This is a genomic window from Corynebacterium sp. ACRQP, from assembly GCF_022345915.1.
Taxonomy (GTDB): domain Bacteria; phylum Actinomycetota; class Actinomycetes; order Mycobacteriales; family Mycobacteriaceae; genus Corynebacterium; species Corynebacterium lehmanniae.
On the sequence record NZ_JAKRMZ010000008.1, the window covers coordinates 1 to 56,465 of the forward strand.

General features: G+C 66.0%; 56 protein-coding genes, 1 tRNA gene and 1 rRNA gene (1 of these 58 running past the window's edge). 32 read left to right on the top strand and 26 right to left on the bottom strand.

Translation table 11 applies throughout. The annotated features are described in order from the left end of the window. From rrf to MHY23_RS04520, 19 genes are all read left to right on the top strand, one after another. Positions 1-108 (top strand): 5S ribosomal RNA (gene rrf / locus MHY23_RS04430); the annotation flags it as partial. A 664-nt stretch (positions 109-772) separates the two neighbouring features. Next, complete coding sequence (locus tag MHY23_RS04435; protein ID WP_370645814.1) at positions 773-1,690, top strand: hypothetical protein; 918 nt, start codon at positions 773-775, stop codon at positions 1,688-1,690. Positions 1,691-1,694: 4 nt separating this feature from the next. Further along, complete coding sequence (locus tag MHY23_RS04440; protein ID WP_239306566.1) at positions 1,695-2,678, top strand: HAD-IIA family hydrolase; 984 nt, start codon at positions 1,695-1,697, stop codon at positions 2,676-2,678. A gap of 5 nt (positions 2,679-2,683) precedes the next feature. After that, entirely contained in the window at positions 2,684-2,854 is a 171-nt protein-coding gene (locus MHY23_RS04445; RefSeq protein WP_239306567.1) for a hypothetical protein, read from the top strand. 21 nt (positions 2,855-2,875) lie between these two features. Then, complete coding sequence (locus MHY23_RS04450; protein ID WP_239306568.1) at positions 2,876-3,700, top strand: TlyA family RNA methyltransferase; 825 nt, start codon at positions 2,876-2,878, stop codon at positions 3,698-3,700. After that, positions 3,701-4,621: an NAD kinase gene (locus MHY23_RS04455; protein ID WP_181888374.1), complete on the top strand. Its 921-nt coding sequence runs from the start codon at positions 3,701-3,703 to the stop codon at positions 4,619-4,621. Between the two features lie 21 nt (positions 4,622-4,642). Further along, complete coding sequence (gene recN / locus MHY23_RS04460) at positions 4,643-6,370, top strand: DNA repair protein RecN (RefSeq protein ID WP_239306569.1); 1,728 nt, start codon at positions 4,643-4,645, stop codon at positions 6,368-6,370. A 52-nt stretch (positions 6,371-6,422) separates the two neighbouring features. Continuing rightward, positions 6,423-7,655, top strand: coding sequence for a putative cytokinetic ring protein SteA (steA, locus tag MHY23_RS04465; RefSeq protein ID WP_181888376.1), 1,233 nt, complete (start codon positions 6,423-6,425; stop codon positions 7,653-7,655). 14 nt (positions 7,656-7,669) lie between these two features. Next, on the top strand, positions 7,670-8,518 hold the full coding sequence (locus MHY23_RS04470) for a copper transporter (protein ID WP_239306570.1): 849 nt from the start codon (positions 7,670-7,672) through the stop codon (positions 8,516-8,518). A gap of 19 nt (positions 8,519-8,537) precedes the next feature. After that, positions 8,538-9,185: an NUDIX hydrolase gene (locus tag MHY23_RS04475; protein WP_239306571.1), complete on the top strand. Its 648-nt coding sequence runs from the start codon at positions 8,538-8,540 to the stop codon at positions 9,183-9,185. Between the two features lie 3 nt (positions 9,186-9,188). Beyond that, complete coding sequence (gene xerD / locus MHY23_RS04480) at positions 9,189-10,109, top strand: site-specific tyrosine recombinase XerD (protein ID WP_181888379.1); 921 nt, start codon at positions 9,189-9,191, stop codon at positions 10,107-10,109. A gap of 45 nt (positions 10,110-10,154) precedes the next feature. Continuing rightward, positions 10,155-11,258, top strand: a complete 1,104-nt coding sequence (locus MHY23_RS04485) for a hypothetical protein (RefSeq protein ID WP_239306572.1) — start codon at positions 10,155-10,157, stop codon at positions 11,256-11,258. Positions 11,259-11,319: 61 nt separating this feature from the next. Next, a complete protein-coding gene (locus tag MHY23_RS04490) occupies positions 11,320-12,189 on the top strand; it encodes a ParA family protein (RefSeq protein WP_181888381.1) in 870 nt (289 codons plus the stop codon). Then, entirely contained in the window at positions 12,189-13,010 is an 822-nt protein-coding gene (locus MHY23_RS04495) for a segregation/condensation protein A (protein WP_239306573.1), read from the top strand. Before MHY23_RS04490 ends, MHY23_RS04495 begins: the two co-directional genes overlap by 1 nt. Positions 13,011-13,050: 40 nt before the next feature. Further along, the gene (gene scpB / locus MHY23_RS04500) at positions 13,051-13,623 is read left to right on the top strand and encodes an SMC-Scp complex subunit ScpB (protein WP_181888383.1); all 573 of its coding nucleotides are present in this window, start codon (positions 13,051-13,053) and stop codon (positions 13,621-13,623) included. 11 nt (positions 13,624-13,634) lie between these two features. Then, positions 13,635-14,564, top strand: coding sequence for a pseudouridine synthase (locus MHY23_RS04505; protein WP_239306574.1), 930 nt, complete (start codon positions 13,635-13,637; stop codon positions 14,562-14,564). After that, positions 14,565-15,266, top strand: a complete 702-nt coding sequence (gene cmk / locus MHY23_RS04510) for a (d)CMP kinase (protein ID WP_239306575.1) — start codon at positions 14,565-14,567, stop codon at positions 15,264-15,266. It begins immediately after the preceding gene. Between the two features lie 89 nt (positions 15,267-15,355). After that, positions 15,356-16,900, top strand: a complete 1,545-nt coding sequence (gene der / locus MHY23_RS04515) for a ribosome biogenesis GTPase Der (protein ID WP_239306622.1) — start codon at positions 15,356-15,358, stop codon at positions 16,898-16,900. Positions 16,901-16,905: 5 nt separating this feature from the next. Next, on the top strand, positions 16,906-17,619 hold the full coding sequence (locus MHY23_RS04520) for a PHB depolymerase family esterase (RefSeq protein WP_181888386.1): 714 nt from the start codon (positions 16,906-16,908) through the stop codon (positions 17,617-17,619). On the opposite strand, the gene MHY23_RS04525 is transcribed toward MHY23_RS04520, so the two are convergent. Next, complete coding sequence (locus MHY23_RS04525) at positions 17,616-18,398, bottom strand: class I SAM-dependent methyltransferase (RefSeq protein ID WP_181888387.1); 783 nt, start codon at positions 18,396-18,398, stop codon at positions 17,616-17,618. The genes MHY23_RS04520 and MHY23_RS04525 overlap by 4 nt on opposite strands. A 20-nt stretch (positions 18,399-18,418) precedes the next feature. Here MHY23_RS04525 and MHY23_RS04530 point away from each other — a divergent pair, with 20 nt between their 5' ends. The 4 genes from MHY23_RS04530 to MHY23_RS04545 are packed head-to-tail and all read left to right on the top strand — an operon-like array spanning position 18,419 to position 21,891. Then, on the top strand, positions 18,419-19,360 hold the full coding sequence (locus tag MHY23_RS04530) for a PHB depolymerase family esterase (protein WP_239306576.1): 942 nt from the start codon (positions 18,419-18,421) through the stop codon (positions 19,358-19,360). A gap of 48 nt (positions 19,361-19,408) precedes the next feature. Further along, positions 19,409-20,374, top strand: coding sequence for a diacylglycerol kinase family protein (locus MHY23_RS04535; protein WP_239306577.1), 966 nt, complete (start codon positions 19,409-19,411; stop codon positions 20,372-20,374). A 43-nt stretch (positions 20,375-20,417) separates the two neighbouring features. Then, a complete protein-coding gene (locus MHY23_RS04540) occupies positions 20,418-20,954 on the top strand; it encodes a gamma carbonic anhydrase family protein (RefSeq protein WP_070474044.1) in 537 nt (178 codons plus the stop codon). Between the two features lie 55 nt (positions 20,955-21,009). After that, positions 21,010-21,891 (top strand): 3-hydroxyacyl-CoA dehydrogenase, encoded by an 882-nt coding sequence (locus tag MHY23_RS04545; RefSeq protein WP_070473805.1) that lies wholly within the window; start codon positions 21,010-21,012, stop codon positions 21,889-21,891. Here MHY23_RS04545 and MHY23_RS04550 read toward each other — a convergent pair. The 6 genes from MHY23_RS04550 to MHY23_RS04575 all read right to left on the bottom strand — a co-directional run bounded on the left by MHY23_RS04550 (position 21,888) and on the right by MHY23_RS04575 (position 25,709). Beyond that, positions 21,888-23,117: a type II toxin-antitoxin system HipA family toxin gene (locus MHY23_RS04550; protein ID WP_239306578.1), complete on the bottom strand. Its 1,230-nt coding sequence runs from the start codon at positions 23,115-23,117 to the stop codon at positions 21,888-21,890. The two genes, MHY23_RS04545 and MHY23_RS04550, sit on opposite strands and share 4 nt — an antisense overlap. Before the next feature lie 2 nt (positions 23,118-23,119). Then, positions 23,120-23,416 (bottom strand): helix-turn-helix domain-containing protein, encoded by a 297-nt coding sequence (locus MHY23_RS04555; RefSeq protein WP_181888392.1) that lies wholly within the window; start codon positions 23,414-23,416, stop codon positions 23,120-23,122. A gap of 155 nt (positions 23,417-23,571) precedes the next feature. After that, positions 23,572-23,820, bottom strand: coding sequence for a hypothetical protein (locus MHY23_RS04560; RefSeq protein ID WP_181888393.1), 249 nt, complete (start codon positions 23,818-23,820; stop codon positions 23,572-23,574). Between the two features lie 89 nt (positions 23,821-23,909). After that, positions 23,910-23,983, bottom strand: a tRNA-Pro gene (locus tag MHY23_RS04565). Positions 23,984-24,081: 98 nt separating this feature from the next. Continuing rightward, entirely contained in the window at positions 24,082-24,483 is a 402-nt protein-coding gene (locus MHY23_RS04570) for a YchJ family protein (RefSeq protein WP_239306579.1), read from the bottom strand. Then, positions 24,483-25,709 (bottom strand): alpha/beta fold hydrolase, encoded by a 1,227-nt coding sequence (locus MHY23_RS04575; RefSeq protein ID WP_239306580.1) that lies wholly within the window; start codon positions 25,707-25,709, stop codon positions 24,483-24,485. The genes MHY23_RS04570 and MHY23_RS04575 overlap by 1 nt, the downstream gene beginning before the upstream one ends. A 109-nt stretch (positions 25,710-25,818) precedes the next feature. Between MHY23_RS04575 and secA2 the strand changes: the two genes are divergently transcribed. The 5 genes from secA2 (at position 25,819) to MHY23_RS04600 (ending at position 30,650) form a co-directional block, all read left to right on the top strand. Further along, on the top strand, positions 25,819-28,110 hold the full coding sequence (secA2, locus tag MHY23_RS04580) for an accessory Sec system translocase SecA2 (RefSeq protein ID WP_239306581.1): 2,292 nt from the start codon (positions 25,819-25,821) through the stop codon (positions 28,108-28,110). Between the two features lie 87 nt (positions 28,111-28,197). Beyond that, on the top strand, positions 28,198-28,623 hold the full coding sequence (gene odhI, locus MHY23_RS04585; RefSeq protein WP_070473817.1) for an oxoglutarate dehydrogenase inhibitor Odhl: 426 nt from the start codon (positions 28,198-28,200) through the stop codon (positions 28,621-28,623). A gap of 20 nt (positions 28,624-28,643) precedes the next feature. Beyond that, positions 28,644-29,405, top strand: coding sequence for a MerR family transcriptional regulator (locus tag MHY23_RS04590; RefSeq protein WP_370645816.1), 762 nt, complete (start codon positions 28,644-28,646; stop codon positions 29,403-29,405). Continuing rightward, positions 29,405-29,965: a bifunctional nuclease domain-containing protein gene (locus MHY23_RS04595; protein WP_239306582.1), complete on the top strand. Its 561-nt coding sequence runs from the start codon at positions 29,405-29,407 to the stop codon at positions 29,963-29,965. Before MHY23_RS04590 ends, MHY23_RS04595 begins: the two co-directional genes overlap by 1 nt. Before the next feature lie 127 nt (positions 29,966-30,092). Continuing rightward, positions 30,093-30,650 (top strand): MerR family transcriptional regulator, encoded by a 558-nt coding sequence (locus tag MHY23_RS04600; protein ID WP_370645819.1) that lies wholly within the window; start codon positions 30,093-30,095, stop codon positions 30,648-30,650. 168 nt (positions 30,651-30,818) lie between these two features. On the opposite strand, the gene MHY23_RS04605 is transcribed toward MHY23_RS04600, so the two are convergent. From MHY23_RS04605 to gndA, 6 genes are read right to left on the bottom strand one after another with little or no spacing between them, the layout of a single operon-like run. Further along, on the bottom strand, positions 30,819-32,285 hold the full coding sequence (locus MHY23_RS04605; protein WP_239306583.1) for a vWA domain-containing protein: 1,467 nt from the start codon (positions 32,283-32,285) through the stop codon (positions 30,819-30,821). A 48-nt stretch (positions 32,286-32,333) separates the two neighbouring features. After that, complete coding sequence (locus MHY23_RS04610) at positions 32,334-33,191, bottom strand: 3-methyladenine DNA glycosylase (RefSeq protein ID WP_239306584.1); 858 nt, start codon at positions 33,189-33,191, stop codon at positions 32,334-32,336. Continuing rightward, positions 33,192-34,244: a hemolysin family protein gene (locus MHY23_RS04615; RefSeq protein ID WP_239306585.1), complete on the bottom strand. Its 1,053-nt coding sequence runs from the start codon at positions 34,242-34,244 to the stop codon at positions 33,192-33,194. Next, complete coding sequence (locus tag MHY23_RS04620) at positions 34,241-35,641, bottom strand: hemolysin family protein (RefSeq protein ID WP_239306586.1); 1,401 nt, start codon at positions 35,639-35,641, stop codon at positions 34,241-34,243. Before MHY23_RS04620 ends, MHY23_RS04615 begins: the two co-directional genes overlap by 4 nt. 17 nt (positions 35,642-35,658) lie before the next feature. Further along, complete coding sequence (locus tag MHY23_RS04625; protein ID WP_239306587.1) at positions 35,659-36,987, bottom strand: DEAD/DEAH box helicase; 1,329 nt, start codon at positions 36,985-36,987, stop codon at positions 35,659-35,661. A 42-nt stretch (positions 36,988-37,029) separates the two neighbouring features. Beyond that, positions 37,030-38,499: an NADP-dependent phosphogluconate dehydrogenase gene (gene gndA, locus MHY23_RS04630; protein ID WP_181888404.1), complete on the bottom strand. Its 1,470-nt coding sequence runs from the start codon at positions 38,497-38,499 to the stop codon at positions 37,030-37,032. A 52-nt stretch (positions 38,500-38,551) separates the two neighbouring features. On the opposite strand from gndA, the gene MHY23_RS04635 reads away from it, so the two are divergent. Then, on the top strand, positions 38,552-39,001 hold the full coding sequence (locus tag MHY23_RS04635) for a PaaI family thioesterase (RefSeq protein WP_236883400.1): 450 nt from the start codon (positions 38,552-38,554) through the stop codon (positions 38,999-39,001). On the opposite strand, the gene MHY23_RS04640 is transcribed toward MHY23_RS04635, so the two are convergent. The 5 genes from MHY23_RS04640 to MHY23_RS04660 form a co-directional block, all read right to left on the bottom strand. Continuing rightward, positions 39,002-40,072, bottom strand: a complete 1,071-nt coding sequence (locus MHY23_RS04640; RefSeq protein WP_181888405.1) for a magnesium and cobalt transport protein CorA — start codon at positions 40,070-40,072, stop codon at positions 39,002-39,004. A 187-nt stretch (positions 40,073-40,259) separates the two neighbouring features. Then, a complete protein-coding gene (gene pflA, locus MHY23_RS04645; RefSeq protein WP_239306588.1) occupies positions 40,260-41,135 on the bottom strand; it encodes a pyruvate formate-lyase-activating protein in 876 nt (291 codons plus the stop codon). A gap of 3 nt (positions 41,136-41,138) precedes the next feature. Continuing rightward, positions 41,139-41,390, bottom strand: coding sequence for an autonomous glycyl radical cofactor GrcA2 (gene grcA2, locus MHY23_RS04650; protein WP_239306589.1), 252 nt, complete (start codon positions 41,388-41,390; stop codon positions 41,139-41,141). Between the two features lie 45 nt (positions 41,391-41,435). Continuing rightward, positions 41,436-43,553, bottom strand: coding sequence for a formate C-acetyltransferase (pflB, locus tag MHY23_RS04655; protein ID WP_239306590.1), 2,118 nt, complete (start codon positions 43,551-43,553; stop codon positions 41,436-41,438). 265 nt (positions 43,554-43,818) lie between these two features. Further along, positions 43,819-45,156, bottom strand: a complete 1,338-nt coding sequence (locus MHY23_RS04660; RefSeq protein WP_181888409.1) for an NAD(P)/FAD-dependent oxidoreductase — start codon at positions 45,154-45,156, stop codon at positions 43,819-43,821. Between the two features lie 134 nt (positions 45,157-45,290). Between MHY23_RS04660 and MHY23_RS04665 the strand changes: the two genes are divergently transcribed. Next, positions 45,291-46,610, top strand: coding sequence for a cyclopropane-fatty-acyl-phospholipid synthase family protein (locus tag MHY23_RS04665; RefSeq protein WP_181888410.1), 1,320 nt, complete (start codon positions 45,291-45,293; stop codon positions 46,608-46,610). A gap of 150 nt (positions 46,611-46,760) precedes the next feature. On the opposite strand, the gene MHY23_RS04670 is transcribed toward MHY23_RS04665, so the two are convergent. Continuing rightward, positions 46,761-47,471, bottom strand: coding sequence for a YceI family protein (locus tag MHY23_RS04670; protein WP_239306591.1), 711 nt, complete (start codon positions 47,469-47,471; stop codon positions 46,761-46,763). 7 nt (positions 47,472-47,478) lie between these two features. Further along, positions 47,479-47,826, bottom strand: coding sequence for a hypothetical protein (locus MHY23_RS04675; protein ID WP_239306592.1), 348 nt, complete (start codon positions 47,824-47,826; stop codon positions 47,479-47,481). A 118-nt stretch (positions 47,827-47,944) separates the two neighbouring features. On the opposite strand from MHY23_RS04675, the gene MHY23_RS04680 reads away from it, so the two are divergent. Further along, on the top strand, positions 47,945-48,322 hold the full coding sequence (locus MHY23_RS04680; protein WP_239306593.1) for an RNA polymerase-binding protein RbpA: 378 nt from the start codon (positions 47,945-47,947) through the stop codon (positions 48,320-48,322). Positions 48,323-48,402: 80 nt separating this feature from the next. Here the strand turns inward: MHY23_RS04680 and MHY23_RS04685 are convergent, their stop codons facing one another. The 5 genes from MHY23_RS04685 to MHY23_RS04705 are packed head-to-tail and all read right to left on the bottom strand — an operon-like array spanning position 48,403 to position 53,383. Then, positions 48,403-49,446: a polyprenol monophosphomannose synthase gene (locus MHY23_RS04685; RefSeq protein WP_255713862.1), complete on the bottom strand. Its 1,044-nt coding sequence runs from the start codon at positions 49,444-49,446 to the stop codon at positions 48,403-48,405. Beyond that, complete coding sequence (gene lnt, locus MHY23_RS04690; protein ID WP_239306594.1) at positions 49,403-50,980, bottom strand: apolipoprotein N-acyltransferase; 1,578 nt, start codon at positions 50,978-50,980, stop codon at positions 49,403-49,405. The genes MHY23_RS04685 and lnt overlap by 44 nt, the downstream gene beginning before the upstream one ends. Next, positions 50,981-51,514, bottom strand: a complete 534-nt coding sequence (locus tag MHY23_RS04695; RefSeq protein WP_239306595.1) for an FxsA family protein — start codon at positions 51,512-51,514, stop codon at positions 50,981-50,983. 26 nt (positions 51,515-51,540) lie between these two features. Beyond that, the gene (locus MHY23_RS04700) at positions 51,541-52,275 is read right to left on the bottom strand and encodes an SDR family oxidoreductase (RefSeq protein WP_239306596.1); all 735 of its coding nucleotides are present in this window, start codon (positions 52,273-52,275) and stop codon (positions 51,541-51,543) included. Next, positions 52,268-53,383 carry a M24 family metallopeptidase gene (locus MHY23_RS04705; RefSeq protein ID WP_370645817.1) on the bottom strand — a complete coding sequence of 372 codons (1,116 nt, stop codon included), beginning with the start codon at positions 53,381-53,383 and terminating at the stop codon, positions 52,268-52,270. The genes MHY23_RS04700 and MHY23_RS04705 overlap by 8 nt, the downstream gene beginning before the upstream one ends. Before the next feature lie 23 nt (positions 53,384-53,406). Between MHY23_RS04705 and MHY23_RS04710 the strand changes: the two genes are divergently transcribed. Continuing rightward, a complete protein-coding gene (locus tag MHY23_RS04710; RefSeq protein ID WP_239306598.1) occupies positions 53,407-53,973 on the top strand; it encodes a serine protease in 567 nt (188 codons plus the stop codon). Here MHY23_RS04710 and MHY23_RS04715 read toward each other — a convergent pair. After that, positions 53,970-56,465 carry the 3' portion of an RNA helicase gene (locus MHY23_RS04715; protein ID WP_239306599.1) on the bottom strand. Its footprint extends 267 nt past the window's final position, so only the last 2,496 of its 2,763 coding nucleotides appear in the window; the start codon falls outside the window, past its right edge; its stop codon occupies positions 53,970-53,972. The genes MHY23_RS04710 and MHY23_RS04715 overlap by 4 nt on opposite strands.

Below are 56,465 nucleotides of genomic sequence, written 5' to 3' on the forward strand. Positions count from 1 at the left end.
GATGGCGGCGGGGAAACGCCCGGTCCCATTCCGAACCCGGAAGCTAAGCCCGCCCGCGCCGATGGTACTGCCCCCGGGAGGGAGTGGGAGAGTAGGTTACCGCCGACCCAACAACTTCACATAAACTGCACCCGCCACACAACCGTTTGTGCGGCGGGTGCCTTTTCGCATACCCACGACTTGGCCGGCGTACCCGCCCGCGTGTGTGCTTCCACGCTGCGGACAACAACACCCACACCAACAATGGGTGCACACCCACCAGTTCCGTCACCGGGCGTGACCCCACATTGCGGGCAACCGGGCGTAGCCACCGGCGGGGCGTGACTCATTCACTGGGGGCCGAATAGGTCGCGGGGGCAGCACGCGCTGCCACGTTGACGCCTACTGCGGGGCGAATAGGTCGCGGGGGCAGCACGCGCTGCCACGTTGACGCCTACTGCGGGGCGAAAGTCGAGTAGCGGACGTCGAGTACGCCCGTGTACACCGATGAACTCGACCTCCACTACTCGACCAACAACGCACCCACACAAAAACCCTGGGCCCGGCCCGACTCCGCATTGCCGACAATGACACCTGCAGCCATCATTAGCCCACACCCACCGAAGTAACATCCTCCCCAATCGGGAATTCACCAGGGCAGACCGCAGGTAGGTTCTGGTTTCGTGGGCAGCGAGGGTGGGAGCGCGCGGCGGAAGGCGCAGGTGGCTGGAGCCAGATGTGCCCGAGTGTTTGGCTTTCCTATAATGGTCGAGATTAGAAACGGAGGTCCCCAATGGCAGATGTGGACGAAGGAAGAGGGCAGGAGCGCTCTTCCGACGATAACGGTCGCAAGGATAGGCCGCGCGGGGAGCGCGGTGGCCGTGATGCCCGCAACCGTGATGGTCAGGGCGGGTCTCGCAGAGATGGCGGCGGTCGTGGTGAAGGCCGCGGACGCGACGGGGACCGTCGCCGGGGTCGCGGTGGTGTGCGCCACGACCGTTCCAACCCGCGCCGCGAGGGCTTCCGCGAGGACCGCATGGTGCAGAAGGAGCTGGAGCCTGATCTGCCGCAGGGCCTGGAAATCTCCGACTTGGACCCGTCGGTGCTGCAGGATTTGAAGGTGCTGTCGAAGGATAATGCGGAGCGCGTCGCAAAGCATATGCTCATGGCGACCGACCTGCTGTACGACGACCCACAGCTTGCGCTGCAGCACGCCCGCGCCGCGAAGAACCGCGCGGGACGCGTGGGCGTGGTGCGCGAAACCAACGGTGTGGTGGCGTACCACGCCGGCGAGTGGAAGGAAGCACTGTCTGAGCTTCGTGCCGCGCGCCGAATTTCCGGCGGTCCCGGTTTGCTTGCCGTGATGGCGGACGCGGAACGCGGTCTTGGGAGGCCGGAAAAGGCACTGGAGCTCGGTCGCAGCCCCGAGGCACGCGAGTTGGACGAGGAGGGCCAGATTGAGCTGGCCATCGTTCTGGCTGGTGCGCGCCACGACCTTGGGCAGCACGACTCGGCGGTGGCGCAGTTGCAGCGACTGAACCCGTCGCTGGATTCCCAGGGTTTTGAACAGGCGCGGCTGAGCTACGCCTACGCAGATGCGCTCTTGGCCACCGGCGAGAAGGCGGAGGCGAAGCGGTGGTTTGAGCACGTCGCCAAGATTGACGTGGACGGCATGACCGACGCGTCCGAGCGTGTGGCGGAGCTGGGCTAGAGCGATGACGCTTGCGTCGAACCATGACGGCCTGCTGCTGGACCTCGACGGCACTGTCTGGTCTGGCGGTGTGGCGATTGAGCACGCGGTTGAGGCGATTAACGCCTCCGGGCTGCCGGCGATGTACGTGACCAACAACGCTTCGCGCAGTGCCAAGGATGTCGCGGAGATGCTCCGTGCCATTGACTTGCATGTGGGTGAGGAGGACGTGCTCACGTCCGCGATGGCGGCGGTGAACATGGCGGAGCGCTACCTCGAGAAGGGGGACGCAGTCTACGTCGTGGGTGCGCCGTCGCTGCGACAGCTGGTCCAGGACTCCGGCTACCGGGTCGTGGACAGCGCCGATGATGCGCCCAAGGTGGTGCTGCACGGCCACAACCCGGACACGGGGTGGCGCGAGCTGTCGGAGGCGGCGCTGAGCCTGCAGCGCGGGGCGAAGTACCTGGCCACGAACCTGGATACGTCGCTGCCGATGGAGCGCGGCTTGATGGTTGGCAACGGGTCCATGGTCGCGGCGGTGACCTCGGCGACCGGCGTCGTGTCTGAGGCTGCGGGCAAGCCGGAGCCGGCGATGTTCACCCAGGCGGCGAAGTCGCGGGGCATGCAGACACCGCTCGCTGTGGGCGACAGGCTGGACACCGATATTGCAGGTGGCGTCGCCGCTGGCATGCCCGCGCTGCATGTGCTGACCGGGGTTTCTGGCCCGTACGCGCTGCTGCAGGCGCCGCCCGAACACCGGCCGACGTACATCGCCGCGGACATGCGCGGACTGAGCGAGCCGACGGAGGCACTCGCCCCGGGCGCGCAGGAGGGCTTCGAGGCGCGTATCGACGGCTCCGCCATCGTCCTTTCCGGCGGCAACCCCGGCGCCTCCAGCTTGGCTGCGCTTCGGACTGCCCTCGACGTGGCGTGGCGGCAGCCCGAGCCGCCGGCCGATGTGCGCGAAGAGTCCGACGCCGCTGACGCGGCACTCGCCGAGTGGTGGTGACCAAGATGAGCCCCGCTCCGATTCCCCGCGACCCGCGGGCACCGAAGGTCAGCGCCGACGAGGTCACCGAGCGCGTCGAGTCGATTCTGGCGGAGCCGACGGACGGCCTCGCGGAAGAGGTGGACGCGCTGACTCGGGCGCACGCGGTGCTGCACGAGGCGCTGTCCGATAGCTAGTTAAGAAAGGGGGCCGCTACCGTGGCACCGAAACGCACCCGGCTCGACGCGGAGCTGGTCCGCCGCAAGATTGCGCGCTCGCGCGAGCAGGCGCAGTCGTGGATCAAGGAAGGCCGCGTCCAGGTGGGTGGCTTCACGGCAACGAAGCCGGCGACGGTGGTGGAGCCGGAAGCGTCGATCAAGGTCAACACCGACGACGTGGACGATTGGGCGTCGCGTGGTGCGCACAAGCTGCTTGGCGCGCTTGAGGTGTTTGGCGGGGGCGGGCTGGTCGTCGAGAAGCGAAAGGCGTTGGACGCTGGTGCCTCGACCGGCGGGTTTACTGATGTGCTGCTGTCGCGCGGCGCGAGCGAGGTCGTCGCGGTGGACGTGGGTTACGGCCAGCTGGTGTGGCGGCTGCAGAACGACGAGCGTGTGCGCGTGCTGGACCGCACGAACATCCGCAACCTCACTCCGGAGATGATGGGCGGGCCGGCGGATCTTATGGTGGGCGACCTGTCGTTTATCTCGCTGAAACTAGTGCTGCCGGCGCTTGCGGAGTGCATGGTCGACGGCGCGGACATGCTGCCCATGGTCAAGCCACAATTCGAGGTAGGTAAGGACCGCCTCGGCAGCGGCGGCGTGGTGCGCTCGCCGGAGCTGCGCGCGGAGGTCACGCTGGACGTCGCGCGTTTTGCGCAGGCGCTGGGATTGTCCGTGCGCGGGGCGACGGCGTCCCCGCTGCCGGGTCCGAGCGGCAACGTGGAATACTTTCTGTGGCTGGTCAAAGACGGGGGTAAGCACAAGCTTGACGACGACGCACTGGCCGCGCTGGTCAACCGCGCGATCGAGGAAGGACCGAAGTAGATGGGTGAGACGACACGCCGCGAGATCCTGCTGGTGCCGCACCTGTTCAGGGCCTCCAACATTGATTCGGCGGCGCGGGCGGCGCAGCTTTTGCAGCAGGCGGGCATTGAGGTCCGTCTGCTCGAGCAGGAGCAGATGGACGTCATCGAGACCAACCCTGTGCTGTGTGGGCTGACGCGCGCGAAGGCGGACGATTCCGCTGCCGCGGGCTGCGAGTTGGTGCTTGTGCTCGGCGGCGACGGGACGTTCCTACGTGCGGCGAGCTACGCGCGGGCGCAGGACATCCCGGTCCTTGGCATCAACCTGGGTCACGTGGGCTTCCTCGCGGAAGGGGAAGCATCGAGCCTGGAAAAAGTCATCGGCCAGGTGATTGACCGTTCCTACCGCGTGGTTGAGCGCATGACGCTGGATGTGTCGGTGATCGGCGAGGGCGGGGAGGTGCTCGGCCGCAGCTGGGCGCTCAACGAGTGCAGCATTGAAAACTCCGACCGCACCCGCGTGTTGGACGCGACGCTGGAGGTGGATTTCCGGCCGGTGTCCTCCTTCGGCTGCGACGGTGTGCTTATCTCCACGCCGACAGGCTCGACAGCGTACGCGTTTTCCGCGGGCGGGCCCGTGATGTGGCCGCAGCTCGACGCGATCCTGGTGGTGCCGAATAACGCGCACGCGCTGTTTGCCAAGCCGCTGGTGGTGGCGCCGACGTCGACTGTGGCGGTGGAGTCGGAGCAGCAGACCACGCAGGCCGTGGCGGTGATGGACGGGCAGCGCCGCCTGACGGTGCCCGCCGGTTCCCGCGTGGAAGTGGCGCGGGGCGAGCGCGGGGTGCGCTGGGTACGCTTGGACGACAGGCCGTTCACGGACAGGCTCGTGGACAAATTCCAGCTCCCGGTTTCCGGGTGGCGCGGCCCGCGCGGGGCTTGAATCTGACAGGGAGGCACGTTTTTGCTCGCTGAGATTGCTATCTCCAACCTTGGTGTGATCCGCCATGCCTCGGCTGAGCTTTCGCCGGGGCTGACCGTGCTCACTGGCGAGACGGGCGCTGGTAAGACGATGGTGGTCACGGGCCTGCGCCTGCTCACCGGTGGCCGGGCGGATGCCTCACGCGTGCGCACCGGCGCGGACGGCGCGGTGGTGGAAGGCGCGTTCGGCACCGAAGAGCTGCCGGAGGAGATGCGCGAAGCCGTCGGCGCGATAGCCGCGGGCGCTGGCGCAGAAGCTGACGAAAACGGCGAGTATTTGGTCTCGCGCTCGGTGAAGGCCTCGGGGCGCTCCAGCGCGCACCTGGGCGGGCGCAAGGTGCCGGCGGCGACGCTGAGCGAGCTGGCGGGCCACCTGCTGACCATCCACGGCCAGAACGACCAGTTGCGGCTGATGGCGCCGGAACAGCAGTTGGCCGCACTTGACCGTTTCGACCCGGCTATTCAGGCCAAACTGGACGCGTACCGCGAGGCGTACACCGCGTGGCGAGCGGCGGCGAAGGATTTGAAGGAGCGCACGGAAAAGCGCCTGGAGCTGGCGCAGGAGGTAGACCGCCTCCAGTTCGCCATCGACGAGATCGATGCGGTGGCCCCGCAGGCTGGCGAGGACGAGGAGCTGGTTGCCACCATCAACCGTCTCCAGGATGTGGACGCCTTGCGCGAGGCCGCCGAGACCGCGCTTATGGCTATCGACGGCGCGGACGCCGTCGGCGGTGTCGGCGGGGAAGAGGAACCCGCCTCCGACCTGATCGGCCGCGCGCAGGCGGCGCTAGAGGGAGCCAGCGACCAGGACCTGCGTGATCTGGGGGCCAGGCTGGGCGAGGTCGCCGGCGTGCTCTCGGACGTTTCCGCGGAGCTGGGCAGCTACACCGGCAGCCTGCCGTCCGACCCGGAGGAGTTGGAGCGGCTCCTGCAGCGACAGCAGGAGATCAAAGGTCTGACCCGCAAGTACGCCCCGGATGCGGCAGGGGTGGTGGCGTGGCGCGACAAAGCTGGGGCACGGTTGGCGAAGATCGATACGTCGGAGGGTGCCGTCGAAAAGCTGAAGGCGAAGGTTGCCGAGCTGGAGCAGGCGATGACAAAGCACGCCGCCGCGTTGACGAAGGCGCGCACGAAGGCCGCGGGCAAGTTGGGCGAGGCGGTGACCGAGGAGCTGCACGGGCTGGCGATGCCGAAGGCGCAACTCACGGTCAACGTCGCGAAGGCGCAGTACGGCCGCGACGGGGCCGACACGGTGGAGATCCTGCTCGCGCCGAATAGCGCGCTTGAGCCGAAGCCGCTGGCCACGAGCGCGTCCGGCGGCGAGCTGTCGCGCGTGATGCTCGCGCTCGAAGTGATCCTGTCCGAATCCTCCAGCGGCGCGACGCTGGTGTTCGACGAAGTGGACGCAGGCGTGGGCGGGCGCGCGGCGGTGGAGATCGGACGGCGTCTCGCGCGGTTGGCGCGCGGCAACCAGGTCATTGTGGTCACGCACCTGCCGCAGGTCGCGGCGTATGCCGACACGCACCTGCACGTGTCCAAGGACATCGGCGACGTGGCTGTGACCTCCGGTGTTGCGGCGCTGCAACCGGAGGAGCGCATCGAGGAGCTGGCCCGAATGATGGCGGGCATGGACGATTCGGACACCGGCCGCGCCCACGCCGCGGAACTCTTCGAGCGCGCGCAGGGTGAGGTGGAGCAGTTGCGCGGATAACTCCCCGCGCGCCTCCCCGGTTCAGGCAGGTCACCGTTGCACAATGGTGCGCATGACTGCTGCACCCTCCACCCAAGACCCCACGAAGGAACCGCCCGCGGCCGAGCTGCGCGGCACCTTGCGCGACTGCACCCCGCAGGGCAAGGGCCTTGGCAGGCTCAGCGAGGGCGACATCGTGTTCGTGGACGCCCCCGACATGCAGCGCCGTTTGGCGGAGCAAATCATTGCGCGGCGCCCGGCCGCGGTGGTCAACCTCGCGCCGTACTCCACCGGCACGCTTCCCACGTTCGGGCCGCATTTGCTTCTCGACGCAGGCGTTCCGCTGTTCGAGGCGGCAGGCACAGACATGCGCGGAAAGATCCGCGACGGCAAGAAGGCCGTGGTCTCACCGACCGGCCAAATCACCGTGGGACGCAAAGTTGCCGGCCAGGCACAGCCGGTGACCCGCACCGAAGTGGACGCCACGTTCGCCCAGGCCCAACGCGGTTTGGTGGAAAACATGGAGGCCTACTTCGGCAACACCATCGAGTTCATCCACTCGGAGGCGGCACTGCTCATCGACGGCGTGGGCGCCCCGGAACTCGGCGACATCATGGCCGAGCGCAAGGTACTGGTGGTCTCGCCTGCTGCCGACACGCGTCAGCGTCTGGAGGAGCTGAAGAACTTCATGCAGGAGTACACGCCGGTGGTCATCGGTGTCGGCTCCGCGGCGGACACGCTGGCGTCTATGGGGTATGCGCCGGACGTCATCGTGGGGGACCCGAAGGACGTGGCCTCGGAGAACCTGCGCTCCGACGCGAAGGTGATCCTGCCGGCGGAGCCGGACGGCTACGCGCCCGGGTTGGAGCGCATTCAGGATCTCGGAGTGGGCGCGATGACCTTCCCGGCGGCGACGGATTCGCCGACGGACCTGGCCATCTTGCTGGCCACATTTCATGACGCCGAGATGATTGTCACCGTCGGCCAGCCGGTGGAGCTGGACCGCATCTTCGCGGATTCGGCTACCACCGCGGGCACCCCGGCAACGGAACCGGCGGCGCTGCTCGCGCGCCTGAAGGCGGGGCGCAAGATCGTGGATTCCACCGTAATCACCAACCTCTACGCCGTCGAGTCCGGTGCGGGTGTGGCGTGGGCGTGGGCGATCCTCGGCGTGCTCGTTGCCGCCGCGGTGGTGATCCTGATCGCCGGCCTCGGCGGTGACGGCAACTTCGCCGACAACCTCGTAGACACCTGGAACACCATCGCGCTGACGGTGCGCGGCTGGTTCGACGGCTGGACCAGCTAGGAGGGCAGTGGCAGATGGCGAAGACTAAAGGCAGGGCCGGGCTGATTGCGGCCGGTTTGGGTTGGGGCGCAGCGCTGGGTATTGCGCTGGGCGCTCTCGTGCTGGTTCCGGCGATGCCGGGCGAGGTTGACCTCGGCTTTTCCGAATTCAAGGCCGACGCTCCGGCCAAGCCGGACGCGGACGACTCCGAACTCACTGAGGCGGAGGCACGCGCGGAGGAAGCGAACGACTTGTTGGCCCAGGAGTCCGGCTCCATCGTCTCCGGTGCGCTGAAGGACGTGCCGGTGACCATTGTGCGCACCGCCGCGGCGGACGCTGAGGATGTGGAGTCCGTGCGCTGGTTGCTCAACGCCGCTGGCGCCTCCGACTCCGGCGAGCTGACCTTGACGGAGCGCTTCACCGACCAGGCGGGTGCAGACGAGCTGTCCAGCATTGTCGCCAACACGCTGCCTTCGGGCGCGAAACTGTCGGTGGAGGAACGCTCCCCAGGGCTTCATGCAGGCGAATCTCTCGCGACCGTGCTTTTCGACGATGGCACCAACGGCGAGTCCAAAACCCTGCCGGCGGACCGCACCTTGGTGCTGGACACGCTGCAGCAGGCTGGATTTATCGAGTTCAGCGGTTCTATTGTGCCCGCTGGCGCAGTGGTGATTGTGGACGGGCCGTCGCGAGGCACCGACTTCGGAGCCAAGGTGTTGGGCGATTTTGCCAAGGCACTCGGCGCGGAAGGCAAGACTGCGCTTGCGTCTCAGGGCACTGAGCCGGATGCGATCGACGGGGTGAAGACTGTCGGCGGCGTGGACTACGAGGCAGGTCGCATCAAGTCCGTGCTTGCAGTGTCTAGTGGTGGCGGCGAGGCCTAAGGCTCGTAGGCTGGTTGCCATGAGCCACGAATTCACTGTCACTGGGTCCGAAGTTGTCCTCGACGCGCCGATCATCGCGGTGCGCCGCGACCAGGTGGTCATGCCGGGCGGCAACGAGGCCGCGCGAGAAATTGTGGAGCACTTCGGCGCCGTTGCCGTGGTCGCGCTGGATGAACATGGCCGTGTGGCGCTGGTGGAGCAGTACCGCCACAGCGTCGGCGAGCGTCTGCTGGAGCTTCCCGCCGGTCTGTTGGACATGCACGCCGAAGACGAGCTGGCCTGCGCGAAGCGCGAGCTGCAGGAGGAGGCAGGCCTAGCTGCGGACGAGTGGGGCGTGCTGGTGGATCTGGTCACCTCACCGGGCTTCGCGGAGGAGGCGGTGCGGGTGTTCATCGCCCGCGGCCTGCACGAGGTGGAGCGGCCCGAGCCCGAAAACGAGGAGGCCGACATGAGGTTTTCGTGGGTGGACCTGGAGGATGCCGCGGATATGGCGTTGCGCGGCGAGGTGGTCAACTCCATCGCGGTCTCCGGCATCCTTGCAGCCGCGCGCCTGGTTGCGCGGGGTGATGCGCCCCGGCCTATCGACGAGCCGTTCCGCCTGCGCCCGACTTCCCTGGCCGCACGTCGCGCCAAGCAGGGCGTCGTGCCGGACATGAAGCGGATCTAGCAGGTGGATGCGGAGGCGCTGGCGCAGCGTTGGCTGACCCATCTTGCCGTTGAGAGGGGAGTCTCACCCCACACGTTGAGCAACTACACCCGCGACGTGAACCGCTACACCACGTGGTTGGCGGCTGCGGGCAAGACGGATTTGCGCAAGGTCACCTCCACCGACATCGAGGCCTACGTGGCGGATCTGCGCCGCGGGGTGGACGGGGCGAAGCCTCTGGCCGCGTCATCGGCAGGGCGGGCGCTGACCGTTGCGCGCGGCCTGCACAAGTTCGGGGTGGAAGAGGGCGAGCTGCCGGCGGATGCGGCGGCAGAGGTCTCCCCGCCGCAGACCGGCGAGCGGCTCCCGGACACCTTGAGCATCGAGGAGGTGGCAAAGCTTCTCGACGCCTGCCCGACCGAGACCCCCTCCGGCCTGCGCGACAAAGCACTGCTGGAGACGCTCTACGCAACCGGCGCCCGCGTCTCCGAGGTGCTGGGTTTAAGCGTCGACGATGCAAATGCTGCTTTAGACGGCGAGTACGGCGGCGTGCTGGCGGTAACCGGTAAGGGCAATAAGCAGCGTCTGGTGCCGCTGGGGTCGAAGGCGCAGGAGGCGCTGGAGGCGTATTTGGTGCGCGGCCGGCCGGCGTTTGCCAACGGGACCTCGCACGCGCTGCTGTTGAACAAGCGAGGCGGGGCGTTGTCCCGCCAAAGCGCGTGGAATGCGATCAAGGCAGCGGCGGCACGGGCGGGCATTGAGAAGGACATCTCGCCGCACACGCTGCGCCACTCCTTTGCCACGCACCTGCTGGAGGGCGGGGCGGACGTGCGCAGCGTTCAGGAACTCCTCGGGCACGCCTCAGTGACCACCACGCAGATTTACACGCACATCACAGCCGATAACCTGCGTGAAGTTTGGCGCAGCACGCACCCGCGTGCGTAGACTCGGCTGCTTGATTGACGTACGCAATTAACGGGAGAACTAACCATGCGACCCGCATCCTCGAAAACGCACAGCACGCGCCGCGCTGCGCTGCTCGCCGTGCCCGCCGCGCTGCTTCTCGCGGCTCCGCTCGCTCCGGTGGCGAATGCGCAGCTTCCGGGCGGCATGAGCCCGGAGGAGATACAGTCCATGATCCCCGGCGAAATCTCCGTGCCAGCCGGTGAAAGCACGACCGTGGACGTGGGCGTTCCAGTGGACGTGAACTATTCCTCGGGCGGGTGGACGGTGACGTCGTCCGGCACGTCCGTGACCGTGAGCGCGCCGAACCAGCCCGGTGCGACCGCCGCCGTGCCGGCAAGCGCTGGCGGCTACTCGGCGACGGTGAACCTGGTCGCCGTCGGCGACGGCTCCGCGGATGTCGGCGGGGACTCTGGCGAGTCCGGTCAGTCTGGTCAAGGTAGTCAGTCCGGCGGCTCCGGCGGGGGAGTAGGCGGTGCCGCTGCCGGCGGCTCGGACACCCCCGAAGGTGAAGGTGCAGCTGGTAGCTCCGGTGGCGGCGCCGGGGAAGGCTCCGGCAACCAGGGTGGCGAGGCTGGCAGCGCCCCGGCAGCGGCGCACCCGTCGCGATCCAAGGCGGAGCCCGCCGACGATGCCGCCGCGACGAAGCTGTACTTCGACGGTGAGATCCAGGACAACAAAATCGTGGTGAAGGTGCCGCTGAGCCGCGTCAAGGACCTGATGAAGTACGCCAGCTACGACACCGAGGGCGCGACCCTGCGCTACTTGGACGTCAACGGACAGGTGATCGAAGGCGTCGAGCGCAAGGTGGACAAAACCAGCCGCACGATCACCCTGACCTACCCGGAAGGCGAAACACCGGACAACCCGTTCATCATGGAAGTCGTGCGCGACGGCAAGGCGGATTTCGTCGCGGTGATCACCTCCACCAACGTGCCGGTCGAAAAAGCCGACGACAGCAACGACGACAACCAGTACGGCAACTACGCGAACCAGGATGGTCAAGGACGAGGCGTTGACGAAGGGTCGTCGATAAGCGATGTAGTGCCCCTCGCAATCGCTGGAGCTGCGTTGCTGGCCGCGATCGCGCTGTTGATTGTGTTCCTTCGCCGGAGGCGCGGGCGGGCGTAATGACAACGTTGTAAGATGACGGAAGTCAAGGGTTTGGACGTGATTGAGGGAAGGACCGGCCATGGCGGACGAGGCGCTGTTTGACGCTGCGGACCAGAAGACGTTTCTGACCGGGCGGCCGTGGCGCGAGTTCGCCAAGCCGAAGGAGCTGGACAAGCACGGTCCCGCAACGGTGATCTCCATGGTCAACCAGAAGGGCGGGGTGGGCAAAACTACCTCCACGATCAACCTCGGCGCGTGCCTGGCCGAGCAGGGCCGCAAGGTCCTGCTGGTGGACCTAGACCCGCAGGGCGCGCTTTCCGCTGGCCTGGGCGTGTCCTACGAGGAGGACCAGGTCACGGTTTACGACCTGCTGTTCGACAACACCGCCAGCATCCACGCCGCGATCAACACGACCAATGTCTCCGGCTTGGACGTGGTCCCCGCAAACATCGACCTGTCGGCGGCGGAGATCCAGCTGGTCAATGAGGTCGGCCGCGAGCACACCCTGGCGCGCGCGCTGCGCCCGGTGCGCAACGAGTACGACTTCATCATCCTCGACTGCGGGCCCTCCCTCGGCCTGCTCACCGTCAACGCGCTGGCGTGCTCGCACGGCGTGATCATCCCGATGGAGTGCGAGTACTTCTCCCTGCGCGGCCTGGCGCTGCTGACGGACACGGTGGAGAAGGTGCGCGACCGCATCAACTTCGACCTGGACATCGTGGGCATCCTGGTGACCATGTTCGACCGCCGCACCACCCACGCCCGCGAAGTGATGGACAGGGTGGTGGAGGTCTTCGGCGAGCGTGTCTTCGACACCGTGATCACCCGCACGGTCCGCTTCCCGGAGACATCTGTGGCCGGTGAGCCAATCATCACTTGGGCGCCGAACTCTCAAGGCGCGGACCAGTACCGCAACCTGGCGCTCGAGGTGCTGGAGCGCACCAGCTAGTGGCAGCGGCCGCGACCGAGCAGTACCCCCAGCCGGAGATCACCGGGTTCACCCTGGCTCTGCAGAACTTCGAGGGGCCGTTCGACCTGCTGCTCACACTGATCCAGTCGAAGAAACTGGACGTGACAGAGGTGGCGCTGGCCGAGGTGACCGACGAGTTCATCGCCTACACCCGTGCGCTCGGTGAGACCGAGGCGCTCGACGAGGTCACCGAGTTCCTCGTGGTGGCGGCGACGCTGCTGGACTTGAAGACTGCGCGACTGTTGCCGGGCAACGACGGCGAAAACATTGAAGATTTGGAGCTGCTGGAAGCGCGCGACCTGCTGTTCGCACGCCTGCTGCAATACCGCGCCTACCAACGTGTGGCCGACCAGTTCGCGGAATGGCAGAAACACGCGCTGCGGCGCTACCCGCGAGCGGTGTCTATGGAACCGCGGTTTGTGGACCTGCTGCCCCCGGTGGACCTGGGGCACACCCCGGCAAGTTTTGCCGAGCTGGCGGCCAGCGTGTTTCGCCCCCGCCCTCCGGAGGAGGTGCGCACCGACCACCTGCACGCGCAGGCGGTGTCCGTGCCGGAGCAGGCCGGCAAGATCTTGGAGACGCTGAAACTCGCCGGCAGCGGCTCGTGGCTCACGTTCGCGGCGCTTACACGGGACTGCACCCGCTCCATGGAGGTGGTGGGCCGCTTCCTGGCGCTGTTGGAGCTGTACAAAGCCAAAGCCGTGGAAGCGGAGCAACCCGAAGCGCTCGGGCGCCTGGACGTGTCCTGGACCGGGCTTGACGTGGACCCGGCCGTGGTCGCGGCCTCGAACTGGACGTAGGCACACAGCGGGGAGACGGCGACCGATACACTGCCGAAGCATGGATAGCTTGCCCATGGTTTCCCAGCTGCGTTCACGCATCGAGTCGGTGCTGCTGGTCATCGACGCACCCGTCGCGGTGGAGGAGCTGGCAAGTGCGCTCGGCGCCACCGACGAAGAGGTGTCCGACCAGTTGCGCGAGTTTGCCCGCGAGCTGGATGAGCGCGGCTCCGGCATCGACCTGCGTGAGACGGCGGAGGGCTGGCGTTTCTACACCCGCACCGACAACGCCGACGCGGTGGAGGCTTTCCTGCTGGACGGCACGCAAAAGAAGTTGTCGCGCGCGGCGATGGAAACCCTTGCGGTGGTGGCCTACCGCCAGCCGGTCACCCGCGCGCAGGTCGCTGGCGTGCGCGGGGTCAACGTGGACGGCGTGATGCGCACGCTCGCGCTTCGCGGTCTCATCGCGGAGGTGGACCCGGGGGAGGCCGGGGAAGAAGTCCCGGATCACGGCGCGCACCGCTACGTCACCACCGAGTTGTTCTTGGAGCTACTCGGCATCGATTCTCTCGAGCGGCTACCGGAGCTTGCGCCGCTGCTTCCGGACATCGATTCCATCGAGGATGCCTGGTAAACTCCCGGGGCATGACACCACCCGCTCGCCGAGATGGCACACCGGAAAAGCGTGGGAAGGACGATACGTTCTACATCTCCTACGCCAAGCCGGCTAAGAAACAGCATGTCCGCCTAGATAAGAGGCGCCAGAACGCCGCGAAGAACCAACCGAACCCTCTGGATGATAACTGGTGGGACGAAGACCCGGCCGCAGCGAAAGCGGCGGCCGAGGGTGTCCGCTTGCAAAAGGTGCTCGCGCAGGCGGGTGTTGCTTCCCGTCGTCACGCGGAGGCGATGATCGAGCAGGGCCGCGTCGAGGTCAACGGTGAGATCGTGACGCGCCAGGGGATGCGAGTGAACCCGAACGTGGACATCATCCGCGTCGACGGCGCACGCATCAACGTCAACGAGGAGCACGAGTACTTCGTCTTCAACAAGCCGCGCGGCGTGCACTCGACCATGAAGGACGAGATGGACCGCGTCTCCGTGGGCTCTTACCTGGCCGAGCGCACCGCGTCTGGCCAGCGCCTGTTCCACGTTGGCCGCCTGGATGCAGACACCGAGGGGCTGCTGCTGCTCACCAACGACGGCGAGATGGCCAACCGCCTGACCCACCCGAAGTACGAGGTGGCCAAGACCTACTTGGCCACGGTGCTCGGCGAGGCGAACAACGCGGTGGTCAAGCAGCTCAAAGAGGGCATCGAGCTTGACGACGGCCCCGCGAAGGTGGATTACGCGCAGGTGGTGGACGTGCATAACGGCCAGTCCATCATCCGCGTGGAGCTGCACGAGGGACGCAAACACATCGTCCGCCGCATGCTGAAGCAGGCCGGATACCCGGTGCAGCGCCTGGTGCGCACGAAGTTCCACACGGTGCAGCTCGGCGACATGAAGCCGGGCTCCATGCGCGCGCTGAATTCCTCTGAGCTGGCATCGCTGTACAAGGCGGTGGGGATGTAAATGGCTGACACACTTTCCAACATGGAAAACGGCGGGCTCATTGCGGCTGTGGACGGGCCTTCGGGCACCGGCAAATCCACCATGTGCCGCGCGCTGGCGAAGCGCCTGGACGCGAAATACGTGGACACCGGCGCGATGTACCGCGTGGCCACCCTGGCTGTGCTGCGCGCGGGCGTGGACCCGGCGGACACGGCGAAGGTGATTGAGGCGACCGCGGACCTGCCGCTGCAGGTCTCCGACGACCCGGATTCCACCGAGGTGCTGTTTGCCGGCGAGGACGTCAAGGGAGAAATCCGCGGCGCCGAGGTGACCAAGCACGTCTCAGCCGTCTCCGCCATCCCCGAGGTGCGCGTGAACCTGGTGGAGCTGCAGCGCAAACTGGCCCGCGAGGCTGGCCGCGCGATCGTGGAAGGCCGCGACATCGGCACGGTCGTGCTGCCGGACGCTCCCGCGAAGGTGTTCATGACCGCGAGCGCCGAGGTGCGCGCGAAGCGCCGTTACGACCAGGACATCGCGGCGGGGCGCGAGGCGGACTATGACGCGGTGCTTGCGGACGTGCAGCGCCGCGACCAGGCTGATTCCTCCCGCGCGACCAGCCCGCTCAAGCCCGCCGATGACGCGGTGCTGGTGGACACCTCCGAGATGACGCCGGACGAGGTTCTGGCGGCACTGACTGAGGTCGTGGAGAGGAGCGCACGATGAGCGAGCGCAACAGCAACTCCAACGGCGAGCACCTCGAGCCGGAAACCCAGTTCATCCAGCCCGGCATCGACCGTTCCGGCTACACGGACATGGATGCGTACGTGGTTGGCGCCGACAGCGCCGAGTACTACGAGAACAAGGACTTCAACGCTGAAGAGGACCTGCAGGGCTTCGAGGACGCCGGCATTGACGAGTCCGAGTTCGGCGAAGCGGACTTTGGCGAGGGTTACGACTCCGACGACGAGCTGACCGAGGATGAGTGGGCAGAGCTCGAGGCCGAGTACGGCATCGCTCAGCCCGACGTGGTCACCGAAGCGCTGCCGACGGTCTCCATCGTTGGCCGCCCGAACGTGGGCAAGTCCTCGCTGGTGAACCGCTTCATCGGCCGCCGCGAGGCTGTGGTGGAGGACCACCCGGGTGTCACACGCGACCGCGTCAGCTACATCACCGACTGGGGCGGGCGCCGCTTCTGGGTGCAGGACACCGGCGGCTGGGACCCGGACGCGAAGGGCATCCACGCCGCGATTGCCCGCCAGGCGGAGGCCGCGATGGCCACCTCCGACGTCATCGTCATGGTGGTGGACTCGAAAACCGCCATCACTGAAACGGACGCGGTGATGGCCCGCAACCTGCAGCGCTCCGAAGTGCCGGTGATCCTGGTGGCAAACAAGTTCGAGTCCGACAGCCAGTGGGGCGACGTGGCCGAGTTTTACTCGCTCGGCTTGGGCGACCCGTGGCCGGTCTCCGCGCTGCACGGCCGCGGCGGCGCAGATGTGCTCGACGAGATCCTGCGCCTGTTCCCGGACGAGCCGCGCGTGAAGGAATCCATTACCGGCGGCCCGCGCCGCGTGGCGCTGGTGGGCCGGCCGAACGTGGGCAAGTCCAGCCTACTGAACAAGCTGACCAGGTCCGACCGCTCCGTGGTAGACAACGTGGCCGGCACCACCGTGGACCCGGTGGACGAGCTCGTGCAGCTGGACGAGGACTTGTGGACCTTCATCGACACCGCCGGCCTGCGCAAGAAGGTGAAAAACGCCCAAGGCCACGAGTACTACGCGTCGCTTCGCACCCGCGGCACCATCGAGGCCGCCGAGGTGTGCGTCGTGCTCATCGACGCCTCGGAGGAAATCTCCGAGCAGGACCAGCGCGTGATCTCCATGGTGCTGGAGGCCGGCAAGGCCATGGTCATCTGCTTTAACAAGTGGGACCTCATGGACGAGGACCGCCGCTACGACTTCGACCGCGAGTTCGACGAGACGATGGGCCAGCTCAAGTGGGTGACCAAGCTGAACATCTCCGCCGACACCGGCCGCGGCCTGCACCGCCTGGAGCCGGCGATGAAGGAGGCGCTGGAAAACTGGGACAAGCGCATCTCCACCGGCCAGCTGAACAACTGGCTGCGCGACGCGATCGCGGCGAACCCGCCGCCGATGAAGAACAACCGCCTGCCCAAGCTACTGTTCGCCACCATGGCCAGCACCCGCCCGCCGACAATCGTGCTGTTCACCACCGGGTTCTTGGACGCCGGTTACCGCCGCTACCTAGAGCGAAAGTTCCGTGAGCAGTTCGGCTACCACGGCACCCCGGTGCGCATCGCGGTGCGCGTGCGCGAGCGCCGCGGGAAGAAGGCCTAGGGCCTATGCGGCAGCGCACGGTGGAAGTCGACGGCGTTGAGCGCAGCTACCACGTCTGCGTTCCCGCGGGTCACACCGGCGCGCTGCCGGTGATCGTCGCGCTGCACGGTAAAGGCGACAACGGCCGCGATTTCCTCGCCGGCACGGGCTTGCACCGGGCGCGCGCCATCGTCGCAGCACCCACGGGTGCGGGCCTCGCCTGGTCGCCCGCACCGTATGCGCGGACCACCTTCGACGAGGATCAAGCGTTTGTGCGTGCGCTTCTCGACGACCTCCGGTCCACCTTCGCCACCACCAACACCTACCTGGTCGGCTTTTCCAATGGCGGTGGGCTGGCAGTGCACCTGAGTCTGACCGGCCTCGAGCTCGCAGGGGTGGCCACCGTGGCCGCCGCGGTGCGCGCAACACCGGACGAGATCGCCGCCGCCCGACGACCGGTGGATTACCTGAACATCCACGGCACATTCGACGACGTGGTGCCGTTTGCCGGCGAGCAGCGCTCCCCGTACAGCGGAGCAGAAGACGACACCACTTATGGCGCACCGGAGGTGGTGGCGGCGTTTGAGCGGCGCAACGGCGGCCGCGCCCGCGCCGAGTTAATTGCGGTGGAGGGCATGGGCCACGAATGGCCCACCGGCCCGTGGGCTGCCCGGCGCGGTGTGGACGCCACTGAAGCGATCCTGGAATTCTTCGGGGTCGAGTACAGCCGCGCCGGCTAGGCGCGCTGGTAGACGAACGCGTCGGTGCGATACGGCAGCGGGATGGTGTCGCCGCGGTCGAAGCCGAGGCGCTCGTAGAGGTACCAGGTCAGGTTAGCCTCCATCTTTGCGCGGGTGCGCTGGTTCGCTTTCAACCAGTAGGAGCGGGTGGCCATGAGCTCGAAGCAGTCTTCCACGGCGATGGGGTGCAACCATTCCTGGCGCAGCTCGTTTTCCAGCTGCCAGGGGGAGGCGACCTCCGGGTAGAAGCCCTCGCGCTGCACGTCGCCGGAGTGCATGATGCGGCTGAGCCGCAATACCCAGGGGTGGCGCACGGCTAGCGTGTTCCAGCACAGTACGAGGCGGCCGCCGGGACGGATCACGCGGTCCGCCTCTCGGCTTGCGGCGTGCACATCCACCCAGTGCCAGGTTTGCGCGCACGTTAGCGCATCGACGGAGTCGTCTGCGAGTCCGGTCGCTTCGGCGGTGGCGCGCCACACGGGTACCGCGGGCAGCACCGTGTGGAAGACCCGGGTCATGTCGTCGCTGGGGTCGCAGGCGAACACGGATCGTGAATCGTCGCAAAGCAATTGTGTGAACTTGCCGGTGCCTGCACCGACGTCGCAGACGGTGCCGGGGCCGACGAGCTCTCCGAGTGCGGCTGGGTAGGTGGGGCGTGCGGCGTCGTAGCGGGTTGCGTCGCGGGTGAACGCCTCGGCCGCGCCGCTGCGGTGCGCGGAGTTTCTGAACCTCGGTCCCGCTTTCCTGCTGGGTCCTGGCTGTGTTCCGCTCGCGTGCACGATGGTCTAATCTACCTTGCGTGTTTTACCGCCCAGTGATCCGCGCCGCGGCCGCCATTGGCTTAGCCGTAACCTGCTTCACCGTCGCAGGATGCGCGGGTGACGCGGCGCGGCTGCGCACTGCGATCACCACGCAGCCGGATGCGCCCGAGGACATTGTCCGGGAGGTGGAGCCGTGGACGGATCCAGCAATTGAACGCAGGCAGACGACCTCGGCCGGGCTGAAGCGCGACTACATCCTTTCGGTGCCGCGGGGCGCGAAGCAGCGCGAACGGCTGCCGCTGATCCTGGTGTTCCACGGCTATAAGGAGGACGCGGACCGGATCATGCAGCACTCCCAGCTGGACAAAGCGGACGCCGTTGTGGCGTTTATGGACGGTGTCGGCGAAGCGTGGGCGCCGGCCCCGTACGCGGAGACGACCGGGGAGCAGGATCTCGCGTTCGTGGACGACGTGCTCTCACAGCTCGAGGGCGAGTACTCCATCGACCGCACCCGGATCTTCGCCGCAGGGTTTTCCAACGGTGGCGGGTTCGCTGCGTTTGTGGGCTGCCAGCGCCCGCAGGAGTTCAGCGGTGTGGCCACGGTGGCCGGCGCGTTTTACCAGCGCGTCGCGGAAGGGTGCTCCAGCATCCCCATGAAGCACGTCGACTTCCACGGCACCGCTGACCCGATCATCTCCTACGACGGCGGCGAGCGGCACGAGACGGTGTACAACTCCACACCCGAGATGCTCGAGGAAGCCGCGGTGCGCAACCACTGCGCGGGACGCAGGGAAGACGTCGAGTTGTCGCATACGGTGACGAAGCTGAGTTGGGACGACTGCGACGCCGCGCTGTCGCACTACCGGATCGACGGCGGGCCGCACGTGTGGCCCGGCGGCACCTCCGACAACACAGGCCTGGTGTCGAAAGGGTTTGCCACCCGCACGCTGCTGGAGTTCCTTGGCGTGGGCATGTCCTAGCCGCGCGGTGCGACGCGGTACGGGCCTGGCACGGCTACCATGAGGCGCGTGAATGTCGCGTCTAGTCCCCGGGTGACGGTGGTGTACAACCCCGTGAAAGTCCACCTGGAACGCCTGCGCCGCGCCGTGGAGCGCTACGCCTGGGAGGGCGCGGACATCGAGTGGGCGGCAACGACCACCGAGGGGCCCGGGTTTTCCCAGGCTGTCCGAGCACTCGAGCAGGGCGCGGATTTGATCATCGCCGCCGGCGGCGACGGCACGGTGCGCATGGTCGCGCTTGCCGTGTCTGGTTCCAAAACACCTATGGCGATTGTGCCGGCGGGCACCGGCAACATGCTCGCGCGCAACCTCGACGTGCCGCTGTTGCTGGAATCGGCGGTGCACCGTGCGTTTGCGGGCACCGACCGGCTCATCGATCTCTGCCGCGCCGAGATGGTCTACCCCGACGGCCGCACCGAGCACTCTGGCTTCGCGGTCATGGCCGGCGTCGGCGTGGATGCCGGCATGATCCACCGCACCCGCGAGAGCCTCAAGGCCGCCGTCGGGCCGCTCGCGTACGTGCCGGCCGTGTTCCAATCGCTCGGCGGCGGCAACAGCGTGGACGTGGACATCACGCTTGATAGCGACCCATCGGTAGCCACCTCGTTGCACACCTGCATCGTCGGCAACTGCAGCGACCTGGTGGGCGGGATCCCGCTGTTGCCGGACGCGCAGCCTGACGACGGGGTACTCGACGCCGTGGTGCTGCGCGCCGAGGACGTCACCGACTGGGCGGGCATCGGCGGCAAACTCGCGCTGGACACCGTGCGCGGCGGCATTAACGCGCTGCTGCCGAGCGAGGTGCAGCCGCGCCCGCCAGCGTCCCTGCCGCCGAGCATGGAGTACCTCGAGGGACGCCGTATCACCCTGGAGTTCGCCGAGCCCGAGCAGCTTGAACTCGACGGCGACGCCGCCGGCGCGGTCAGTGCCGTGACCTTCGACGTGATGCCGGGCACCCTGCGGATGGTGTGCTGAGCGCCGCGTGCCGTCGAGTAGCAGCGAAGGCACAATGGTGGCCATGATCTACAGCTTTGAAGGCGCAACCCCGCAGATCCACCCCTCGGCGTTTATCTCCGACGAGGCCACCATTATCGGCAACGTGACCATCGGCGAAGACGCGAACATCTGGCCCGGCGTGGTCATCCGCGGCGACGTGGGCGCGATCCGAATCGGCAACCGCGTCAACGTCCAGGACGGCTCCGTGCTGCACGTGGACACGGACGGGGAGACCGTGCTGGAAGACGACGTCACCATCGGCCACCTGGCCATGGTGCACGGCTGCCACATCGAGCCCGGCTGCCTGATCGGCATGAGCGCGACCGTGCTGTCGCGCTCGCGCGTGGGCAAAGGCAGCATCGTCGGCGGCGGGGCAGTGGTGCTCGAAGGCCAAGAGCTGCCGGAGTTCTCTCTGGCGGCCGGCGTGCCCGCCAAAGTGAAGCGCACGCTCGAGCCGGACACCTTCGAGGCCAGGTTGCGCCACGCGGCGTACTACGTGGAGCTGGGCCGGCGGGCGGCGACCGGTTTGGTGCCGGTGGAGCGAGACTCGCTCACGTAAAAGTTCACAGTGAAATCGTCGTCAAAGTCACGCAATGAGGCGTAATGTGACGAGTATGACATTCAATAACGTAACAGTACTTGGTGCAGGTGTCCTGGGCGCGCAGATCGCTTTTTGCTCCGCGTTCGCGGGTAAGAAGGTTGTGTCCTACGACATCAACGAGGAGGCCCTCGCGGCCGGCAAGAAGCGTTTCGACGCTATCGGCGAACAGATGAAGACGGAGCTCGAATCCGCCAACGACGAGACCGTCGCGGCAGCGCACGCGAACCTAACGCAGACTTCGGACCTGAAAGAAGCGGTAGCGAACGCGGACCTAGTTATCGAGGCGATCCCGGAGAACCTCGAGCTGAAGCGCAAGGTCTGGGCTGAGGTGGGGGAGTACGCCCCGGATACCGCGGTGTTCGCCACCAACACCTCCACGCTCATGCCGAGCAAGTTCGCAGACGCGACGGGCACGCCGGAGCGCTTCTTGGCGCTGCACTTTGCCAACCACATCTGGATCCAGAACACCGCCGAGATCATGCCGCACGAGGGCACTGACCCGAAGTATGTGGACCAGCTTGTGGAGTTTGCGGAGCAGATCAACATGGTGCCGGTCCCGCTCAAGCGCGAGCAGCCCGGCTACGTGCTGAACACCCTGCTGGTGCCGCTGCTCAGTGCCGGCATGTACCTGCTGCACCACGACATCGCTGACCCCGTCGACATCGACCGCGACTGGTGCAACTCCACCGGGTCCCCGCGCGGGCCGATTGAGATCATGGACCTCGTCGGCGTGCGCACCTTGGTCGCCGTGATCGAGTCCAACGACAACGCCCCGCAGTGGCAGAAGGACTTCGTTGAGACGACGCTGAAGCCGATGGTCGCAGAAGGTAGGACCGGCCTGGAAGCTGGGCAGGGCTTCTACACCTACGACGCGAACGGCAAGATCGTGTCCTAAGCGCGGCGCTCGCGGATAAGCTGTTGAGCTCGCTGCAGATGCTCTCCGTCAAAACCAGGCGCAACCTGTTTGTCCTCGGCGACGGCGATTTGGTTTCTGCGTGCGAGCTCTTTCCATTGCTTCACTGCGTCGACTGCGCGGCTGAGTCGCTCGATGGCTTGAGCGTCATTGAGACCAAACCAGCCCGCGGCGCCAATGAGCGTGTCTACCGAATCGTCGCCGACAACGTCCACTGAGGTGGCAAAATTGGTTTTGGTGGTGGCGGGCGTGATATCGAAAACAGGTGAGAGCTGCCACGCACCACCTACGCGAATGAATCCGTGGTTTCGCAGATGGTTATCGGTATTGCCCACCAGCAGGTTGATCGCTGCCCTGCTGAAAAGCTCAGCCGCGGAATCGCCATTGATGCTCAGCAGCCGAAGCTCCTCAGCGATCTCGACCATGGATGCACGGTCGCCGTCCGTGCGATTGAGCAGCGTCATTGCGGACATGTAGGGGATACGGGCTTCGCTTCCATCCTCGCCGTAGGCCCGGTCGAACCTTTCCAGTAGCAATACGGACCGCCCATTAATCTCCAAGAGTCTCGAACTCGGTGTGTTGATGCCCGCAAGTTCTGCGATATCCAAACAAACCTTTTCCCAGGCAACCGCGTCGATAGTGTCCGCGGATGACGAGAATTTCGCCATCATCAGCTTGCCTTCGTCATCAATGACTGTCGCTTTCGGGCGGGCGCCGCCCAGAGAGGATCCGGCAACGGCGATGCGTCTCAAGGCATCCACTGCATCATCGCCTTCCTCAACGGCGCGCGAGGCACGCTCAATGTCAGCGAGGTTCACAAGTTTGGGCACCCGGCTGCTCGGCGATTGGGTCACCCCGTTCACTTCGAAGCGCAACGCTCCTAGGCGAAGGCGATCATCGACACCGAGAAGGTAGTCGACCTCGGTCGGCTGTTCACCCCGCCGCGCAAACTGTTTTTGAATGAGCATCCGCCCCCAGCGATCCGGAGCAGAATCGGAAAGCGCGGTGGGCAGGTGCCCGCGATCAGAGAGAAGAGGTTGCTTTCCGCTGTGAAGGGGAAGCGCGGGGCTGATCGCGTACGCGCCTGGATGTTGTATCCACTCCTTTTCGTACTCGAGCGTCCCACCGTGCTGATGCGGAAAATAGGTTGCGACGGAGATCTTGCGGTCCTCGATCTCCGTCCAGATGCCTATAGACGTGGGTGCCATGGCTAAATCATCTGCTCAATCAAAGCCCGACCGCGATCATGTTCCATCGGATCAACCGCGTCTCTCACCCGGTCAAGCAGTTGAAACGCACGGCATACCCGGAGGAAGTTTTCCAGCGTCGCGCCGTGGCCTTGCTCTAGGCGACGCAACGTGGACACGCTCACGTCGGCGCGGTAGGCGGCCTGCTCGATGGTAAGGCGATTAAGGCGACGCCAGCGCTGCAGATCGTCGCCGATCTCGATAAGCCCACCTTCGACCGCACGAGGGGTCCGACGGCTACTCACTTTTGACGTATCCATGTCAATATTCTGTCATATTTGATTAGTTAATGGATGGGGCTAAGCGGTAGCACGGGTACGCGGGAGACTCCAATTCTTTCCGAAAGTAGCTACCTAGGTTTCCGCGATTTCACGAAGAATTGCGCGATTGCTGATCCAAATTGGGCTGCGGGAGTTCAGCAATCAGTCATCGTCAGGCAAATGCCAGCCATGCGCAGTGTGTTTTGGGGGTTCCACGGCTTACCGTCGTCATGCTTTTTGTGGTGTACTTCGTCGAATCGGTCTAGAAGTTCGCGCCAATCCTCACGTTCGTAGTCAACACGAACCTTTTCCCGTTCTTCGTTCCAATCCTCATCGGAGAGCGATTCAATCCATTCTTCGCTGTATTTCTTTATCCCAAACCCGAACAAGCGACTTACCTCCATTGAAACTCTTTCAAGATCGAATCTAGTCGAACGAGCCAGCTTCTCGAATGCGAAAAAAGAAACCCCCGAACCCCCAGAAGAAAACTCTGTCGGACTGACAGGATTTGAACCTGCGACCCCCACACCCCCAGTGTGGTGCGCTACCAAACTGCGCCACAGCCCGATCCGCTACCTAATCGGTAACTGCGCAAATATTACAGCACTGTCATACGGACCCAAAAACCGGCAGGTCACCAGACAGTCACTGCCGACATCCTAGGTTTAGCGGACCACGCCGTCGACGTAGACCCATCGACCGGCGCGGCGCTCGAAGCGGGAGCGTTCCCGCATGACGCCGCCGGGGTGGTGGGCGGCGAACTCGACTACGCCCTCGGCGTCGAAAGGCCCGCCGCCGGCGGTATCCAGCACCTGGAGCTGGGAAAACGGCTCGCCGGAGGGATCCACGGACAGATCCGCCGGCCGGGTCTCATCCGCCCAAGTCGATGCCACGTAGGAGCCCGCGCCGCGCACGTAAGCGGTGTAGCGCGAGCGCATCAGCGCTTCAGCGGTGGGCGCTGCAGAACCGCCGTCGATGTAGCGTCCGCAGCACGCCTCGTACGGCAAGCCCCGCCCGCAAGGGCACAAGCCCCGCACGTCGGCCCACAGACCGGTTGCGCCAGCCATCACTTACCCAGGCGCTCCGCGCGGTGGAGCTTGTTCTGACGGCGGCGGCGCTCAAGCGAGGCGGTCTCCGCAGTTGTTTCGATCTCGCCCTTTTCCACGTACCCATCCACGGTGGAGGAGGCGCCGGCGGCGCGCAGGGTCTCCACCTCATCGTCGGTCAGGTCGCCGTAGAGGGTGATCAGGCGGGTAAAGGTGCCGTCGCCGTTGTGGTTGACTTCCACGCGGACGTCGTCAAGCTGCATGCCCTTGGCCGCCTCACGCACTGCCTGGGAGCAGCTGACGGCGAGCGCGGACATGTACAGGCCGGTGGAGGTGACACCCTGGCCCTTGCCGCCGGTGTTCTTGGAGCGGTCGGTGGTGATCGCGCGGTCGGAGGTGCGCACCACGTCGCCGTACTTCGTGCCACGCGCGGAGTAGGACACGGCGTTGGTGTCCGTGGTCTTCGCAGGGACGAACAGCGGCTGGATGTACTGCTGCGCCCAGGAGCCGATGATGTCGGCGGCGCGCTGCGCGGTGCCCTGGCGGGTGAGCAGGTGGTCCGCCTTGTCCAGCGCCATCAGGGACTTGGGGTAGCGCGCCAGGGAGAAGATGTTCTGGGCGTTGTCGATGCCCACGGTGACGTCGATAGGCGAGTGCACGACAAGCAGCGGCTTGCGCAGCTTGGGCAGGTACTCCTCCGGGTTGGTGTCGGCGAGATCCTCGAGGAACTCGCGCGAGATGGTCAGCTCGCGGCCGCCGAGCACCACACCGACGGAGCCGTTCGCATCCGCCTCGCCGATCGCGTGGGCGTAGTGCAGCACCGAGTGCGCCGGGTCGAAGGGCGCGCCGACGGTGGCCACCGCCTTGATCATCTTCTTCAGCTCCGGGCGGGTGGCGGCCTTCAGCGTGGCGGCGCCGCCGAGGGAGTGGCCCATGAGCAGCTGCGGGGCCTTGTAGTTCTCCTCCAGCCACAGGGCGGCGGCGACGATGTCGTCCACGTTCTCGGAAAACGAAGTGTCCCTGAACTCGCCCTCGGACTGGCCCAGGCCGGGGAAGTCGAAGCGCAGGGTGGCAATGCCGTGCTCAGTTAGCCGCTTGGCAATGCGGGAGGCACCGGGCGTGTGGCGGGAGCCGGCGAAGCAGTGGGCGAAAATGGCGTAGGCCTGCGCGGGTCCGTCGGGGCGGTCGATGGTCGCGGCCATCATGTGGCCTTTCGACGACGGGACTTTCACGTTCATAGACAGCATGGGTAGCCGTGTCCTCCTGCGGCTCGGCGGTTCAACGCAACGGTTACTTTCGCTGCAAGACTAATCGTCGCACCAACTGTTTGGCACGTTGGCGTTATTCTTAGCCCTTATGGGCAAGTTTGACTGGTTCTGGAAGGCCATGGGCTCCACCACGGAGCGCAACAACAAGAAGTCGAAAGCCGTTGTCGCCAACGCGCACGGGTTAATCGAGGAGCTTTCGCTTCTCGACGATGCTTCGCTCGCCTCCGCAGTCGCCTCCACCGTGCGCGACGGGGCCATCGCCGACAAGCCGCGCTTTCTCGCCGGGCTGTCCGTCGCCTCCCAGCGCACCCTGGGCATGACGCCGTTCGAGGTGCAGAACCAGGCTGTGCTGCGCCTGCTGGAGGGCGACGTGATCCAGATGGCCACCGGCGAGGGCAAAACGCTCGTCGGCGCGATGGCCGCCACCGGGTTCGCGTTGCAGGGCAAGCGCGTCCACCTGATCACGGTGAACAACTACTTGGCCGCGCGCGACGCGGAGTGGATGCGCCCGCTCGTGGAGTTTTTCGGGTTGACGGTGGCGGCGGTCACGGAGTCGTCGACACGCGAAGAGCGCGTGAGCGCCTACCGCAGCGACGTCATCTACGCGCCGGTGACCGAGATCGGCTTCGACCACCTGCGCGACAACCAGATCACCTCCCGCGAGCTGACCGTGCAGCCGCCTGCCGACGTCGCGCTGGTCGACGAGGCGGACAGCGTACTCGTCGACGAGGCCCTCGTGCCGCTCGTGCTCGCCGGCTCCGAGGGCTCCAAGCAGGCCACCGGCCAGATCACCGAAGCCGTGTCGAAACTGGACGAAGAGACCGACTACACCATCGACGCCGATGGGCGAAACGCCTTCCTCACCGAGGACGGCGCGGCGAAGATCGAACGGCTTTTGGGCATCGACTCGCTCTACTCGGACGAGCACATCGGCACGACTCTCGTGCGTGTGAACTTGGCGCTGCACGCGAAGGCCTTGCTGATCCGCGACGTGCACTACATCGTCGACGACGGCAAAGTCGCGCTTGTGGACGCCTCCCGCGGGCGCGTGGCGGAGCTGCAGCGCTGGCCCGACGGCCTGCAGGCCGCGGTGGAGTCCAAGGAGGGGCTGGACGTGTCCGAAGGCGGGCGCATCCTGGATTCCATCACTTTGCAGGCGCTCATGCGCCGCTACCCGCTGGTGTGCGGCATGACCGGCACCGCGGTGGAGGCGACCGACCAGTTGCGCAGCTTCTACGGCCTCCGCGTGTCTGTGATTGACCGCGCCAAGGAGCTGCAGCGCTTCGACGAGGCGGACCGGATCTACGCCACGATGGAGGAGAAGAACTCGGCGATTGTCGAGGAGATCGCCCACCTCAACTCCACCGGCCAGCCGGTGCTCGTGGGCACACACGACGTGGCGGAGTCCGAGGCGCTGGCGGAAGCGCTTCAGGCTCGCGGCATCGCGGCCAACGTGCTCAACGCGAAAAACGACGCGGAGGAAGCCCGCATCGTCGCCGAAGCTGGCGACGTGGGACGCGTGACCGTCTCCACGCAGATGGCGGGCCGCGGCACGGATATCCGTCTCGGCGGCGCGGATGAACGCGACCACGACAAGGTGGCCTCGCTCGGCGGCCTGGCCGTGATCGGCACAGCCCGCCACCGCACCGCGCGCCTAGACAACCAGCTGCGCGGCCGCGCCGGCCGTCAGGGCGACCCGGGGCTGAGCGTGTTCTTCGTCTCCCTCGACGACGACATTGTCACCTCCGGCGGCGACGGGGAGCAGTTCTCCGCCCAGCCGGAGCCGGACGGACGCATCACGGGCAACCGCGCCCATAGCTTCATCGAGCACTGCCAGCGCGTCACCGAAGGCCAACTCCTGGAGATCCACTCACAGACCTGGAAGTACAACAAGCTGCTGGCGGACCACCGAGACATCCTGGACGAACGGCGCGCCGCGTTGCTGGACACGGACACCGCGTGGCGCGAACTGTCGGAGCGCTCCCCGCAGCGCGCCGCCGAGCTTTCGCACCTGCCGCAGGACGTGCTCGAGCAGGCGGCCCGGGAGATCATGCTGTTCCACCTGGACGCCGAATGGTCCGAGCACCTGGCGCTGATGGACGATGTCCGCGAGTCCATCCACTTGCGCGCCATCGCCCGCGAAACGCCGATCGACGAGTACCACCGCATCGCTGTGCGCGAGTTCAAGGACTTGGCCAACCGGGCGGTCGCCGCGGCGGTAGAAACATTCAACACCGTGGACATTGACGCCGACGGCGCGCACCTGGCGGACGCAGGCTGGAAGCGCCCGAGCGCGACGTGGACGTACATGGTGTCCGACAACCCGCTGGCGGGTTCCGGCAACTCGGTCATTTCCGGTATCGGCAACATTTTCCGCTAGGCATTATCGGGTAGCCGCCCCTCGCGGCGGGCCGGACGCTATTATGGCGAGAGATCTCAACCACGACTCGAAAGTCAGGAGTTACCCATGAGCGACAACACGCCGCAGAACCAGGTCGAAACCACCTCGGTATTCCGCGCAGACCTGCTCAAGGAGATGGAGTCCGGAGCTGCGACGTCTGCGGACTCCGCCGCCGGTGCGGACCAGCTGTCGGATGGGGAGGCACTCCTCGTAGTCAAGCGCGGCCCGAACGCGGGTGCGCGTTTCCTGCTGGACCAGGATTCCACCACTGCGGGCCGCCACCCGGAGGCCGACATCTTCCTCGATGACGTGACTGTGTCCCGTCGTCACGCAGAGTTCCGCCGCAACGACGGCGGCTACGAAGTCGTGGACGTGGGCTCGCTCAACGGCACCTACGTCAACCGCGAGCCGCGCAACTCCCAGGAGCTGACCAACGGCGACGAAATCCAGATTGGTAAATTCCGTCTGGTCTTCATCACCGCCGGCAACTAGTTAGAGAAGAGTCCGATCACGTGAGCGCAATCCGTCAAACGGCACCAGCCGCTACCCCCGCGAAGCCGGCGAAGGCCGCCAAGGCAACCAAGACCGCGAAAACGATGTCCATCGGCGTGGTGCTTGAGCGTCTGCGCACCGAGTTCCCGGACGTGACCGTCTCCAAGATCCGCTTCCTCGAGTCCGAGGGGCTAATCACTCCGCAACGCACCGCCTCCGGCTACCGCCGCTTCACCGAGGAAGATGTGGAGCGTCTGCGCTACATCCTGGTCACCCAGCGCGACAACTACCTGCCGCTGAAGGTCATCCGCGAGCAGCTCGAGGCGATGGATTCCGGCCACGTCACCGCGATCCTGTCCGCCGGCGAGTCCGAGCCGATGATCTCCCCGGAGAACTTCCGCGCACCGGCGGCGACCCAGCTGACCGACGCGGACGTGGCGGAGCAGGCCCAGGCGGATCCGTCGACGGTGGAGGAGTACATCAAGGTCGGGCTGATCACCCCGGATGCTGCCGGGTTGTTCAATGCCGACGACGTTCGTACCGTCACCACCGCGCTGTCGCTGTCCGAATTCGGCTTCGACGCCCGCCACCTGAAGACGCTGCGCACCGCCGCGGCCCGCCAGGCCGACATGATCAACCAGGTTGCGGAGCCGGTGTCGAAGTCCGGCAAGGTCACCGCGAAGCAGAAGGCCGAAGAGATCGGCCAGCAAATGTCCGCGTTGGTTGTCTCCCTGCACGCGTCGCTGGTGAAGAACGAGCTGCGCAAGCAGCTGGGGAGCTAATGGAGGCCGTCAACCTCATCGGCGTTTTTCCGGTCGGACCGGAAGATTTCCTGTGCGCGCTGCTGCAGCGGCCCACGAACGGGCGTTGCATTCCGGTGTGGCTGCCGCCGATGGAAGGCGCCGAGCTCGCCGCGCGCCTGGACGGCTGGGCGCCGAACCGTCCGCGGCCCGTCGACGCGATCGCCGAGCTCATCCGCACCTCCACCAACGGCGCGGACAGCCTCGAACTTTCCAGCTACGTCAACGGCACCTTTATGGCCACCCTGACAATCTACGGTGGCGCTGAGATTGACCTGCGTGCTTCGGATGCGCTGCTTCTAGCCAGCGAGCTGGACATGGAGCTGACTGTCGACGACACGGTCGCCGCCCAAGCCTCGGTATACCTGTCGCAAGAGGACGCGGAGCGTTACCTGCAGGCGGAGATCGAGATCGAAGACTTCGCAGACGAGTCCGTCTCCGCCAGCGGCGACGCCCAGGCTGACGCGGACTTCGAGGCGCTGATGCGCAGCCTCGGGGTGGAGGACTCGGATTTGGGGGAGGATAACCCCAAGGAGGGGTAAAACCCTCAAGTATTCCTTGAGAGTTTCGGCGTGTTACGCATGTGACTATTGACCAGCTCCGTATGCTTACCCTTTAATAGTCATTAGGCTTCGAGCTAACTTTCATGGGAGTAATTACGTGAGCATCATCGAGGAAAATCAGGACGGCCTGTTCGACGCTGTGCAGGAGTCGCTTTTCGACGTCGGCCCGTCCGACGAAGTCGGCTACCGCGTGCCGATCGCCTGCCAGGTCGCCGGCATCACCTACCGTCAGCTCGACTACTGGGCACGCACCGGCCTGGTGCGCCCGTCCATCCGCGGCGCTAAGGGCTCCGGCTCTCAGCGCCTGTACTCCTTCAAGGACATCCTGGTCCTGAAGATCGTCAAGGGCCTGCTCGACACCGGCATCTCGCTGCAGAACATCCGCCTCGCAGTGGACAAGCTGCGTGACCGCGGTGTGTTCGACATCGCCGAGATCACCCTCGTCTCCGACGGCGTGACCGTCTACGAGTGCCGCTCCAACGAGGAGATCATCGACCTCCTCGGCGGCGGCCAGGGCGTGTTCGGCATCGCCGTGCCGCAGATCATGAAGGAGCTGACCGGCACCATCTCCGCGTTCCCGTCGGAGCGCGTCACCGAGGACGACGCCGACAACGTCATCGGCTTCGACGAGCTGGCGGACCGCCGCCGTCGCAAGACCTCCTAAACGAAGCGTTTAGGCCCGGGCTGGGATCACTCCCACCAGCCCGGGCCTTTTTCTATGTCCTCGTCGCACAGATCCTGGGAGGCAGAGCCTGGGATCGCTCGATTTTCGCCCGATCCCAGGCTTAGGATCCCAGGGTCTGTCGCAGGGGGGGGGTGGCTGACCGGATGCCTACAGGCCGGATGCCTGCTTCACGGCGCCGTCGATGCCGTCGGCTTGCTTCGCATCGACGGTCTTCGCGGACAGGGCCTCGACCGCCTTGTCAGCCTCGCCCTCGCCGACGCGCACGACGGTGATCTCCACCTTGTCGCCGGCCGCGCCTCGCACTGCGTCTTCGAAGGCCTTGTCGTCGCCAGCATCGGCCGTGCCAGTGGTGACCAGGACTATGCGGGTCTTTGCCTCACCAGCGCCGTAGGCGCCTGCGGCTGCCTCGACGGCCTGGCGGGTCTGCGGCACGCCGCCGGTGAGGAAGCGTCGCACCGCCACGGCGACGGAGTCGGCGTCGGGGGAGACGCTGATGTTCTGGCGGTAGCCCACTACAACGCCCGGGTTCAGCGGGGAGGAGTAGTTCCACAGGCCGACCTGCTTGCCCTTGCCGCCGAGCTCGAGCGCGGCGTTTGCGATGGCGTCCTTCGCCGGCTGGAGGTACGGGCTCATCGCGTCGGAGGTGTCCAGGAGGAACAGGGTGTTCTCGGGCTGCAGGGCGCCGGCATTGGCACCGGCGGCGTCAGCGCCGTCGCCGCCAGCCGCCTTGTCAGCGTCCGCGCCGTCCTGCGCGTCGCCGTCCTTCTTCGCGTCCGACGTGATGGCCTCGCCGCCGGCGGGCAGGGCAGCGGCCCACACCAGGTCGGAGACGGCTGGCTGGTCGTTGGCGGTGCCGTCGAAACGCTCGGAGGCGAAGCGGGCGAAGTCCTGGCCCGCGCGGGCCTGGTTCTCGTCGACCTTGTCGTTCTGGTTCAGCGGAAACGCGGTGTAGACGGCGTCGGCACCGACCGGGGTGAACTTCAGGCCTTCCGGCACGGCGTCCTCGGCGGTGGCGAGGTACTCGCCGCCATCTGCGTTGAGCTCGTCGGCGCTGCCGATGCGCTGATCGGTCAGCGCCTGCACGGCGTCGTTGTCGTTGCCGGCCACCTTTGATGCCACCAGGGCGGAGGCTGCAGACTCTTCGGATACGGGGAAGCGGACCTTGTCCACGGTCAGGTCCTCGAGCTTGACCTCGTCCTTGCCGGCCACGCCGACGGCTTCGCTGTACGCAGCCTTCGGGTCAGATACGGCGGGGGTGCGACCGGCGCTCTCCAGCGACTGGTGGGTCACCGCCGTGTTCGGGGCGATAAACACCGCGGCGTCGGCAACAGAGTCGACCAGCTGGGGCTTGACGCAGTAGTCGCGGACGACGGGGGAGGACGCACCGTAGGCGTCCACAAGCGCTTGGCCCGCGCCCTTGTCGGAGGCCGTAACAGGAAGCACGAGCTCGCCCGCGACGCAGTCCTTCGTCTGCGCCTCAGTGCTGCCAGCATCGTCGCCGCGGCTGGTCAACCACCAGATCACGGCCGCCGCGATCAGGGCCAGCACCACCAGTAAGGCGATGAGCTCTCCGGACAGCCTGTAGTTGTTTTTGCCGCTTGCGTGCTTCGCCACCGGAATCGCCGCCTTTTTCGATCGAACGAGTGAAAACCGTCTTCGAGTCTAGCCGTGATAGGCGGCGTCGATGACCGCGACAAGCCGCTGGCGCAGCGGTTGTGCGCGGCGGCTGAGCTCGCGCTGGCGGGCTACGTACTCCGCCTTGCCCTCGGGCGTTTCCACAGCCACCACGCCGAAGCCCAAGCTCCGGCAGTCGTACGGGGAGGCCTCCATGTCCAGGCGCCGGGCGTCGGCGGCGAGCTCGAAACAGTCCATCAGCAGCTCGCCGGGCACGAGCGGTCCGAGCTTCATTGCCCACTTGTACAGGTCCATGCTCACGTGCACGCAGCCGGCCTGGTCATTGTCGGGCTGCCCCTCGCGCGTGAGCACCGTGAGGTTCAGCGGCCTCGCCGCCGGGGTGAAAAACCGGAAGGCGTCGAAATGCGTGCATTTGACGTTGTGCGCCTCCACCACGGCGTTCGTGCCTTCTGGCCCGAGACGCAGCGGCAGGCTGTGGCGCGGGTTGTCGGTGCGATACACCATGGCCCACTCGTGCATACCGAAGCAGTCGAAGTGGGCTTCACGCCTATCGACGGACCGAAGGATGGCCTCCGCCTCCTCCACGTCGCCTCTGCGGTGGGTGAGGAACCGTTGGACGTCGAGAAGCACAGTGCCCTTGTTGCAGACATAGTCGCGCCAGCCGGCGTGGGGGAGCGAGGCGGCGTCTTCAAGCGCGACGCCGACGCCCGGGTGCCAGCGCTTCAGGTGGGCGGGGCGCTGAGGGTAGTAATCGAAGAGGAAATCCCACACCGGGTGATACTTGCCGCGTGCCCGGCGCGCCACCCTTGGCGCGGTCCAGCGTTCGGCGCGGGCGGCGTGAGCTGCGATGCGCGGCATGTACTCCTCGGGGGTGAGTACCTGCATTTACTCGCCCTCGTGGGTCCAGTCGGACACTGTGCCCACGTATTCCTCGATGAGGTCTTCCAGCGCGACCACGCCGACGAGTTTGCCGTTGTCGTGCACCTCCGCCATGTGCGCGGAGCGGCGGTGCAGCAGTGCGAGCGCGTCGTCCATGGACTGGGCGGCGTCGACTGTAGTCAGCGGGCGGATGCGCTTGAGCGAGACCCGCGGATCGCCCTGCGGGAATTCCATCAGGTCCAGGATGTCTTTTACGTGGACGTAGCCGGCGAGCGAGCTGGCGTCGATGCGGACGGGGAAGCGGGAGTAGCCGGTGTCCTGCACCGCCTGCTCGATGACGGAGAGGCGGATGCCGCGAGGGTCGTACGGGATCGTCGTGACCTGGGCCAGCGGGATCATGGCTTCCTTGAGCTGGCGGGAGTCCTGGCGCAGCGCCTTGGCCAGGCGCACGGTCTCTTCGGCGTCCAGGAGGCCCTCCTCGCGCGACTCCTGGATCATGGTGGCGAGCTGCTCTTGGTCCACGGTGGATTCGAGCTCGTCGCGCTGCTCGATGCCGAACAGCAGCAGCGTCTTGCGCGCGACCCAGTTGAGGAATTCCAGCAGCGGATGCGTGAGCTTCATCCACAGCGTCATCGCAGGGGTCAGCCACATCGCCATGCGTTCCGGGCCCGCGATGGCAATGTTTTTCGGCACCATCTCGCCGAACAAGATGTGCAGAAACGAGATGATGAGCAGGGCGAGCACGAACGCGACGGGGTGCAGCAGGTCGCTGGGCATGCCCAGGGCCTCAAACGGCGCCTCGATGTAGGAGGCGATCGCAGGCTCGGCCACCTTGCCCAGAATCAGCGACGCCACTGTGATGCCGAATTGGGCGCCGGCAAGGTAGATCGAGAGGTGTTCGGTGGCGTAGAGCACGCCCTCAGCCTTGGTCTTGCCCTGCGCAAGGAGCGACTCCAGGCGGTCCTTGCGGGAGGAGACGAGCGCGAACTCGACGGCCACGAAGAACGCGTTGGCGCCGAGCAGCGCGACGATCAGCAGTGCTGCCAACCAGATACTCACTTGGTGTCCACCGCCTCTCTAACTTCGCCTGCTTCATCGGGCGGGACCGGGCGCAGCAGCGCGCGGTCGATGCGGCGGCCGTCCATCTCGGATACCTGCGCCAGCCAATTGCCGGCGCCGCCGGATTGCAGCTCCTCCTGGAAATTCGCCGCGGACGCGGTGCGCAGCACGACCTCGTCGCCGAGCTCGGGGATGCGGCCCAGCGTGGCCATGATCAGGCCGCCGAGGGTTTCGTAGGGACCGTCCACGGCGGCGAACCCGGTGCGTTCCTCCAACTCGTCGAGACGCACCAGGCCCGCAACCTCCCAGGACGTGCCGAAGCGGGTGAAGTCCTTCTCGCTTTCTTGGTCGTCGTACTCGTCGTAGACCTCACCGAGGATCTCCTCCACAAGGTCCTCGATGGTGACCAGGCCCTGGGTGCCGCCGTACTCGTCGGCCACCAGCACCACCTGAGAGCCTGCGGAGCGCACGCGGTTGAGCACCGAGTCGCCATCGAGCGTGCCCGGCACGAACGGCACCCGACGTGCAAGGGAAGCCAACTTCGTCGTGGAGCGGAACTCGTGCGGCACCGAGAAGGCGTCCTTGATGTGGACCACGCCGAGGGTGTCGTCCAAGTCGCCGCGGCGCACCGGGAAGCGGGAGTGGCCAGTCTCGCGCGCGAGGGTGATCAAATCCGCGACGGTGTCGTCCGCGTCCAGTGAATCAATGGTTGAGCGCGGCGTCATCACTTCCTCAGCCGTTGTCTCGCCGAAACGCAACGAACGGTCGATCACGGCGGCAGTAGCCGCATCCAAACCGCCCGCTTCAGCGGAGTTGCGCACCATCGCGCCGAGCTCCTGGGAGGACCGGGCGGACGCGAGCTCGTCGGCAGGCTCGATGCCCATCTTGCGCACCACCCAGTTCGCGGCGGTGTTGAGAAACAGGATGAACGGCTTGGTCGCCGTGTTGAAGTAGTGCACGGGCGGCACCACCGTGCGGGCCGTGTTCAACGGGTCCGTGATGGCCACGTTTTTCGGCACCAACTCGCCGAACACCATGGACAAAAACGTCGCCACCACCAGCGCGAGGACGAGCGCGACAGTGGTGGACGCGCTTGCAGGCAGTCCGACGAGCTCGAGGACCGGGGTGAAGAATTTGCCCAGCACCGGCTCTGCGAGGAAACCGGCGGCAAGGGTGGTCACCGTGATGCCCAACTGCGCGCCGGAGAGCACGAACGAGAGGTTTGCGTGGTCGCGCGCAATCGCCCGCGCTGTGGCGTCGCCCCGCTCCTTGACGTGGGCGTCGATGGTGGAGCGTTCCAGGCCCGTCATGGCGAATTCGATCGCGACGAAAAGCCCGGTCGACGCCGTGAGCAGCACGAACGCTAGTAGGGCGAGGATGGATAAGAGTATGTCCATGGATGGTGGTCTGTGCCTTAGCGGCCGCTACTCCTTCGACTTCGGTCCGTGCGGCGGGCGCGGTTGCGGTTGTTGCTTCCGCCGCGGCTGGCATTGCGGCTCCGGTTGCCGCCTGCTTTGCGGTTGCCGGAGGCAGCGGTCCTCTTCGGCCGCTGGGGTTGGCCCGGCGGAGGAAGCGGCGTGCCTTCCGGTGTGCGTGCACCGGTGATTGTAACCAAGGATTCCGAAAGCGGAGCCACCCTGACCTCGGGCGCGTCCACGCCGGCCTTGCGCAGAAGCTGCGCGACTTCCTTGGCTTGGTCGTCCATCACGAGGGTGACCACGGTTCCGGACGTGCCGGCTCGTGCTGTGCGTCCTGCGCGGTGCAGGTACGCTTTGTGCTCCGCGGGCGGGTCCACGTGCACGACCAGGGAGACGTCGTCGACGTCGATGCCGCGGGCGGCGATGTCCGTGGCCACCAGCACAGGGGTGGAGCCGTCGGCGAAGCCCTCAAGTGCGCGGGTGCGCGCGCCCTGGCCCTTGTCGCCGTGGAGGCCTTGGGCGTGGATGCCGGCGCGGCGCAGCTTTTTCACCTGGCGGTCAACGCCGTGCTTCGTGCGCATGAACATGATGGTCTTGCCCTCGCGCGCTGCGATCTGCAGCGCGATCTCGTTGCGCTCCTCGCGGCCGCCCACCATGAGGCGGTAGTGGTCCATCGTGTCCACCGCCGCCTGCACCGGGGCGGTGGAGTGGGTGACGGGGGCGTGCATGTAGCGGGCGATGAGCTTTTCCACGTCACCGTCGAGGGTGGCGGAAAACAGCAGGCGCTGGCCGTCCTTCGGGGTGCGGTCCAAAAGCTTGCGCACCTGCGGCAGAAAGCCCATGTCCGCCATCTGGTCCGCCTCATCCAGGGCAGTAATCGCAACTGAATCGAAGGACAGCTTCTTCTGGTTGATCAGGTCCTCGGCACGGCCGGGGGTGGCCACCAGCAGGTCCACCGGGGACGCGAGCGAGCGGATGTGGTGGTTGATGTTCACACCGCCCACAACATCGAGCACGCGCAGGCCGAGCGCGGCCGCGGGATCCTCGAGGCGTTCGCGGATTTGCGAGGCGAGCTCGCGCGTAGGCGCCAGCACAAGGCCGCGCGGGTGGCCCGGGGTGCTCGGAGCGCCTGCGAGACGAGCCAGCATGGGCAGGCCGAACGTGAAGGTCTTGCCGGAGCCTGTCGGGCCGCGGCCCAGCACGTCCTTGCCGGCCAGCGCGTCGGGGATCGCCGCTTCCTGGATGGGGAAGGGCTCTGTGATGCCTTGCTTGCCCAGGACGTTGACAATGGCCCGGGGCAAACCGAGATCGGCGAATGTAGTCATTCAGTGCAGTCTACGCGGTCGGACGAAAGGGGAGAAGCCGAGCTAGTAGCTCAGTTCCTCGCGTTCGCCGGACCACGTGGTGTGGAACGTGCCCTCCATGTCCACGCGCTTGTAGGTGTGGGCGCCGAAGAAGTCGCGCTGGCCCTGGATCAGCGCAGCCGGCAGGCGCTGCGCGCGCAGCGAGTCGTAGTAGGACAGCGAGGATGCGAACACCGGCACCGGCAGGCCCAGCTGGGTTGCGGTGACAACCACGCGGCGCCAGGAATCGACCAGGCCCTTGTCCAGCTCGCCCTTGAAGTACGGGTCCAAAAGCAGCGACGGCAGCTCCGGGTCCTTTTCGTAGGCCTCCGTGATGCGGTCGAGGAACTTCGCGCGGATGATGCAGCCGCCGCGCCAAATGCGCGCGAGATCGCCGGGCTTGATGTCCCAGTTGTGTTCCTGGGAGCCGGCGTTGATCTCGTCAAAGCCCTGCGCGTACGCCACCAGCTTAGAGGCGTACAACGCGCGCCGCACGTCCTCAACGAACGACTGCTTATCGACGCCTTCGGCCTCCAACGTCGTCGTCTCACCCGCAGGCAGACCGACCTCCTGGGCCGCCTCGCGCTGAGCCAGCGCAGACGACAGCGCGCGGGCGAAGACGGCCTCGCCGATGGCGGTGGTGGGAACCCCGAGGTCCAGCGCTTCCTTGACCGTCCAGCGGCCGGTTCCCTTCTGGCCGGCGGCGTCCACGATGACGTCGATGAACGGTTTGCCGGTGCGCGCGTCCACCTGGCGCAGCACCTCCGCGGTGATCTCGATGAGGTAGGAGTCCAGGTCGCCCTTGTTCCACTCCGTGAAGATGTCCGCGATCTCCGCCGGCTCGAGGCCCGCCGCGTAGCGCAGCAGGTGGTAGGCCTCGCCGATGACCTGCATGTCCGCATACTCGATGCCGTTGTGCACCATCTTGACAAAGTGGCCGGCGCCGTCCGGGCCGATGTGGGTCACGCACGGGGTGCCGTCCACCTTCGCGGAGATGTCCTCCAGCAGCGGCCCGAGAGTCTCCCAGGATTCCACCGGACCGCCCGGCATGATCGACGGGCCACGCAGCGCACCCTCCTCGCCGCCGGAGATGCCGGCGCCGACGAAGTGGCGGCCAGCTGCAGCGACTTCACGTTCGCGGCGGATGGTGTCCGTGAACAGGGAATTGCCGCCGTCGATGATGATGTCGCCGTCGTCCATGGCCTCCACGAGCTGCTTGATCACTGCATCTGTGGCGGCGCCGGCCTGCACCATGATCACTGCCTTGCGGGGGCGCTCGAGCGATGCGACGAAGTCCTCGATCGACTCGGAGGGGATGAAATTGCCCTCGTGGCCGAACTCTTCAACGACCGCGCGGGTCTTTTCCGGGGAGCGGTTGTAGATGGCCACGGTGTGGCCCTTGGACGCGAAATTGCGGGCCAGGTTGGAGCCCATCACCGCCATGCCGACAACACCGATTTGAGCGAGCTGGTCACCGTTGTGTTCTGCAGTCATACGCCGGATTCTACGCGGGGTGCGCCCGCTTTCGCCCGTAAGATTGGCCGGCATGGACATGGAGAAGAATCTGCGCCTGTACCGAGAGGTCATCGAGGCCCCTCTGACGGAAGAAGAGCTGTCCTACATCAATTCCGGCGAGTTTGATTTCGCCCAGACGCTGGGGTTGAAGCTGACGTACTGCTCCAAAGACCGCCTCGATGGGGCGCTGGAGGTGGAGCAGCGCCACCTGCAGCCCACCGGCATCGTCAACGGCGGACTGTACTGCGTGATCGGGGAGACGCTTGCCTCCATCGCAGCCGTGGCGGCGAGCGCGAAGCCTGCAGTAGGCATGAGCAACTACACCGACCTGCTCGGCAGCGTGCGGCTAGGCCAGACGATTCGCGCGGTGGCCGAACCCGTGCACGTCGGCAAGCGCACGCACCTGTGGCGCGTGGAGATGACAGCCGACGGCAAGCTGGCCGCCGTAACCAACCTGAAGCTGATGGTGCTGGACCGCTAGCTACAGCCAGTTGTTCTTGCGGAACCACCACCACATCGCGGAGATGGCCAAAAGCATGACCAAAAGCGCGGCGGGGTAGCCGTAGCGCGACCCAAGCTCCGGCATGTGCTCGAAGTTCATGCCGTAAATGCCCGCGATCAGCGTCGGCACCGCGGCCATGCCGACGACAGCGGAGATGGTGCGCATGTCCGAGTTCTGCTGCATGGTGATCTTGGCTACCGACGCATCGAGCAGCGACGTCAGACGCTCGTCGAAGCCGGACAGGCGGTCGCTGACGATCGTGGAGTTGTCCTGCACGTCCCGGAAGTAGGTGCGCAGGACCTTACGCATGAAGTCCTTGTTGCTGGTCAGGCCGTTACGCAGGGCAGGAGCGAGCGGATCGATTGCGTGCCGCATCTCCAAAATCTCACGCTTGTAGGTGTAGATCTTGTCGATGTTGATGGTGCGGCGGGGCGTGAACACCTCATTTTCCAACTCGTCCACGTCGTCCTCGAGCAAGTCGGCGACCTTGAGGTAGTTATCCACCAGGTAGTCCGACACCGCCCAAGCGACGGCGGTGGGGCCGAGCACGGCGAGATCTTCTTCGTCCTCAAGCTTTGGCGTGAGGTCCGGCAGGCGAGCACCGTGACGAATGGTGATGGCGAACTTTTCGCCGACGATCATCTGCACCTCGCCGGTGGAAATGATTTCGCGGGCGTCCGCGACCTCTTCATCGTCGCGGTAGGACACGGACCGCACAACCATGAACAGTTGCTCGTCGTGTCGCTCGATCTTCGGGCGCTGGTGCGCATCCACGACGTCGTCGACGACCAGGTCCTCGATGTCGAAGACCTCCGCGATCTTCTCCATCTGCTCCGTGGTCGGCTCTTTCAAGCTCAGCCACACGAAGGCGTTTTCGTAGCGCTCCACAACCTCGAGCGCGTGCGACATCCGCACATTGCCGGGCTGGCGCTTGCCGTCCACGAAGACGCGGCAGAAATCGATCTGGCGCTCGAGGGGGACCGGGATGCTGCGCGTGGGGGGCTGTACCTTCTTCGGTCGTTGACCCGGCATTGGAATACGTGGTGGCATTGCTTCAGCCCCCTTTCACTCGTGCGAGGGGCCGGTAGCAATGCAGGATCTTGGCGCTGCGGCGCAGTGGCCCCCGTGCGGCGGGAGAGTGCGCCCCTGGCGCGCTCGACAACTTAGGTAATACTACGCTGATCGCGACGGTTGTCTAGCGGGGGTGCGCCCGGGTGTCCACCCGGGCGAAAAGCCGCTAGAACACCGTCAGCCCGCGACTGCGGAAGATGTCGCGCGCGTGCTCGACAGCCTTCGGGCTGGGGGGCTTGACGTCCGCCAGCTCATAATCCAGCCCGATCTTTTCCCACTTATCGGCGCCCATGTTGTGGAAGGGGAGCACCTCGACGCGCTCCACGGTGCCCTTCCAACGCGCGACAATGTCGGCGACGTTCCGGATGTTCTCTTCGCTGTCCGTCAGGCCGGGCACCAGCACGAAGCGGATCCACACGGGCTTGCCTTTCGCATGCAACCGGTCGCCGAAGTCGATGGTCGGCTGCAGCTGGCGGGCAGTCACGTGCTCGTACGTTTCCGAATCGCCGGACTTCACGTCCAACAGGAAGAGGTCGATATTGTCCAGGTCCTCGTCGGTGAGTCGCGCACCAAGAAAGCCGGACGTGTCGATCGTGGTGTGCACGCCCGCGTCGTGCACCGCCTTCAGCAGGCGGCGCGTGAACGCGATCTGGAACAGCGGCTCGCCGCCAGAGAGCGTGAGCCCGCCACCGGAAGCGCTGAAGACCGGCTTGTAGCGCAGCACGCGACGCACGACATCGTCGATACGCTCGAGCGTGCCTTCCTTCATTTCCATCGTGTCCGGATTGTGGCAGTACTTGCACCGCAGCGGGCAACCGGACAAGAAGATGGTCATCCGGGTGCCGGGGCCGTCGACAGCTGTGACCAGCTCCCACGAGTGGATGAGGCCGATTTCGCCCGTGCGGCGGGCCTCGAACAGCTCGGGGCGGGTGATCTCCAGGTCGTCGGTGGACAGTCCGCCTAAACCGGCAGCGACGCCGCGCACGCGCTCGCCCTGCTCGGGCGAAAGCGTGACGACGCCGCTAGTTCCGTCCTGCGCCATATATTAAGCGCCCTTGTGGAAGGTACGGGAGATAACGTCGCGCTGCTGCTCCTTCGTCAGCTTGACGAAGTTCACGGCGTAGCCGGAGACGCGAACGGTGAGGTTCGGGTAGTTCTCCGGGTGCTCCATTGCGTCCTCAAGGGTGGACTCGTCCAGCACGTTGATGTTCGCGTGGTACAGACCCGACTCCATGTTGTTAGCGGAGCGGGAAGCCTTCATGGAAGCGAGGCGCTCGTCGAAAGTAGGGGTGGTCATGATGTTGTCTCCTTCGGAGTGAGTGGGTGGGTAGGGAAGTCTTGGTTAGGCGGGGTTGATGACCGTGTCGGCGTTGTCCATGATGAAGCCTGCGTCTAGGACACCGACCAGGTTGGTCACCTGCTCGTCCTTGTTGCGGCCCAAGCCCGTCGGAGTGATCGTGTTGGTCAGCGAGATGCCGTCCAGCGCGTCGTTGTAGTCGAGCTTGCCCACGGAGAGCATGGACGCGACCATACCGTGGTTGTCCGCGCCGTTCTCCGGGTTAGCGCCCGGTGCGAACGGGGTACCAGCCTTGTGGCCGGAGGGGAACGAACCGGTTGCCTTGCCGTAGACCACGTTGGAGGTGATGGTCAGCACCGACTGGGTCGGGATGGCGTCGCGGTACAGCGGGATCGCCTTGATCTTCTGCATCACCGTGTGCACCACCGTGGCGGCGATGTCGTCCGCGCGGTCATCGTCGTTGCCGTAGAACGGGAACTCGCCCTCGGTGACGTAGTCGACGATCAGGCCGGTCTCGTCGCGGACCGGGGTGACCTTGGCGTACTTAATCGCCGAGAGGGAGTCCGCCACGATAGACAGGCCGGCAATGCCGCAGCCCATGGTGCGGACGATGTCGGAGTCGTGCAGCGCCATCTCGATGGACTCGTAAGCGTAGCGGTCGTGGCAGTAGTGGATGATGTTCAGCGCTTCGACGTAGGTGCCGACAACCCAGTCGAGCATCTCCTCGTACTTCTGCCAGACCTCGTCGAAGTCCAGCGGGCCGTCGCCCTGGATCGGGGTGTGGTCGCCGTCGGTGACCTGCTTGCCGCTGACCTCGTCGCGGCCGCCGTTGATGGCGTAGAGCAGAGCCTTCGCCGCGTTGACGCGGGCGCCGAAGAACTGCATCTGCTTGCCCACCTTCATCGGGGACACGCAGCAGGCGATGGCGGCGTCGTCGCCCCACTGGCCGCGGATCTGCTTGTCAGACTCGTACTGCAGAGACGAAGTCTCGATGGAGATTGCGGCGCAGAATTCCTTGTAGCCCGCCGGAAGCTCCGGGTCCCAGAAGATGGTGATGTTCGGCTCCGGCGCCGGGCCGAGGTTACGCAGCGTCTGCAGCAGGCGGAACGAGGTCTTGGTCACCTGGTGACGGCCGTCCTCGGAGAAGCCGGCGTCGGACCAGGTTGCCCAGTACGGGTCGCCGGAGAAGATCTGGTCGTAGTCCTCGGTGCGCAGAAAGCGCACGATGCGCAGCTTGATCACCAGTGCGTCGATGATCTCCTGGGCCTCAACCTCGGTCAGGGTGCCGTTGGCCAGGTCGCGCTCGAAGTACGCGTCCAGGAAGGGGGAGAGGCGGCCAATGGACATGGCGGCGCCGTCCTGGCTCTTCACGGAGGCGAGGTAGCCGAAGTAGGTCCACTGCACGGCTTCCTTCGCGTTGGTTGCCGGGCCGGAGATGTCGAAGCCGTAGTCTGCGGCCATCTTCTTCAGCTTCTTCAGCGCCTTGATCTGCTCGGCGTGCTCCTCGCGGTAGCGTGCCCAGTGCTCAGAGAAGCCCTTCTCCACGGACGCGTCCTTGGCCTGCTGCTTTTCCTCGATGAGGAAGTCCACGCCGTAGAGCGCCACTCGGCGGTAGTCGCCGATGATACGGCCGCGGCCGTAGGCATCCGGAAGACCGGTGACGATGTGGGAGGAACGGGCTGCGCGGATGCGCGGAGTGTAGATATCGAAGACAGCGTCGTTGTGGGTCTTGCGGTACTGGGTGAAGATCTTCTTCACGTCCGGGTTGACCTCTTTGCCGGCCTCCTTGATGGCCTGCTCGACCATGCGCCAGCCACCGTTGGGCATCATCGCGCGCTTGGTCGGGGTGTCCGTCTGCAGGCCGACGATGACATCGTCGTCATCCGAGATGTATCCCGGCTTGAACGCGTCGATGTCGGCGGGGGTTTCGGTGTCGACGTCGTAGACGCGGCGCTCGCGTTCGACGGCGAGGTAGTTCTTGTCCAGGTAGTCCCACAGGCGCAGCGTCTTCTCGGTGGCGCCTTCGAGGAACGAAGCATCCCCGTCGTACGGGGTGTAGTTGCGCTGGATGAAATCGCGAACGTCGATGCGTTCCATCCACGGTCCCGGCGTGAAGCCTTCCCACGCGCGGTTTTCGGTTTGCGGCTCTGTAGAAACAGTCACAGTTGCACAGTCCTTCGGTAAAGCTTATGAGGATCTCTCGCGGCTGCACTTGCCCAATCAACATGCCCATGTACTTTCAAAGCGCGGGCCGCTCACACACGATTGTAGGGGACGTGAGAACAATAAAGGTAGTACGATAGGTGTGATTCTTCCCACTCGAATGGTTACGCTCTAAGCGGGACGAAAAATGGCCCCGAGCCTGGGTAAACAGGTTCGGGGCCGGGGGAGAGGCGCGGCTACAGCACGCCCGGAAAAAGGCGAGGGACTACTTCTCGTTGTCCAGTTCAGAGACCTCAAGCTGGCCCTCAGTTACCGCCAGGTTGTGGCGGGCACGGGAGAAGGCGTTGGTGGTCCACTCGGTGGCAGCCACAAGACGGTTGCGGGTGCCAGTGAGGAAGGACAGGTGCACGCCCAGCCACATCAGCCAACCGATGAAGCCGGTGATCTCCACCTTGCCCATCTTCACCACAGCGTTGAAGCGGTTGATGATGGCCATGGAGCCCTTGTCGAAGTACTCGAACGGGTCGCGGCTCTCCGGTGCGACGTCGTGCTCGACCTGCTCCTTGATGATCTTGCCGACGTACGCGCCGGACTGGATGGCCACCTGCGCCACACCCGGGAGACGGTCGCGGCTCATCATGTCGCCGACGATGAAGACGTTCGGATCGTCGCCGACAGACAGGTCGGCGTTGACCGCGACCTTGCCCGCGCGGTCTGCTTCAACGCCGAGCTGGTCTGCGACCTGCTTGCCCAGCGGGGAAGCGGCCACACCGGCGGACCAGATCTTGGTCGGGGTGCTGATGGTGGTCTCCTGCTCGGACTTCATGTCCTTGTAGGTCACGCTCTCTGCATCCACGTTGGTCACCATCGCGTTGAGGATGACGGTCACGCCGGCCTTCTCAAGCTCGCGCTGCGCCTTCTTGCCCAGGCGCTTGCCAAACGGCGGCAGCACCTGCGGAGCGCCGTCAAGGAGGTAAATCTTGGCCTGCTCGGTACTAAAGGAGTAGCGACCGGAGGTGAACGCGCGGTGCGCCATCTCTGCCACCTGGCCAGCCAGCTCCACACCGGTCGGGCCAGCGCCGACGATGACGAAGGTCAGCTGGCGGTCGCGCTCTTCCGGGGTCTCGGCAAGCTCGGCGCGCTCGAAGGCGGCGATGAGGCGGGCGCGGATCTCAAACGCGTGGTCCAGCGTCTTCAGGCCCGGAGCGAACTCGGCGAAGTGGTCGTTACCGAAGTAAGACTGGCCAGCGCCGGCGGCGACGATGAGCGAGTCGTAGGAGAAGGTCGATTCCTTGCCGCCCTCGACGGAGGTGACGGTCTTCGCCTTCACGTCAACCGTTTCTACGGTGCCGCGCACGACGCGGACGTTCTGCTGGTTGCTGAACATCTGGCGCACGTCGCCGGTGATCTCACCGGAGGACATCAGGCCGGTTGCCACTTGGTACAGCAGCGGCGGGAAGAGGTGGTGGTTGGTGTTATTGATCAGCGTGATGTCGACGTCTGCATCTGCGAGCTCCTTTGCCGCGTTCACGCCGCCAAAACCTGCGCCCACGATGACGACGTGGTGGCGGCTACCTTCGGGGCGGTACACCTGAGAGGCCATGAGTGATATCTCCTCGGGTCAATGACGTAATTAATCGGAACGGCATACATAGTACGCGCCCGCCAGCAAACCGCGCGGCCAGGCTCCGCCGTGGCACTCCGCATCTGAGCTGCCGGCGCAGTAGCATCCGAGGAATGTCCGAGAGCACTCCCGCGAACACCCCAGCGCACCTACAGTCGGTCGATGCAGACGCTTGGCCGGGAGTGGCTTCAGTGCCGCAGCCAGGCAGATTACGCACGAGGCTTGCGGAGGCGGGCTTTGCCCGCGCGTGCGCGAAAGCGGGACTGTCCTTCGAGGGCGACGGCGCGGATCTCACGGTTGAGCGCGCGGAGGTGTTCCAGCGCATCGCCGCGAGCGGGTGGGTCGGGCTCGCGGAGGGCTACATGGCGGGAGAGTGGTCGACCGGGGGTTCGCAGCAGCTTGTCGACGTCCTCACGGCCCTCCTGCGCACCGGCTACCTCCCGCGCACCCGTAGGGTGGACGCGGTGCGGCCCGCGACACCGGGCGAGCTGCCGCCGGACTTGGTGGCCCATTTTTCCGGAGACGGGCTGAGCGCATTTCAGGGCCATTTTTCCACCGGCGTAGCCACCACTGAGCGCATGCGGGTGAAGTCGCACACCAAAGGTGCTGGTAGAGGCCGTGAACCTCGGGATCATTTCGTCGACGTGACGGAATTCGGGTCCCCGTTAGAGTCTGACCGCGCGGACCTGAAGGACGCGCAAACCCGCAGCGTACGAGCTATTTTGGACCTTTTGGGGGCGGGTGCGGGTACGCACCTGTTGGAGTATCCGTCCGGCGGCGGAGCGGTTGCTTTCGCCGCGGCAGAACGGGGCGCGACTGTAGATGCGGTCGTGCGCGACGCCCGCCTGTATGCGGCCATGCGCGAGCAGCTCGTGCTGGCAGGCACGGACGGATCGGTCACTGTGGACCGCATCGCGGAAGGCCCGGACGCTGTGGCAAAGCAGCGCCGCGGGGTCTATGACGCAGTTGTGAGCATGGAGATGCTGGAGACGATGCCACGGCGACAGCAGCGGCAGTATCTGCTCGCTGTGGACGCGTTGCTGGGCCAGGGCGGCAGAGCCAGTCTGCAAACCGTGGTGCGCGCCAAGGCGTACAACCGGACGGCGGATCTCGCGTTGGAGTCTCTGCGGGCGTACATCTGGCCGGGGTTGCATTTCACGACGGCTGCGGAGATCGGCAAGACGGTCGACCGCGAGACGGATCTGCGCGTTGTGGCGCAGACGTCGGCGCCGGAGCATCTCGCGGCGTCGTTGCGCCTGCAGCGCATCACGTTCGACGGCAAGCTGCGCGACGCGGCGGCAGACGGCTACGACGCCGTGTTCCGCCGCCTGTGGGTGTGGCAGTTCGCGTTACGTGAAGCGATGGCGCGGCTGGGGATGATCGATCTGGCTCAGATCACGTTGGCGCGGCGGAACAGGAGAGGCCGTCGCTAGGTAGGAGTCCAGCCACCAGAACCGTACTTGACATAATGTACATTATCGGACAGTTATATATGGTGGAACCATAAAGGGCGCCGAGCGCTCCTCGCGCCCGACGCCCTTTCATATGCCCCTTTTAACGTAACGTTACGTAAACAGGCCTATCTACTTGGTCATATTGATGCGGACATTGACTTCGCCTTCTTCGGCGATTTTCGCCGCGACGAGCTCCGGGGTCTCCACGCCGTAGTCCAAGCGGTTGATCGGAATGTCGCCCGCGACAATCAGATGGTCGCCCGAGCGCGCGACGTCGAACTCGTGCGTGATGTCGTTCGTCTTGCCATGAATGGTCAGCTCGCCGGTGAGCTCAACGGTGCCCACAGTGCCGTCCTCTGGGACGGCGGACACGTCAGCCGGCTCGGTAACCTTGAACGTCGCCTCCGGGTACTCGTCCGTGTGGAAGATGCGGCGGCGCACCGACGAGTCGCGCTTGTCGCTGTCGGACGACAGGTGCTGCATGTCGACGGTGATCTCGCCGGCGGTCAGCGTGCCTTCGTCAATGGTCGCGAAGCCTGTGACCCCGCGCGTGGACGCCGACGTGCTGCGGCGCTCGCCCGGCAGCACCTCCTCGAAGGTGAAACCGGCGGACGTGACGTTGTCGCCCGGGCGGTTAGTCACCTCCCAGTCGCCGTCGAGCTCTGTGGAGGCCGCGGACACCTTGTTGGCATCGATGCCCTCCGTTTTCACGCCGCCGCCCTTAAACAGGGTCATGAGTAGCGGAACCATGGCCACCAGCACCGCCGCGACGATGAAAATGGATACGACAACGATCAGGGTTGTTCGTGTCTTTGCTCTGGTTGCCGCGCTTTTCTCCACCTGGAAATCACCTCAGCCTTTCAAGTTGCTGGGCTAATTCTACTAATTCGTCACAAAGCGGAGCCAAATCGTCAGGCCCCGCGCCCTCCGCGGCCGCCGTGCGGATGTCCTCCGCTGCGCAGCGCAGCGCAAACAAGCGGTCGCGTATCTCGGCCACTTTGTTGCGGTTCAAAATCACCGCATCCTCGTCGACCGACGTGCCGGCTAGCATCGTGCGCTGTTCGTACGCACGCTGCTTGCACGACGGCCCGCAGTACTTCCGTTTCCTGCCGCGACCACGGTTCACGGGAATTTCCTTCCCGCACCAGGCGCAGGTGGCTGTCTTCTTGGTAAGGGCACGTAATTTATCCGTCACAGTTACCTATTCTATTACATGTGTAGATGAAGCGAAAGTGCCCGGGAACAATTCGCAGAACTGCACCGTTATACTGGAGCGACTGAAAACAAACGGGTTGAAAAGGATGGTGAGTGCCATGGCTGATCGAGTTCTTCGCGGAAGCCGCATGGGCGCAGTCAGCTACGAAACGGACCGCGACCACGATCTCGCGCCACGCCAGATGGCGAAGTACCGCACCCCCAACGGTGAGGTGTTCGAGGTGCCGTTCGCTGACGACGCCGAAATCCCCGAGGAGTGGATGTGCAAGAACGGCCAGGTCGGCACCCTCATGGAGGGCGAAGGCGTGGAGTCCAAGCCCGCCAAGCCGCCGCGCACCCACTGGGATATGCTGCGTGAGCGCCGCAGCATCGAGGAGCTCGACGTCCTGCTTGAGGAGCGTCTTGAGCAGCTGCGCAAGCGCCGTCGCACCGCCGCCCGCATTGCGAAGGAGCAGCAGCAGGCCAAAGAGAGCTAGGTAGCTTTTCGACGGCTCACGCAAGTGCCCGTCTCCGCGAAACGAAATTGCGGGGGCGGGCACTTCCCTATTGTCGGCCGCTACTTCTTGCGCTTGCCGTCGAAGCCGAGCGCGTAGAGCGCTTGTCGGACGGTTTCCTCGCCCAAGTGGATCGCGGTGTTGACGCGGCGGGCGGCGTTGGCCTGGACCTTGCCCAGGTCGGCGTTGTCGATCTCGTGCTTAGCCACCGCGCCGAACTCGCCGAGAGCGTTGATGATCTGCTCGGGAGCGTCGGCGGCCGCGCGGCGGACGTCGGCAAGCTTCGAGTGCTCCACGGCGTAGACGAACTGGCGGACAGTCTCAGAGGTGAAGTCCTTGACGAAGGTGGCCTTGTCCGCGGCGCCCCACTTGGTCACCTCGGCCAGCGAGGCGGTGGCGAAGCTGGCGTCCAGCTTGGACTCGCCGAGCTTGCGGTCCTCAAAGGTGATCGGCACCTCGCGGATGTCGAAGCCCAGCTTGTCCACCTTGTGCGCAATCTCAACCTGGAAGATGTAGCCCTTGGTGGACAGCGAATCCAGGTCCAGCTCCTCCAGCACTTCGCGCTTGAAGGCGCGGTAGCCTGCGGTCATGTCCGCCACGTCGGTGCCGAGGGCGACGGAGACGTACTGGTTGCCCAGCTTGGACAGCAGGAAGCGGTTCTTCGGCCAGTTGACCACTTCCCCGCCCTCGATGTAGCGGGAACCGATGGCCAAATCTGCGCCGTCATCCAGCGCGTTGAGAAGCCTGTGCAGTTCCTCCGGCGCGTGGGAGCCGTCGGCATCCATCTGCACCAGCACCTGGTAGTCGCGCTCCAAGCCCCAGTTGAAGCCGGCGCGGTAGGCGGCCAACAGGCCGTCCTTGCCGGTGCGGTGCAGGACGTTGACCTCGTCGTGGGCGGCGGCGAGCTCGTCGGCCTTCGCGCCGGTACCGTCCGGCGAGTTGTCGTCCACGACGAGGATGTCAACGGCATCCTTCGTAGCCAGCACGCGCTCGACGATAAGCGGGAGGTTCTCCACCTCGTTGTAGGTCGGAATGATCACCAGAGTCTGGTTGGCCACGGCGCTAATTCTCCTCGTATTTACGCTGTTGTTCTCCGGTAGGAGCATACCCGCGCCCACCGCGGCGCGCGGACACGGCTGCGGCAATTATGAGCGCCGCCCCGGCGGCGACGAGCAGCCACTCCAAAATCTGCCCGAACCGGACCGCGGGCGTCGTGCCGGTGCGCAGCGGAAGCGTCTCCATCAAGTGCGCGGGTTCGAAAATCTCTGTCTGCTGGGACACGTGGCCGTCCGGGTGCACGATCGCCGAGACACCCGAGGTGGCGACCACAACCACTGCCCTGTCGGTTTCGATCGCGCGCATCCGGCTCATCGCCAGCTGCTGGTACGTCATGTCCGTGAAACCGAAGGTGGCGTTGTTCGTCGGCGTGGACAAAATCTGGGCGCCGCCGCGCACCGCCATGCGGTACGCCTCGTCTTCCGCCACCTCGTAGCAGGTGGCAACGCCGACTGGAATGCCGCCCATGTGGACCACACCGTTGTCGTCACCGGGCTTGAAGTTGCCCGCCAAATCCACCAGGTCGGAGAAGTTGCGGAAGAAGTCCCGCATGGGCATGTACTCGCCGAACGGCTGCAGGAATCGCTTGTCGTGACGCTCCCCCGGCCCCGTTTCAGGGTCGAAGACCACCATGGTGTTGCGGGCGCTGACGTCGTCGCGGGTGAGCGTGCCCACCAGCAGGGGCGTATCGACGCCCCGCACCGCCGCGCCCACCAGCGCCTCGGCTTCTTTGTCGGCAAACGGGTTGACGTCGGAGGCGTTCTCCGGCCAGAACACCATGTCCAGCTTTTCTCCGGATTCCTTGGCCTCCTCCGCCAGGCGCAGCGTCTCGTTGACATGGTTGCTCAGCACCGCCCGGCGTTGCTCGTTGAAGTCCAGGCCCATGCGCGGCACGTTGCCCTGCACGGCCCCCACGCGGGCCTCGTCGACGGTTGAGCTGTCCTTACCGACACCGAGGTTGGCGATCAGCCCGGCGGCCAACGGCAGGATGATGGCGGCGACGGCGGGGCAGCGCGACGTGCCGTCGAGAAGCGAGATGCACCCAACCGCCACAAGTACTGCGGCGACGGTGACCAGCGCGGGCCCACCCCAGGCCGATAGCGCGGCGAGCGGACCGTTGATTTGGCCCCACGCCAGGCGCACCCACGCGAAGCCGCCGAAGGGCCACGAGGAGCGCACGAACTCGACAGCCAGGTAGACCAGCGGGAACGCGAACGCGCCGAAGCGCCAGCGGGCCACCAGCACACCGAACGCGCCGGTGGCCAGCGCGTAAAGCGCCATGGTGATCGCCAGCGCGATGTACGGCATGGCGCCGACAAACTCGCCCACCCACGGCAGCAGAAATAGGTAGCAGAACAGACCGTGCGTGAACCCGATCAGCGCGCCGAAGCGTACCGACGGGCGCTCCTGCGCCTCCCCCGCCATGCCCAGCGCCGCGGTGGCGCGCCTAGGCCACGGCATGAGTGTGAGCCACAGCAGCGCGATGCCGAGCACCGCGGCCCACCAGTGGCCGAGAGGTTCGTACGACAGGTAAACCAGCCAGCCGGAAACGGCGGCGAGTCCGAATCGGAGGAACGCCGGCATTTAACGTGCCCCGCCGGTGCCGCCGTCAGCGTCGCGCGGGCCCTCGGGGCTGTCCATGCGGTACCACTGCTCCAGCTCGTCGGCGTCGATGACCGGCTCCTGCTGCTGTGCATCGCCTGGCTGGTTGAAGGAGCCGTAGCTGGTTTGGAACTGCCCCATTGGGGTGGCGTCGTAGACACGCACGCCGAGGTTTTCCACGGCGGCGCGCGCCCGCTTGGTCATGGTCTTGCGGATCAGCGCGCGCGTCGGGCCGAATACCAGCGGCAGGCCGATCAGTGAGGTGACGAAACCGGGGATGACGGAGAGCGTCCAACCGCCGATGAGCAGCGCGGAATCGCCCGCGAGCTTGCCCACGCTAGAGCGGCCGTGCGCGGCCTGCAGCAGCGAGTTGCGCAGCGCCATGCTGGCTGCGGCGCCGCCGGCGATCATGAGTACGAAGATGGCCAGAAGCGCCCAGCCCACACCAATGGCCTTGGCTACCAGGAAGAAGGCGAGCGCTTCGACGAGGAAGTATGCGAGAAGAGGAATCGGCATGGCCACGAGGGTACCTGGGCGCACCGCTATCTCGGCATGTGCCTCCACACCGGCCTCGGCACGACACGCATGACCGCGGCTAGGACAGCCAGGCGCCGCGGGATCCACACCGTGGTGCTCTTGCCCCGCGCCGCGGCGTCCACCACCGCGTCGGCGACCACGTCCGAGGTCACCGACATCACCGCCGGTTTCATGCCCTGCGTCATCGAGCCGATGACGAAGCCCGGCCGCGCGAGGATGAGGTTGAGCCCGGTGCCGTGCAGCCGGTCCATCAGCCCTTGGCAGAACGCGTCTAGGCCCGCCTTGGTGGAGCCGTAGACATAGTTGGCGCGGCGGGCGCGCCACCCGGCAATGGAGGAAAAGGCGTAGATCTCCCCTCGCGTCATTTCGTCGGCGAGCACCGTAATCATGCTCACCTGCGCGAGGTAGTCCACCGTGGCGATGCGCGCGGCCTCGCCCTCGTCCCGCTCTGCGAGTGTCTGGTCGCCGAGGATGCCGAACGCCACGATTGCGGTGCTCACCTCGCCCGCCTCGCGCACGATGCGCCGGTGCGAATCCACGTCGGTGGCGTCGAAGTCGAGCGTGCGCACCGCGGTGGCACCCGCGGCGAGCAATCGCTTCTCGACGTCCTGCAGTCCCCCGTTACCCCTGGCCGCCAACACGACCTCGCGGCCCTGGCAGACGCGTGCGGCGATCTCGCCGCCGATGTCGCTGCGCGCCCCTAGAAGGAGCACAGTACCTTGCCCAGAGCCGCTAGGCATCGTTCACGCCTAGCGTGCGGCGGGTGTGGTTGAGCGTTTCAATGCCGTTCGCGGTCATGCGCACGATGTCCTCGATGCGCATGCCCCACTTGCCTGGCACGTAGATGCCGGGCTCGATGGAAAACGTCATACCCTCGCGCAAGACGATGTCGCCGCCGGCGATGATGAACGGCTGCTCGTGGCCGGAAAGTCCGATGCCGTGGCCGAGACGGTGGGTGAAGTACTCGCCGTAGCCGGCGTCTGCGATCACGTCGCGGGCCGCGGCGTCGAGCTCGCCGGCGGTGATGCCGGGCTTGGCGGCCTGGCACGCGGCGTCGAAAGCGCGCTCCAGCACCGCGTAGGCCTCGAGGAAGTCCTTTGGTGCCTTGGCCACATCGCCCACGACATGGGTGCGGGTGCAGTCGGACTGGTAGCCCGACGGCAGCGCGCCGCCAAGGTCCACCACCACAGGGTCGCCCTCTTCGAGAACGCGGTCGGAGAAATCGTGGTGCGGGTTGGAGCCGTTGGGCCCGGAGCCGACGATGACGAACTGCACGTTCGCGTGCTCTTCGAAGATCAACGCGTGCAGCTCGTCCGCGATCTCGCGCTCGGTGCGGCCGGGCTGGAGCAGCTCGGCGGCGCGCTCGTGCACGCGGTCGATGGCGGCGCCGGCCTTCTCCAGCTCGGCGACCTCTTCGGCGTCTTTGACCATGAACAGCTCCGCCACCGCGTCGGAGGCAAGCTCGGTCTCGGGCAGCAGCCCCTGCAGGGCGAAGACGTGGTCCGCGGTCAGCGACGACCCCAGGCCCACGGTACCGTCGCCGAGTGTGTCCGCGACAAGCTGGTAGGGGTTTTCCCCGTCGCGCCAGCCGATCACCTCGACGTCTGGGGCGCCGTCCAGCCCCAGCGACTGGATGTCCGTTACCGGTGCCACGACGGTGGTGCCGCCTGGCGCGATCACCAGCGCGGTGAGGCGCTCGTGCGAGGAAGTCCAGGAACCGGTGAGGTAGGCGAATTCCGCGCCGGTGCCGATGACCAGCCCGCCCAAACCGCGCTGTTTGACCAGCTCTGCGGCTTGGCTGCGGCGTTCGGTGTACACATCAGAGTCGAATGCAGTCATGTGCGCCATGGTAGATCGCTAGCATCGTTGCCGTGTTGCCTGCCCTGAACCGCACCGTCGCCCGCCTGAGCACACTCGGCGGCTACTGCTCAGGCGCACTCATCGCCCCCGACATCGTGCTCACATGCGCCCACTTCTTCCGCGAGCGCCCGCTTGCGGGGACGCAGGTGCGTATCGACGGCTCCGTGTTCCCCGTCGACAGCCTCCACCTCGTGCCCGGCACAGACGTTGCACTGGTGCGTCTGCCTGAGAGGATCGATGTCGCCCCGTTCGTGCTCGGGCCGTCGCCGCGACTGCTGTCCCGCACGCTCACGCTCGGCTTCGGCGGCCAGGCCCGCAGCGTCCAAGCCCGGCCGGGTGTCTACCTGGGAACGCTGCCGGTGTCCTGGTCCAGGAAGCGCGTGACCCGCGTCCGGCCCGCTGGCCTGGTGTACGCGAACCCTCCGGCGGTGAAAGGAGATTCCGGCGGGCCCGTGCTGGTCGGCGGCAAGGTTGTCGGGGTCCAGTCGCTCATCCTGGATCCCAGAGGCATCAACCTGCGCATCGCCACCGTGTCGCTGTGGCCGCGGGGGCTTATCCAGCCCCTGCGCCGGCTTTAGTTGCCGATGGCCACTACGCCGCGGCGGATCGCGTCCACGGCCCGGTTGGCGTTGTCCCGGATCTGGTCCGAGTAGCCGGTCTTCTTGATCTGCTCGAGCAAGTCGATCACCTGGCGGCACCAGCGCACGAAGTCGCCGGGGGTGAGCTCCGCGCCCGATTCCGCAGCGGCGGCCAGGGCGTAGCCCAGCGGCGCTCCGGCGGCCCACTGGTGGATGGACAGGCAGAACCCGGGATCCGGCAGGCGGGTTGCGGGCAGGTTGTGGCGCTGCTCGTCGGAGACCAGCTCGCCGTAGATGCGCATCGTCTCGTTCATTGCGTCGGCCATGGCGTCGGTGGCGGCCTCGGGGCTGCCGCCGGTGGCGCGGCGGTTCTCAAACACCACCATGGAGGCCACGCCGGCCAGCTCGGCCGGGTCCAGCTCGTCCCAGATCCCGCGCTTGAGGCACTGCGCCACCAGCAGATCGGAGACGTTGTGGATGCGGGACAGGCGCTCGCCTTCGTCGGTGACCTGCGGTTCGCCGTCGTGAAGCTCGACGTAATCCATCTCCGTGAGCAGACCGATGATGCGCTCGAAGGTGCGGCCCAGCGAGTCGGTAGATGTGTCCACGCGGCGCTCCAGCTTGGCCAGAGCGCGCTCCTCGCGCACGATCTCCTCGGCGGTGCGGGCCAACAGCTCGCGGTCCGCCGCCGGCCAGTCGTGCACCGGGTGGTTGCGGATGGCCTCGCGCAGCGCGGTGATCTTCTTGTTCGGCCGCACCCGGGACTGCTCGCGCAGGCGCTTCGGGGCGTCGAAGTGGCCGCGGTGCAGAAGGCTCGCCACCTTGCGGGCGTGACGACGCGGCTGGTCCTGCATGTGGCGCGGCACCTTGATGCGGCCCACCACCAGCGGCGGGTTCTTAAACGCCGCGGCGTCGATGCGCCCGGACCAGCCACGCTCCGTGGTCACCCAGGGGCGCGGGTCGTGCGGCTTGCCCGCGGGCTGCACCACGGCGGCGAGCTCCGGCTTACGCTTGCTCGGCAGCGCGATGACCTGGCCCACCTGCAGTGAGCCGAGGATCTTGATCGTCTCGGTGCGGCGGCTGTCCAGGTGGTCGCGCCGTGCCTGCTTCTCCTCCTCAGACAGGTCCCGGCGCAGTTGCGAGTACTCAACCAGCTCGGAGGCTGCGTCGTCGCTAGGCGGAGCGAACGCGGAGATGTCGCGCTCGAGCTTGGTGCGCAGCGAGCGCACCTTCTGCTGCAGCCGTTCGATGTCGCGCACCTCGCCGACCACGGAGCGGTCCGTTTGGAACTGGGCGAAGGACTGCTCTATCAGGCGGATCGAATCGTCGAAGCCGTTCATGGCCAGCATGTTGATGGCCATGTTGTAGCCGGGCTGGAACTGGGAGATCAGCGGGTAGGTGCGTGTGGACGCGAGCCCGGCCACCTGGTGCGGGTCCATCGCGGGCGCCCACTGCACCACGGCGTTGCCGATGTGGTCGATCCCGCGGCGTCCTGCGCGGCCGGTGAGCTGGGTGTACTGGCCCGGGGTGAGGTCCACGTGGGCCTCGCCGTTGAACTTGACCATCTTCTCCAGCACCACGGTGCGCGCCGGCATGTTGATGCCCAGCGCCAGGGTCTCGGTGGCGAAGACGACCTTGACCAGCCCGCGTACGAACAACTGCTCCACGATGTGCTTGAACGCGGGCAGAAGCCCTGCGTGGTGCGCGGCGAACCCGCGCATCCAGGCGGTGCGCACTTGGCGGAAGTTCAGCACCTCCAGGTCCTCTTCGGGGATGCCGTCCACGCCGTCGTCGATAATCTGCTCGATCTCGGCGCGCTCCTCGGGCGTGGTGAGCTCCTTGCGCGAGCGCAGGCATTGGAACAGCGCGCCGTCGCAGCCTGCGCGGGAGAAGATGAACACGATCGCCGGCAGCATGTCCTGGCCCTGGAGGGCGGAGACAACCTCGGGCCGGCCGACGGGGCGAACCTTGTCCTGGCGGCGCGAACGCCCACTGCGCGAGCGGGAGCGAAAGCCTCTCCCCTCCTCGAAGTCACGCCGGCCCTCGTCGGAAGAGCCCGCCTCGATGCGCTCGATGGCGTGCTCGAGGCTGCGGTTGACCCGCCCGTCCGTGCCAGGCTCGAACAGCGGAAACATCTTGCGGCCAACCATCATGTATTGGCTCAGCGGCACGGGGCGGTGCTCGGAGACGATGACTTCGGTGTCGCCTCGCACTGCGTCGAGCCACTCGCCGAACTCTTCGGAGTTGGACACGGTGGCGGACAGGCCGATCAGGCTCACGGAGTCGTCGAGGTTGAGGATGATCTCCTCCCACACCGCGCCCCGGTCGCGGTCGGCCAGGTAGTGGATCTCGTCCATCACCACGTGTGTGAGCCGGTCCAGCTGGGGCGACTCCGCGTACAGCATGTTGCGTAAGACCTCGGTGGTCATCACCACGATCTCGGCGGAGCCGTTGATGCTGGTGTCGCCGGTGAGCAGGCCCACCGCGTCCTC

Coding starts and splice junctions, on each gene's coding strand:
- MHY23_RS04575 (WP_239306580.1), bottom strand. CDS start 25,709: ATGCTGTCTATGAACGTGAAAGTCCCGTCGTCGAAAGGCCACATGATG.
- MHY23_RS04695 (WP_239306595.1), bottom strand. CDS start 51,514: ATGCCGATTCCTCTTCTCGCATACTTCCTCGTCGAAGCGCTCGCCTTC.
- scpB (WP_181888383.1), top strand. CDS start 13,051: ATGGATAGCTTGCCCATGGTTTCCCAGCTGCGTTCACGCATCGAGTCG.
- MHY23_RS04435 (WP_370645814.1), top strand. CDS start 773: ATGGCAGATGTGGACGAAGGAAGAGGGCAGGAGCGCTCTTCCGACGAT.
- MHY23_RS04635 (WP_236883400.1), top strand. CDS start 38,552: ATGGACATGGAGAAGAATCTGCGCCTGTACCGAGAGGTCATCGAGGCC.
- MHY23_RS04685 (WP_255713862.1), bottom strand. CDS start 49,446: ATGCTCCTACCGGAGAACAACAGCGTAAATACGAGGAGAATTAGCGCC.
- steA (WP_181888376.1), top strand. CDS start 6,423: ATGACTGCTGCACCCTCCACCCAAGACCCCACGAAGGAACCGCCCGCG.
- MHY23_RS04540 (WP_070474044.1), top strand. CDS start 20,418: ATGATCTACAGCTTTGAAGGCGCAACCCCGCAGATCCACCCCTCGGCG.
- MHY23_RS04560 (WP_181888393.1), bottom strand. CDS start 23,820: ATGGAGGTAAGTCGCTTGTTCGGGTTTGGGATAAAGAAATACAGCGAA.
- der (WP_239306622.1), top strand. CDS start 15,356: ATGGATGCGTACGTGGTTGGCGCCGACAGCGCCGAGTACTACGAGAAC.
- MHY23_RS04455 (WP_181888374.1), top strand. CDS start 3,701: ATGGGTGAGACGACACGCCGCGAGATCCTGCTGGTGCCGCACCTGTTC.
- MHY23_RS04700 (WP_239306596.1), bottom strand. CDS start 52,275: ATGCCTAGCGGCTCTGGGCAAGGTACTGTGCTCCTTCTAGGGGCGCGC.
- MHY23_RS04475 (WP_239306571.1), top strand. CDS start 8,538: ATGAGCCACGAATTCACTGTCACTGGGTCCGAAGTTGTCCTCGACGCG.
- MHY23_RS04610 (WP_239306584.1), bottom strand. CDS start 33,191: ATGCAGGTACTCACCCCCGAGGAGTACATGCCGCGCATCGCAGCTCAC.
- MHY23_RS04640 (WP_181888405.1), bottom strand. CDS start 40,072: ATGCCACCACGTATTCCAATGCCGGGTCAACGACCGAAGAAGGTACAG.
- gndA (WP_181888404.1), bottom strand. CDS start 38,499: ATGACTGCAGAACACAACGGTGACCAGCTCGCTCAAATCGGTGTTGTC.
- grcA2 (WP_239306589.1), bottom strand. CDS start 41,390: ATGACCACCCCTACTTTCGACGAGCGCCTCGCTTCCATGAAGGCTTCC.
- MHY23_RS04705 (WP_370645817.1), bottom strand. CDS start 53,383: ATGGCGCACATGACTGCATTCGACTCTGATGTGTACACCGAACGCCGC.
- lnt (WP_239306594.1), bottom strand. CDS start 50,980: ATGCCGGCGTTCCTCCGATTCGGACTCGCCGCCGTTTCCGGCTGGCTG.
- MHY23_RS04680 (WP_239306593.1), top strand. CDS start 47,945: ATGGCTGATCGAGTTCTTCGCGGAAGCCGCATGGGCGCAGTCAGCTAC.
- odhI (WP_070473817.1), top strand. CDS start 28,198: ATGAGCGACAACACGCCGCAGAACCAGGTCGAAACCACCTCGGTATTC.
- pflA (WP_239306588.1), bottom strand. CDS start 41,135: ATGGCGCAGGACGGAACTAGCGGCGTCGTCACGCTTTCGCCCGAGCAG.
- MHY23_RS04620 (WP_239306586.1), bottom strand. CDS start 35,641: ATGGACATACTCTTATCCATCCTCGCCCTACTAGCGTTCGTGCTGCTC.
- MHY23_RS04570 (WP_239306579.1), bottom strand. CDS start 24,483: ATGGCTGGCGCAACCGGTCTGTGGGCCGACGTGCGGGGCTTGTGCCCT.
- MHY23_RS04520 (WP_181888386.1), top strand. CDS start 16,906: ATGCGGCAGCGCACGGTGGAAGTCGACGGCGTTGAGCGCAGCTACCAC.
- MHY23_RS04490 (WP_181888381.1), top strand. CDS start 11,320: ATGGCGGACGAGGCGCTGTTTGACGCTGCGGACCAGAAGACGTTTCTG.
- MHY23_RS04550 (WP_239306578.1), bottom strand. CDS start 23,117: ATGGCACCCACGTCTATAGGCATCTGGACGGAGATCGAGGACCGCAAG.
- MHY23_RS04470 (WP_239306570.1), top strand. CDS start 7,670: ATGGCGAAGACTAAAGGCAGGGCCGGGCTGATTGCGGCCGGTTTGGGT.
- MHY23_RS04545 (WP_070473805.1), top strand. CDS start 21,010: ATGACATTCAATAACGTAACAGTACTTGGTGCAGGTGTCCTGGGCGCG.
- MHY23_RS04485 (WP_239306572.1), top strand. CDS start 10,155: ATGCGACCCGCATCCTCGAAAACGCACAGCACGCGCCGCGCTGCGCTG.
- MHY23_RS04595 (WP_239306582.1), top strand. CDS start 29,405: ATGGAGGCCGTCAACCTCATCGGCGTTTTTCCGGTCGGACCGGAAGAT.
- MHY23_RS04505 (WP_239306574.1), top strand. CDS start 13,635: ATGACACCACCCGCTCGCCGAGATGGCACACCGGAAAAGCGTGGGAAG.
- cmk (WP_239306575.1), top strand. CDS start 14,565: ATGGCTGACACACTTTCCAACATGGAAAACGGCGGGCTCATTGCGGCT.
- MHY23_RS04665 (WP_181888410.1), top strand. CDS start 45,291: ATGTCCGAGAGCACTCCCGCGAACACCCCAGCGCACCTACAGTCGGTC.
- MHY23_RS04445 (WP_239306567.1), top strand. CDS start 2,684: ATGAGCCCCGCTCCGATTCCCCGCGACCCGCGGGCACCGAAGGTCAGC.
- MHY23_RS04440 (WP_239306566.1), top strand. CDS start 1,695: ATGACGCTTGCGTCGAACCATGACGGCCTGCTGCTGGACCTCGACGGC.
- MHY23_RS04625 (WP_239306587.1), bottom strand. CDS start 36,987: ATGACTACATTCGCCGATCTCGGTTTGCCCCGGGCCATTGTCAACGTC.
- secA2 (WP_239306581.1), top strand. CDS start 25,819: ATGGGCAAGTTTGACTGGTTCTGGAAGGCCATGGGCTCCACCACGGAG.
- MHY23_RS04660 (WP_181888409.1), bottom strand. CDS start 45,156: ATGGCCTCTCAGGTGTACCGCCCCGAAGGTAGCCGCCACCACGTCGTC.
- MHY23_RS04555 (WP_181888392.1), bottom strand. CDS start 23,416: ATGGATACGTCAAAAGTGAGTAGCCGTCGGACCCCTCGTGCGGTCGAA.